Annotated in this window: 59 protein-coding genes, 1 tRNA gene and 1 riboswitch (2 of these 61 cut by a window edge); of the genes, 26 read left to right on the plus strand and 34 right to left on the minus strand. The window is 66.0% G+C overall.

The features are described 5' to 3' along the window. From trpE to ISP25_RS11140, 8 genes are all read right to left on the minus strand, one after another. On the minus strand, positions 1-1,058 hold the 5' portion of the coding sequence (trpE, locus tag ISP25_RS11105; protein WP_192158658.1) for an anthranilate synthase component I. Its footprint begins 418 nt before the window's first position; only the first 1,058 of its 1,476 coding nucleotides appear in the window; its start codon is at positions 1,056-1,058; the stop codon falls past the left edge of the window. 485 nt (positions 1,059-1,543) lie between these two features. Next, positions 1,544-3,556, minus strand: a complete 2,013-nt coding sequence (locus ISP25_RS11110) for an ATP-binding protein (protein WP_192158656.1) — start codon at positions 3,554-3,556, stop codon at positions 1,544-1,546. Between the two features lie 25 nt (positions 3,557-3,581). Then, on the minus strand, positions 3,582-4,181 hold the full coding sequence (locus ISP25_RS11115; RefSeq protein ID WP_404613894.1) for a hypothetical protein: 600 nt from the start codon (positions 4,179-4,181) through the stop codon (positions 3,582-3,584). 42 nt (positions 4,182-4,223) lie between these two features. Further along, entirely contained in the window at positions 4,224-4,793 is a 570-nt protein-coding gene (locus tag ISP25_RS11120; RefSeq protein ID WP_404613896.1) for a hypothetical protein, read from the minus strand. Next, complete coding sequence (gene pdsR, locus ISP25_RS11125; protein WP_192158653.1) at positions 4,790-5,479, minus strand: proteobacterial dedicated sortase system response regulator; 690 nt, start codon at positions 5,477-5,479, stop codon at positions 4,790-4,792. Before pdsR ends, ISP25_RS11120 begins: the two co-directional genes overlap by 4 nt. A gap of 890 nt (positions 5,480-6,369) precedes the next feature. Continuing rightward, positions 6,370-7,038 (minus strand): ribulose-phosphate 3-epimerase, encoded by a 669-nt coding sequence (rpe, locus tag ISP25_RS11130; RefSeq protein WP_192158651.1) that lies wholly within the window; start codon positions 7,036-7,038, stop codon positions 6,370-6,372. A gap of 92 nt (positions 7,039-7,130) precedes the next feature. Continuing rightward, positions 7,131-7,937: a co-chaperone DjlA gene (gene djlA / locus ISP25_RS11135; RefSeq protein ID WP_404613899.1), complete on the minus strand. Its 807-nt coding sequence runs from the start codon at positions 7,935-7,937 to the stop codon at positions 7,131-7,133. Then, positions 7,934-8,248 carry a c-type cytochrome gene (locus ISP25_RS11140; RefSeq protein WP_404613900.1) on the minus strand — a complete coding sequence of 105 codons (315 nt, stop codon included), beginning with the start codon at positions 8,246-8,248 and terminating at the stop codon, positions 7,934-7,936. Before ISP25_RS11140 ends, djlA begins: the two co-directional genes overlap by 4 nt. Before the next feature lie 117 nt (positions 8,249-8,365). On the opposite strand from ISP25_RS11140, the gene ISP25_RS11145 reads away from it, so the two are divergent. From ISP25_RS11145 to ISP25_RS11155, 3 genes are all read left to right on the plus strand, one after another. Next, positions 8,366-9,262 (plus strand): phosphoribosylaminoimidazolesuccinocarboxamide synthase, encoded by an 897-nt coding sequence (locus tag ISP25_RS11145; RefSeq protein ID WP_404613902.1) that lies wholly within the window; start codon positions 8,366-8,368, stop codon positions 9,260-9,262. Between the two features lie 189 nt (positions 9,263-9,451). Beyond that, positions 9,452-9,943, plus strand: a complete 492-nt coding sequence (locus ISP25_RS11150) for an Mpo1 family 2-hydroxy fatty acid dioxygenase (RefSeq protein ID WP_404613904.1) — start codon at positions 9,452-9,454, stop codon at positions 9,941-9,943. Next, positions 9,940-10,344: a hypothetical protein gene (locus ISP25_RS11155; RefSeq protein ID WP_404613906.1), complete on the plus strand. Its 405-nt coding sequence runs from the start codon at positions 9,940-9,942 to the stop codon at positions 10,342-10,344. The genes ISP25_RS11150 and ISP25_RS11155 overlap by 4 nt, the downstream gene beginning before the upstream one ends. Positions 10,345-10,692: 348 nt before the next feature. Here the strand turns inward: ISP25_RS11155 and ISP25_RS11160 are convergent, their stop codons facing one another. From ISP25_RS11160 to rplM, 4 genes are all read right to left on the minus strand, one after another. Then, positions 10,693-10,956, minus strand: coding sequence for a hypothetical protein (locus ISP25_RS11160; RefSeq protein ID WP_404613907.1), 264 nt, complete (start codon positions 10,954-10,956; stop codon positions 10,693-10,695). 305 nt (positions 10,957-11,261) lie between these two features. After that, a tRNA-Gln gene (locus tag ISP25_RS11165) sits at positions 11,262-11,335 on the minus strand. 54 nt (positions 11,336-11,389) lie between these two features. Then, positions 11,390-11,782, minus strand: a complete 393-nt coding sequence (rpsI, locus tag ISP25_RS11170; protein WP_077484758.1) for a 30S ribosomal protein S9 — start codon at positions 11,780-11,782, stop codon at positions 11,390-11,392. Between the two features lie 9 nt (positions 11,783-11,791). Next, complete coding sequence (gene rplM / locus ISP25_RS11175) at positions 11,792-12,220, minus strand: 50S ribosomal protein L13 (protein WP_192158642.1); 429 nt, start codon at positions 12,218-12,220, stop codon at positions 11,792-11,794. Between the two features lie 178 nt (positions 12,221-12,398). Here rplM and ISP25_RS11180 point away from each other — a divergent pair, with 178 nt between their 5' ends. The 3 genes from ISP25_RS11180 to coq7 all read left to right on the plus strand — a co-directional run bounded on the left by ISP25_RS11180 (position 12,399) and on the right by coq7 (position 13,516). After that, entirely contained in the window at positions 12,399-12,452 is a 54-nt protein-coding gene (locus ISP25_RS11180; RefSeq protein ID WP_225578449.1) for a 4Fe-4S binding protein, read from the plus strand. Positions 12,453-12,605: 153 nt separating this feature from the next. Next, positions 12,606-12,878 carry a hypothetical protein gene (locus tag ISP25_RS11185; RefSeq protein WP_404613910.1) on the plus strand — a complete coding sequence of 91 codons (273 nt, stop codon included), beginning with the start codon at positions 12,606-12,608 and terminating at the stop codon, positions 12,876-12,878. After that, a complete protein-coding gene (gene coq7, locus ISP25_RS11190; protein WP_192158640.1) occupies positions 12,875-13,516 on the plus strand; it encodes a 2-polyprenyl-3-methyl-6-methoxy-1,4-benzoquinone monooxygenase in 642 nt (213 codons plus the stop codon). The genes ISP25_RS11185 and coq7 overlap by 4 nt, the downstream gene beginning before the upstream one ends. Positions 13,517-13,526: 10 nt before the next feature. On the opposite strand, the gene ISP25_RS11195 is transcribed toward coq7, so the two are convergent. Beyond that, positions 13,527-13,856 carry a low molecular weight protein tyrosine phosphatase family protein gene (locus tag ISP25_RS11195; RefSeq protein ID WP_404613912.1) on the minus strand — a complete coding sequence of 110 codons (330 nt, stop codon included), beginning with the start codon at positions 13,854-13,856 and terminating at the stop codon, positions 13,527-13,529. Positions 13,857-13,893: 37 nt separating this feature from the next. After that, positions 13,894-14,679, minus strand: a complete 786-nt coding sequence (gene speD / locus ISP25_RS11200) for an adenosylmethionine decarboxylase (protein WP_192107335.1) — start codon at positions 14,677-14,679, stop codon at positions 13,894-13,896. 285 nt (positions 14,680-14,964) lie between these two features. Here speD and crp point away from each other — a divergent pair, with 285 nt between their 5' ends. Beyond that, positions 14,965-15,660, plus strand: coding sequence for a cAMP-activated global transcriptional regulator CRP (gene crp / locus ISP25_RS11205; protein ID WP_192158636.1), 696 nt, complete (start codon positions 14,965-14,967; stop codon positions 15,658-15,660). A gap of 26 nt (positions 15,661-15,686) precedes the next feature. On the opposite strand, the gene ISP25_RS11210 is transcribed toward crp, so the two are convergent. Continuing rightward, on the minus strand, positions 15,687-18,605 hold the full coding sequence (locus ISP25_RS11210) for a bifunctional diguanylate cyclase/phosphodiesterase (RefSeq protein WP_404613915.1): 2,919 nt from the start codon (positions 18,603-18,605) through the stop codon (positions 15,687-15,689). A 109-nt stretch (positions 18,606-18,714) separates the two neighbouring features. Here ISP25_RS11210 and dinG point away from each other — a divergent pair, with 109 nt between their 5' ends. The 5 genes from dinG to ISP25_RS11235 all read left to right on the plus strand — a co-directional run bounded on the left by dinG (position 18,715) and on the right by ISP25_RS11235 (position 23,198). Further along, complete coding sequence (gene dinG, locus ISP25_RS11215; RefSeq protein WP_404613917.1) at positions 18,715-20,811, plus strand: ATP-dependent DNA helicase DinG; 2,097 nt, start codon at positions 18,715-18,717, stop codon at positions 20,809-20,811. A gap of 492 nt (positions 20,812-21,303) precedes the next feature. Further along, on the plus strand, positions 21,304-21,855 hold the full coding sequence (locus tag ISP25_RS11220; RefSeq protein ID WP_404613919.1) for a HutD/Ves family protein: 552 nt from the start codon (positions 21,304-21,306) through the stop codon (positions 21,853-21,855). A gap of 53 nt (positions 21,856-21,908) precedes the next feature. Beyond that, a complete protein-coding gene (locus ISP25_RS11225; RefSeq protein ID WP_404613921.1) occupies positions 21,909-22,487 on the plus strand; it encodes an NnrU family protein in 579 nt (192 codons plus the stop codon). An 89-nt stretch (positions 22,488-22,576) separates the two neighbouring features. Further along, positions 22,577-22,774 (plus strand): hypothetical protein, encoded by a 198-nt coding sequence (locus tag ISP25_RS11230; protein WP_192158627.1) that lies wholly within the window; start codon positions 22,577-22,579, stop codon positions 22,772-22,774. A gap of 22 nt (positions 22,775-22,796) precedes the next feature. After that, entirely contained in the window at positions 22,797-23,198 is a 402-nt protein-coding gene (locus ISP25_RS11235; protein WP_404613923.1) for a YchJ family protein, read from the plus strand. A gap of 32 nt (positions 23,199-23,230) precedes the next feature. Here ISP25_RS11235 and ligB read toward each other — a convergent pair whose 3' ends face one another. The 4 genes from ligB to ISP25_RS11255 form a co-directional block, all read right to left on the minus strand. Then, positions 23,231-24,913 carry an NAD-dependent DNA ligase LigB gene (gene ligB / locus ISP25_RS11240; RefSeq protein ID WP_404613925.1) on the minus strand — a complete coding sequence of 561 codons (1,683 nt, stop codon included), beginning with the start codon at positions 24,911-24,913 and terminating at the stop codon, positions 23,231-23,233. Positions 24,914-25,008: 95 nt separating this feature from the next. Beyond that, entirely contained in the window at positions 25,009-25,785 is a 777-nt protein-coding gene (locus ISP25_RS11245; RefSeq protein WP_192158621.1) for an NRDE family protein, read from the minus strand. Positions 25,786-25,839: 54 nt separating this feature from the next. Beyond that, positions 25,840-27,957, minus strand: coding sequence for a beta-agarase (locus ISP25_RS11250; protein WP_404613928.1), 2,118 nt, complete (start codon positions 27,955-27,957; stop codon positions 25,840-25,842). 133 nt (positions 27,958-28,090) lie between these two features. Next, on the minus strand, positions 28,091-29,416 hold the full coding sequence (locus tag ISP25_RS11255; RefSeq protein WP_404613930.1) for an amino acid permease: 1,326 nt from the start codon (positions 29,414-29,416) through the stop codon (positions 28,091-28,093). A gap of 110 nt (positions 29,417-29,526) precedes the next feature. On the opposite strand from ISP25_RS11255, the gene ISP25_RS11260 reads away from it, so the two are divergent. Then, positions 29,527-29,727 carry a hypothetical protein gene (locus tag ISP25_RS11260; RefSeq protein WP_404616354.1) on the plus strand — a complete coding sequence of 67 codons (201 nt, stop codon included), beginning with the start codon at positions 29,527-29,529 and terminating at the stop codon, positions 29,725-29,727. A 188-nt stretch (positions 29,728-29,915) separates the two neighbouring features. Here ISP25_RS11260 and ISP25_RS11265 read toward each other — a convergent pair whose 3' ends face one another. After that, entirely contained in the window at positions 29,916-30,719 is an 804-nt protein-coding gene (locus ISP25_RS11265; RefSeq protein WP_404613932.1) for a DUF6624 domain-containing protein, read from the minus strand. Positions 30,720-30,898: 179 nt separating this feature from the next. Here ISP25_RS11265 and ISP25_RS11270 point away from each other — a divergent pair, with 179 nt between their 5' ends. Further along, positions 30,899-31,228, plus strand: a complete 330-nt coding sequence (locus ISP25_RS11270) for a hypothetical protein (RefSeq protein ID WP_404613934.1) — start codon at positions 30,899-30,901, stop codon at positions 31,226-31,228. A 20-nt stretch (positions 31,229-31,248) separates the two neighbouring features. Here ISP25_RS11270 and ISP25_RS11275 read toward each other — a convergent pair whose 3' ends face one another. Both ISP25_RS11275 and ISP25_RS11280 read right to left on the minus strand, forming a co-directional pair. Then, positions 31,249-31,455: a hypothetical protein gene (locus ISP25_RS11275; RefSeq protein ID WP_404613936.1), complete on the minus strand. Its 207-nt coding sequence runs from the start codon at positions 31,453-31,455 to the stop codon at positions 31,249-31,251. Further along, positions 31,452-32,204 carry a COG4280 domain-containing protein gene (locus ISP25_RS11280; protein ID WP_404613938.1) on the minus strand — a complete coding sequence of 251 codons (753 nt, stop codon included), beginning with the start codon at positions 32,202-32,204 and terminating at the stop codon, positions 31,452-31,454. Before ISP25_RS11280 ends, ISP25_RS11275 begins: the two co-directional genes overlap by 4 nt. 136 nt (positions 32,205-32,340) lie before the next feature. Beyond that, positions 32,341-32,417, plus strand: a riboswitch (S-adenosyl-L-homocysteine riboswitch). A 13-nt stretch (positions 32,418-32,430) separates the two neighbouring features. On the opposite strand from ISP25_RS11280, the gene ISP25_RS11285 reads away from it, so the two are divergent. The 4 genes from ISP25_RS11285 (at position 32,431) to ISP25_RS11300 (ending at position 35,592) form a co-directional block, all read left to right on the plus strand. Further along, on the plus strand, positions 32,431-33,309 hold the full coding sequence (locus ISP25_RS11285) for an ATP-grasp domain-containing protein (RefSeq protein WP_404613940.1): 879 nt from the start codon (positions 32,431-32,433) through the stop codon (positions 33,307-33,309). Positions 33,310-33,396: 87 nt separating this feature from the next. Further along, entirely contained in the window at positions 33,397-34,503 is a 1,107-nt protein-coding gene (gene dinB / locus ISP25_RS11290; RefSeq protein WP_404613941.1) for a DNA polymerase IV, read from the plus strand. A gap of 62 nt (positions 34,504-34,565) precedes the next feature. Then, entirely contained in the window at positions 34,566-35,027 is a 462-nt protein-coding gene (locus ISP25_RS11295; protein ID WP_404613943.1) for a MarR family winged helix-turn-helix transcriptional regulator, read from the plus strand. A gap of 139 nt (positions 35,028-35,166) precedes the next feature. After that, positions 35,167-35,592, plus strand: a complete 426-nt coding sequence (locus ISP25_RS11300) for an organic hydroperoxide resistance protein (protein ID WP_404613945.1) — start codon at positions 35,167-35,169, stop codon at positions 35,590-35,592. Positions 35,593-35,662: 70 nt separating this feature from the next. Here ISP25_RS11300 and ISP25_RS11305 read toward each other — a convergent pair whose 3' ends face one another. Next, the gene (locus ISP25_RS11305) at positions 35,663-35,986 is read right to left on the minus strand and encodes a hypothetical protein (RefSeq protein WP_192158597.1); all 324 of its coding nucleotides are present in this window, start codon (positions 35,984-35,986) and stop codon (positions 35,663-35,665) included. Positions 35,987-36,105: 119 nt separating this feature from the next. Between ISP25_RS11305 and ISP25_RS11310 the strand changes: the two genes are divergently transcribed. The 4 genes from ISP25_RS11310 to ISP25_RS11325 all read left to right on the plus strand — a co-directional run bounded on the left by ISP25_RS11310 (position 36,106) and on the right by ISP25_RS11325 (position 39,138). Continuing rightward, positions 36,106-36,684, plus strand: a complete 579-nt coding sequence (locus ISP25_RS11310; RefSeq protein WP_404613947.1) for an RNA polymerase sigma factor — start codon at positions 36,106-36,108, stop codon at positions 36,682-36,684. Beyond that, the gene (locus ISP25_RS11315) at positions 36,681-37,142 is read left to right on the plus strand and encodes a hypothetical protein (protein WP_404613949.1); all 462 of its coding nucleotides are present in this window, start codon (positions 36,681-36,683) and stop codon (positions 37,140-37,142) included. Before ISP25_RS11310 ends, ISP25_RS11315 begins: the two co-directional genes overlap by 4 nt. Positions 37,143-37,672: 530 nt before the next feature. Continuing rightward, positions 37,673-38,356 carry a hypothetical protein gene (locus tag ISP25_RS11320; protein ID WP_404613951.1) on the plus strand — a complete coding sequence of 228 codons (684 nt, stop codon included), beginning with the start codon at positions 37,673-37,675 and terminating at the stop codon, positions 38,354-38,356. A gap of 86 nt (positions 38,357-38,442) precedes the next feature. Continuing rightward, entirely contained in the window at positions 38,443-39,138 is a 696-nt protein-coding gene (locus tag ISP25_RS11325) for a hypothetical protein (RefSeq protein WP_404613952.1), read from the plus strand. A gap of 4 nt (positions 39,139-39,142) precedes the next feature. Here ISP25_RS11325 and dapB read toward each other — a convergent pair whose 3' ends face one another. After that, entirely contained in the window at positions 39,143-39,943 is an 801-nt protein-coding gene (dapB, locus tag ISP25_RS11330) for a 4-hydroxy-tetrahydrodipicolinate reductase (RefSeq protein ID WP_404613954.1), read from the minus strand. A 194-nt stretch (positions 39,944-40,137) separates the two neighbouring features. Here dapB and ISP25_RS11335 point away from each other — a divergent pair, with 194 nt between their 5' ends. Beyond that, positions 40,138-40,830, plus strand: a complete 693-nt coding sequence (locus ISP25_RS11335) for a hypothetical protein (RefSeq protein WP_192158585.1) — start codon at positions 40,138-40,140, stop codon at positions 40,828-40,830. Positions 40,831-40,910: 80 nt separating this feature from the next. Here ISP25_RS11335 and lpdA read toward each other — a convergent pair whose 3' ends face one another. Both lpdA and aceF read right to left on the minus strand, forming a co-directional pair. Then, positions 40,911-42,728 (minus strand): dihydrolipoyl dehydrogenase, encoded by a 1,818-nt coding sequence (gene lpdA, locus ISP25_RS11340; protein WP_404613957.1) that lies wholly within the window; start codon positions 42,726-42,728, stop codon positions 40,911-40,913. A 120-nt stretch (positions 42,729-42,848) separates the two neighbouring features. Then, entirely contained in the window at positions 42,849-44,534 is a 1,686-nt protein-coding gene (gene aceF / locus ISP25_RS11345) for a dihydrolipoyllysine-residue acetyltransferase (protein ID WP_404613959.1), read from the minus strand. Between the two features lie 223 nt (positions 44,535-44,757). On the opposite strand from aceF, the gene ISP25_RS11350 reads away from it, so the two are divergent. Both ISP25_RS11350 and ISP25_RS11355 read left to right on the plus strand, forming a co-directional pair. Further along, positions 44,758-45,642 (plus strand): ABC transporter ATP-binding protein, encoded by an 885-nt coding sequence (locus ISP25_RS11350; protein ID WP_192158580.1) that lies wholly within the window; start codon positions 44,758-44,760, stop codon positions 45,640-45,642. Positions 45,643-45,655: 13 nt separating this feature from the next. Then, complete coding sequence (locus ISP25_RS11355; RefSeq protein ID WP_404613961.1) at positions 45,656-49,240, plus strand: ABC transporter permease/M1 family aminopeptidase; 3,585 nt, start codon at positions 45,656-45,658, stop codon at positions 49,238-49,240. A gap of 69 nt (positions 49,241-49,309) precedes the next feature. Here ISP25_RS11355 and ISP25_RS11360 read toward each other — a convergent pair whose 3' ends face one another. From ISP25_RS11360 to ISP25_RS11385, 6 genes are all read right to left on the minus strand, one after another. Beyond that, positions 49,310-49,633 (minus strand): DUF2845 domain-containing protein, encoded by a 324-nt coding sequence (locus ISP25_RS11360; RefSeq protein ID WP_192158578.1) that lies wholly within the window; start codon positions 49,631-49,633, stop codon positions 49,310-49,312. Positions 49,634-49,762: 129 nt separating this feature from the next. After that, complete coding sequence (locus tag ISP25_RS11365; RefSeq protein WP_404613963.1) at positions 49,763-50,206, minus strand: PA2169 family four-helix-bundle protein; 444 nt, start codon at positions 50,204-50,206, stop codon at positions 49,763-49,765. Between the two features lie 103 nt (positions 50,207-50,309). Then, positions 50,310-51,062: a DUF2884 family protein gene (locus ISP25_RS11370; protein WP_404613965.1), complete on the minus strand. Its 753-nt coding sequence runs from the start codon at positions 51,060-51,062 to the stop codon at positions 50,310-50,312. Between the two features lie 595 nt (positions 51,063-51,657). Beyond that, the gene (locus ISP25_RS11375) at positions 51,658-52,140 is read right to left on the minus strand and encodes a hypothetical protein (protein ID WP_404613967.1); all 483 of its coding nucleotides are present in this window, start codon (positions 52,138-52,140) and stop codon (positions 51,658-51,660) included. Between the two features lie 62 nt (positions 52,141-52,202). Then, positions 52,203-52,745, minus strand: a complete 543-nt coding sequence (locus tag ISP25_RS11380) for a redoxin domain-containing protein (RefSeq protein WP_404613969.1) — start codon at positions 52,743-52,745, stop codon at positions 52,203-52,205. Between the two features lie 96 nt (positions 52,746-52,841). Beyond that, positions 52,842-53,300 (minus strand): hypothetical protein, encoded by a 459-nt coding sequence (locus tag ISP25_RS11385; RefSeq protein WP_404613970.1) that lies wholly within the window; start codon positions 53,298-53,300, stop codon positions 52,842-52,844. Positions 53,301-53,486: 186 nt separating this feature from the next. Here ISP25_RS11385 and ISP25_RS11390 point away from each other — a divergent pair, with 186 nt between their 5' ends. After that, on the plus strand, positions 53,487-53,900 hold the full coding sequence (locus ISP25_RS11390) for a universal stress protein (RefSeq protein WP_192158566.1): 414 nt from the start codon (positions 53,487-53,489) through the stop codon (positions 53,898-53,900). 7 nt (positions 53,901-53,907) lie between these two features. Here the strand turns inward: ISP25_RS11390 and ISP25_RS11395 are convergent, their stop codons facing one another. Both ISP25_RS11395 and ISP25_RS11400 read right to left on the minus strand, forming a co-directional pair. Continuing rightward, the gene (locus ISP25_RS11395; RefSeq protein WP_404613972.1) at positions 53,908-54,360 is read right to left on the minus strand and encodes a DUF6491 family protein; all 453 of its coding nucleotides are present in this window, start codon (positions 54,358-54,360) and stop codon (positions 53,908-53,910) included. 62 nt (positions 54,361-54,422) lie between these two features. Further along, positions 54,423-54,896, minus strand: partial view of a hypothetical protein gene (locus ISP25_RS11400; RefSeq protein ID WP_404613974.1) — the 3' portion only. 267 nt of this gene lie beyond the right edge of the window; the window shows 474 of its 741 coding nt (coding positions 268-741); its start codon lies beyond the right edge, outside the window; it ends in the stop codon at positions 54,423-54,425.

Here is a 54,896-nt window from a genome sequence, read left to right on the forward strand (position 1 = left end):
GTTTCGCTGATGCGGCCGATGTCGTTGCGGCCCAGGTCGATCAGCATCACATGCTCGGCGCGTTCCTTGGGGTCGGCGAGCAGTTCGGCTTCCAGCGCCCGGTCTTCTTCCTCGGTGGCGCCGCGCTTGCGCGTGCCGGCCAATGGGCGCACCAGCACCTTGCCGTCCTTCAGTCGCGCCAGGATCTCGGGCGAGGAGCCCACGATCTGCGTGCCGCCGAGGTCGACGAAATACATGTAAGGCGACGGATTGAGCGCACGCAGCGCGCGGTACACATCCACCGGCCGCGCGTTGAAACCCACGCTCAGGCGCTGCGAAGGCACCACCTGGAAGATGTCGCCGGCGCGGATGTATTCCTTCGCGCGCTCGACCATCGCCTCGAATTCCTCCTTGGTGAAGGAGGAAGTGAAGTCGCCCTCGTCCAGTGCGACGGATTGCGTGAGCTGCGGATACGCCGCGCCGCCATGGCGCAGGCGATGCACCAGCGCGTCGAGCCGACGCTGAGCACATGCATACGCCTGCGGCTGCGCCGGGTCGGCATGCACGATCAGATACAAACGACCCTTGAGGTTGTCGAACACCGCGACTTCCTCGGCCAGCATCAGCAGCACGTCGGGCGTGCCCAGCTCATCGACGCGATCCCACTGCGCCAGGCGCGGCTCGATGTAGCCGATGGTCTCGAAACCGAAGTAGCCGACCAGCCCGCCGCTGAACGCGGGTAGCTGTGGCAGGCGCGGCACGTCGTATTGCTGGCGCAGCGTTTCGATCTCGGCGAGCGGATCGGCCACGTGGCGGCGCTCGGTGATTTCGCCCGAATCCTCCACCTCCAGCTCGTGCCCGCGCAGGCGGTACACGCGCTTGGCCGGCAGGCCGATGATGGAATAGCGACCCCAGGTGGCGCCGCCCTCGACCGACTCGAACAGGAAGGTGTACGGGCCATCGGCCAGCTTCAGGTACACCGACAGCGGCGTGTCGAGGTCGGAAAACACCTCGCGCACCAGCGGGATGCGGGTATGACCTTGCGCGGCCAGCGCGTCGAAGTCGCTACGGGAGATCACGGACGGACGATCCAGAGGGGACGGATTGCACACGATAGCAGGGCAGCGCCGTTTTCCGTATGGACATCCATCCCGAACAGAACCCGCTCGAAAACGCCTGCTTTGCTGCTCTCACTTGTGTGGCGGACGCTTTTTGCCCTGCCCCGGCCGTTAGCTTCTGCGCGCAGGAGCACGCTGCTTCTCGGGGCCCCTGTGGGGCAGTGAGGCGTGGACGAAAAGGCCGCGCTGCGGGCATCGCCATGGAGGGCGATGCCTTTTCGACCGGGCAGGAGGCCGGCCGAAAAGCCCGGCCACGCCTCACGCACTCGGAGGGCAGGATGCCCGGAGAGCGCCGCCTCGGGGTGGCCTCTCTTTTGGTCACTTTTCTCTGGCCGCGCTAGAGAAAAGTGACTCGGGCCGCGGCGGCGGCTCGAAACCGCTTTGTCGCTTGCGACAAGACGCAAAGAACAGAAGCCCCTCTCCCGCAAGCGGGCGAGGGGGATGCATTACAACCGCTGCCGTGGCATCCCATGCAGGCGCAAGCTGAAAGCCACTCCGCTACCGTCATCGAGGTTCCGCGCACTGGCGACGCCTCCATGACGCTCGGCCACCAACCGCACCACATACAGTCCAAGACCAAGGTGCGGCGCATCGCCCGGAGTGGCCTTGTCGCGCAGGCTCACCAGCGAATCGAACAGACGCCCCTGCATGGCCGCGGGCAATGGTGGCCCCTGGTTCGCCAACTCGATCTCCGCATCGCCGTCGATAGCCTGCAGGGACAGACGCAGCCATCCATCGGGCGGGGTGAACGACAGCGCGTTGTCGAACAGCTTGTCCAGCGCCTGTGCGATCGGCTCGGGCGCGCAATGCAGGTGCAGCGGGGCGTCCGGAAGCACGCACTCCAGCCGGCGCGCGCCGGCCAATGGGCGATAAGCTTCGGCGCAACCACGCACCACTTCGCGCAAATCCACGTCTTCCGGCTCGGCAGCGGCGATGGCGCGCTCCATGCGGCTCGCCTCGCTCATCGCGCGCACCAGCGCGCCCAGTCGGGCCACGCCGTCGCGGGCGCGGGCAAGGTATGGGTGGGCATCCGGCGGCAGCTCGGCATGTTCGAGGTTGTCCAGCGAGGATTTCACGATGGCCAGCGGCGTGTTGAGTTCGTGCGATAGCTTGGAAGCCAGCGTCTGCAGGTAATCCGTATAACCGCCCACGGCTTCGAACAGTTTTTCGAAACTGCGTGCCAGGTCGCCGATCTCGTCCGGCGCATCGGTCATCGGGAAGCGGCCGCGTTCGAACAATCCGTCCAGACGGCCATCCGACAACTGGGCGCGTTCGGCGGCGTTGCGCAGGCGCCCAAGGCGCAGGCTCAGGCGCGTGGCGAAGAACAGCAGGATCGCTCCAGCCACCAGCAACACGCCAAAGCTGGTGAGCAGCAGGCCGAACAGCGCACGGTTCGCCAACAGGGGCACGGCCCGGCTGGCCTGCTCGAGCAACAGCACGCCGACCAACTTGCCGTCCTGTTCGATCGGTACGGCCGCGGAAAGCACCACGCTGCCGCGCTCCTCGCCATTGCGCCACACGCTCACCTGTCTGCCTGCGCGGGCGCGCTGGACCTCGGGCGTATCCAGCCGCGGCACGTCCTGTGCCCACAGGTTGGCGTCTTCGAGACGGGTCGCCAGCAGCGCGCTGTAGACCAACGAGGCAAACCACCCCGGCTGCCCCTGCGCGCCGAGCGCAGTATCGAGCTTGCCGCTGCGTGCGAGCAACCAGCCTTGCGGCGACAGCACGCGCGCCCGCGTGTGGTCCGGTGCGAGGCCGGCAAGCTCGGTGGAAAGTGCGGGCGAAAAATCCAGCAAGGGGCGCAGTTCCACCGCGGTGCGATCGCCACCGTCCAGCGCGACATAGGCACCGATGCCCATCGTCTGCAATTGCAGGCCACGCGGCAGGCGCAATTCGATGCGGAAACCGCTGCCATCTTCCTGCCATTGTGCCGGGAACGCATCGGGCAGGCCGGGCATCGGCGTCCCCGATGCCACGGCGGTGATCGCACCGGGCGCATCGCTTTCCAGCAGGTAACGTTGCTGCCCGCTGGCATTGCCCAGCACCAGGTTGAGGTGATCGGCGGAAAGCGCATTCGCGCCGTCCATCGCATCGGCGCGGGTACGCTGGGTATCGCGCACCTCGGCGTAGAGGTACAGATTGTTGGCGTCCTCGGCCAACATCAGCTTGCCACGCTGGCCGAACGGCTGGCTCCACGGCGTCAGCGGCGCCCAGTCGTCGCCGTAACCGTCCACCGTGATCGGAGCGACCGCCTGCTCCACGTACCACGCCGCATCGCCCTGCGGCAGCACGGCGTGCGTCACCACCAAGCTGCGCGCCACCGCACGCGCCGAAGCGATCAGTGCCTGCGCCTGTCCTTCGCGCAGCAACGCTTCCATCTGGCGCACGTACAACCACCCGGCCATCGGCAGCGCCAGCGTGCACAAGGCGACGAGCAGCAGCTTGCGGCGAAGATTCATTGGGCGACGATACCGAAAGGCAAACTCATTTGTTGCCTTGCAGCTTCTGTTTGCCTGTTCCGTCTTGGTACTTCATGTACATCGACTGCTCGACAACCTGCTTGAATGCTGCCAGTACTTGCTGCCGCTCTGGATCGTCGGCAGCAATAAGCATCGACCAGGAAAGGCGTATGCGGCTTGCCTTGTCCGGCTCGCAGAAAACGACCACATCGTCCTTGTGGTCATCCCTTTGGTAGAGGGAACCGAGGCATGCGAGCTTGTGTGTGTTGGCAACAGGGAATGCAACGTCCTTGGCTGCTGGATAACTCGTCCGGTAACGCTGGCGATCCTTTTGAAAATCGGCACTCAGCGTCGGCGCTCTGGCCGTCCAAATATTGAGCAACATGACCCTCTCTGGCTTGCCAGTCCATTCACCTTTATACAGGGCAAGGTTCACGCCGATAGCCTTCGCGTGAGCGCAGCAATCCGGCGTCCATCCCATTGGCAGATCGGTAAATATGGCCCAACCGGGAATTTCTCCGTCACCGCCCCCGTAGACCAGCACCCCCGGATTCTTGTCGACACCGGCGCCACATGCCGTAAACGGGATCAACAAAGAAAAGCACAAACCGATCATGCTCTTCATTGCAGCCTCCCTGGCTACCTTGCGATGCAGGCGCACCGCTCATCACTTCTTGGGCTCGACGTAACGTTCGTAGCGCGTGTTGGTCACCACCTGCATGAACGCATCAAGCAACGGGTGCAGCGTAGCGTCGCCGTCGGCGAAGCTCATCGACCAGCTCAGGCGGATGCCGCTGACCTGACCTGGATCGCAGAACACCACCACGTCGTCGATGCGGTCGCTGCCCTGGTACACCACGCCTGCGCAGGGCATGTGCGGATTGCCGATGCGCAGGTCGGTGGCCTTGCCCTTGGCATCACGCTGCAAGTATTGCTTGCGATCGGCCGCCACTTCGTCGGCCAGCGTCGCCAGCTTGCGCGACCACGTGTTGAGCACCATCACGCGGTCGGGCTTGCCCGTCCATTCGCCCTGGTAAAGCACGGCATCGACGCCGATGGCCTTGGCATACATGCAGCAGTCGCGGGTCCAGCCTGCAGGGCTGGCCACGGCGACGGACCATGCCGGCGCATCGCCATCGCGCGCCCCGTGGGCCAGCACGTCGTCGCCAGTCTGGGCCGCCATGGCGGAGGTGCAGAAAACAAGCAGGGACAGCGTCAACCAGCCGCGCGCGTTCACGGCCTCCACCGGTAGCCCACGCCGTGCACGGTCTCGATCGCGTCGAACTCCGGCGCCACCGCGATGAACTTCTTGCGGATGCGCTTGATGTGCGAGGTGATGGTGGCGTCGTCCACCACCAGTTCCGCCTCGCGCATCAGCTGGTCGCGGTTCTTCACGTGGCCGGGGAAGCGGATCAGGGTGTGCACCATCCAGAACTCGGTGACGGTGAGCGGCACTTCGGCGCCGTCCCAGGTGATGCGCATGCGCTCGGACTCCATCTTGAGCGGGCCATGCTCGATGACCGTTTCGCTGGCCGTCGGCGCCTTCAGCGACTCGATGCGCCGGAACAGCGCGGCGATGCGCGCGGCGAGCTGGTGCAGGCTGGTGTCCTTGCTGAGGTAATCGTCCGCACCCAGGCGCAAGCCCGAGATCACGTCGAAATCCGAGTCGCGCGCGGTAAGGAAGATGATCGGCAACGTGGCGGACTTTGCGCGCAGCTCGCGGCAGAGGTCGAAACCGCCCTCCGGCTCGTCGCCAAGACCGATGTCGATGATGACCAACTCGGGCAGCTTGATCGCGAACGCGTTGGACGCCTCCCGTCGCGAACCGTAGCCGCGCGTGTCGTAGCCGAAGCGGTTGAGCGCTTCGACGTAGTTGGCGCGGATCAGCGGTTCGTCCTCGACGATGGCAATGCTACGGCCCATGGGCGGCTCCAGTGCTCGATGGTGCGATGCGGTGGCGCGCAGCGTGCTATGTGCGCGCCGCCGACGCAAGCTGCGCATCGTCGCCGCCCGCGTTTTGCCACAAACCGGCGGAAAGCGGCCCCAAGCGCGCCGCCCGCATGACCGCAGCGGGGCGTGAAATGCCTCAAACGCCCACCGGAATGCCGCCATGACCCGCAACGACGCCGCCGACCGCGATCCCAATGCCGAATTGCGCAGCTTCGAACCATTGCGGGTGACGCTGGCGTTGGGCGCACTTCTGCTCGGCCTGCTGATGGGCCTGCACTGACACTTTCCCGTGGAAGGCCGGAGTGCGGCCGGTGCGCAGGGAAGCGTGCCGGCCGCGGGGCAAGGAAACCCATAAGACAGCCGGCCCGGTCAAGCTTCCCCCTCCATCATGGCGGTTCCTTCAATCCCCTCCATGCGAGGGGATTTTTTTGCGGCCGCCTTGTGGCCATATCCCGCGGATCATCTGCGATACGAGGTCAAAAGCCGCTTCTGGCGGCCTTTGCCGTCCATCTTCTGCCGCGATCGTGTCTGGAACCATCGCTGGTGCGATGCCGAAAGCCCCCCGACGGTTCCCGGGAACCAATCCGACAGGGGCCTGTCTGACTTACCGACTGGCGCCATCTCCATTGCCGTGGATGGCGCGGACGCGGCTATCGAACTCCCCTCCCCGGTGACCGTATCCGCGCCAAGGCGTCGGTCAATGGTGTCTCCTCGCACGTCATGCAATGGCGTTTGCCCCGGTGCTGCTCTCCAGCGCCGGGGCTTTTTGCAGCCGCCATTCAACAATGGCGCTCTTCCGCCATCGCCGGCATGTCGTCAAATATCGCTCCCTGCGGATTTGCAGCCTGCTTTACACGCGGAATTCAGCCGATGGCCGCGTGCATCGCGGCGATCTCGGCGCGGTAGTCCTTGGCGTGGAAGATCGCCGAACCCGCGACGAAGGTGTCCGCGCCCGCGGCGGCGATGGCGCCGATGTTCTCCGCGGTGACTCCGCCGTCCACTTCCAGCCGCACGGGCAGATCGCGCTCGTCGATCATCCGGCGCACACGGCGCAGCTTCTCCAGCGCCATCGGGATGAACTTCTGCCCGCCGAAGCCGGGGTTCACCGACATGATCAGCACGAGATCCAGCTTGTCCAGCACATAGTCCAGGCAATCCAGCGAAGTGGCCGGATTGAATACCAGGCCTGCTTTGCAGCCGGAATCCTTGATCAGCCCGATGGTGCGATCGACATGCTCGCTGGCCTCGGGGTGGAAGCTGATCAGCGTGGCACCCGCCTTGGCGAAGTCGGGCACGATGCGGTCCACCGGCTTCACCATCAGGTGCACGTCGATCGGCGCGCTGATGCCGTATTTGCGCAGCGACTGCAGCACCATCGGACCGATGGTGAGGTTGGGCACGTAGTGGTTGTCCATCACGTCGAAATGCACCCAGTCCGCACCTGCGGCCAGCGCCGCGGCGGTGTCTTCGCCCAGCCGCGCGAAGTCGGCGGCGAGGATGGAAGGGGCGATGACGGGGCTCTGCTTGCTCATGGCGTCGGCTCTGCTGATAGAAGCGCACCCTGTGCGCGATGGGAGTTTACGGCGTCACTGCTTCGTCGGCTTTTCGCACACAGGGTGCGCTCCTACTTGAAACCGCGTTCCGCCTTGATCCGCTCGTAGGCCGCATTGATCTCGCTGGCACGCGCCTCGGCTTGTTTGCGCATGGCTTCGGGCAGGTCGCCGAGACGGTCGGGATGATGCTCGGAAATCAGCTTGCGGTAGGCACGCTTCACCGCCCGGTCGTCGGCACTGCGCTCGATGCCCAGCACGGCGTAGGGATCGGGGCCGTGGGTATTGCGCTGCGGCGGCACGTAGCCGCCACCGCCGTAATTGTGGCCGCCGCGGCCGCCCGTGCTGCCCGCGTTCCATGCGTAGCCCTTCATCGCCATCAGCGCCATCAGCTCCATGTCGCTGACGCGCAGGGCGAAGGCGAGCTGGTGCAGGATCGCCATCTTCTCCGGCGGCGGATTGCCTTCCGCAATCACGGTGTCGATCACCACGTCCAGCACGGGGAACGCGTGGTCGCGTCGCAGGCCGGCCCAGCGGCGCAGATCCTCGATGGTGGGCGCTACGTCGAACTCGGGTTGCTTGCCCGCATTGAAACTGGCGATAGCCTGCTGGCGCTGCGCCGAGTCCAGGCCCATGCGCGTCATCATGCGTTCGGCAATCGCGATTTCCGCCTCGGAAACGCGACCATCGGATTTCGCCACCGCGCCGAGCAGGGCAAACAGCGGCCCGATGAAACCGCCCGCCTCCGGCGTGGCCTGCTTGCGCTGGCTGTGGCGCAGGTTGTCGAACACGAAGCCGATCACCGCGCCGGTGATCGCACCAGGCAGATGGCCGATCAGCAGGCCGAAGAAGCCGAACCAGAGCGTGTAGCCAAAGTTCATAGCTTGGCCGCCGCCGGAATCTGCACGCTGTACCAGCGCGCCACCGCATCCAGCTCGGCATCGCTGAGCGGGCCGATCGCCGCACGCATCACCGGCACGTCGCGGCTGCCGTCGCGGTAGTGTTTCAGCGCCGCGCGCAAGTAATCCAACCGCTGCCCGGCAAGGTTGGGCGCGCCCGGCATCACGGCCACGCCGGTTTCACCATGGCAAGCCGCACACAAGCCCAGCCTCGACGGCTTGGGCGACACCGTTTGCGCCACTCCCGGGAGGGCGACGACAAGGCAGAGTGCCGTGATCAACAGGTTGCGCATCGACGAGAGCCGGGCCCAAAGGCGCGAATTCTAGCAGCGCAGTCCGCCTTTGACCGCGGCGGCACCTGCGCCAGCCGTTACAATGCGCGTTCCCCATTCGCCCACGGAACCGCCGTCGTGCCCACCACCCTGCCGCAATCGAACCTGCCCGGCCTGGAACTGATCCATCGCGGCAAGGTACGCGACGTCTATGCGCTGGACGACCAGCGCCTGCTGATGGTGGCCACCGACCGGCTCTCCGCGTTCGACGTGGTGCTGCCCAATCCGATTCCGGGCAAGGGCGAGATGCTCACGCAGATCTCCAACTTCTGGTTCGGCAAGACCGCGCATCTCGTGCCCAACCACCTGCTCGACGTGCCGCTGGCCGACGTGCTGCCGCCAGGCACCGACCTCAAGCTCTACGAAAAGCGCGCCGTGGTCACGCGTCGCCTGAAGCCGGTACCGGTGGAAGCCATCGCGCGCGGCTACATCATCGGCTCGGGCTGGAAGGACTACCAGAAGACCGGCACGGTGTGCGGCATCGCGTTGCCCGCGGGCCTCAAGCAGGCGCAACAGCTGCCGGCGCCGATCTTCACGCCATCGACCAAGGCTGCCGTGGGCGACCACGACGAGAACGTGAGCTTCGACGCGGTGGTGAATGCGGTGGGCCAGGAGCTGGCCGGGCGGGTGCGCGACGCCACGCTCGCCATCTACCAGTGGGCCGCTGCCTATGCCGCCGAGCGCGGCATCATCATCGCCGACACCAAGTTCGAGTTCGGCACCGATGCCGACGGCAAGCTCTACGTGATGGACGAGATGCTTACGCCGGACTCCTCGCGCTTCTGGCCTGCCGACAGCTACCAGGTGGGCATCAGCCCGCCCAGCTACGACAAGCAGTTCGTGCGCGATTGGCTGGAAACCCAGCCGTGGAACAAGACCGCGCCCGGTCCGGTGATCCCCGATGAGGTGATCGCACGCACGGCTGCCAAGTACGCCGAGGCGCTGGAGCGGCTGGCGGGCATCCGGCTGGACTGAGACCTCCGGCAGCCGGCTTCTTTTGCTCGTCGTTCCCGCGAAAGCGCGAATTCAGCGTCTTTGCATGCAAGGGATTGAAGTCGCTGGCTCCCCGCTTTCGCGGGGATGACGACAATGCGAGCACCACGGCTTGCGACACCCGCCATCGCCGTGCTGCTATTGCACCCTGACTCACGAGGGGAGCGCACGATGGCCACGCAAGCCGCAAACCCGCGCAGCATGCAGGACTGGCTGGACAGCTACAGCAACGACCACCGCAACCCGGTGAACCAGGTCTTCCACTGGTGCTGCGTGCCACCCATCGTGTGGACGGTGATCGCGCTGCTGTGGACGGCGCCCGTGCCGAGTGCCTACCTGCGTCCCGGCGCCTGGGCGGTAGCGGCGATGGTGCTGGCGTTCTACTGGTACTGGAAGCACTCGCGCCGCCTGGCGCTGGCGCTGTTGCTCGCTTTCGCCGTCCTCGGCCTGCTCACCCATTTCCTGTACGGGCAGCTCGGCGCAACGAATCTGCGCTGGCTCGCCGTCGGCGTGTTCGTGGTGGCGTGGATCGGCCAGTTCATCGGCCACAAGTTCGAAGGCCGCAGGCCCAGCTTCCTTACCGATCTCGCCTACCTGCTGATCGGTCCGGCCTGGCTGATGGCCAAGCTGCTGCGCCGGCTCGGCTTCAAGCACGCCGTATGAACTCCCTCACCCTCGTCAGCAGCCTGGTGTGGTGGGTGCTCTACGGCAGCATCGGCGCCCTGTTCTGCGCGCTGATCGTCTGGTCGGTGCTGCGCTGGACCGAACGCTGCAACGTGGTATTCAACCGCGTCTATCTTGCCTGCCTGCTGTGGACGCTGCTCGGCTTGCTGCTGGTGGTTGGCGTGGCTGCGTACGAAGGCCACCTGCATCCGCCGTTCCGTGCGCTGCTCACTTCCGGGTTGCTGCGCTGGGCGCTGGTGGTGGACATGCTGGCGGGCGTGGCGATGGTGTGGCGGTTGACGCCAAGGGTCGATGCGCGGCGGGTGCGTGCGGGGAGCGCGTGTCTGGCAGTAGCGGCGGTGATGGCGGTGGGGTTTGGGGTGGTGACGACGTTGGTTTGAAGACGGATTCAACCCGGAAGTCGACATCGCTAAATGCCAAAGACAACCGCCCCGCCTCATAGAGGCCAGGGCAACTAGCCTCAACGCCGCATCTTCCGCAATCGGGCGGCAGGCCACCTTTCAGCCGCATCTGGCTCTGTACGGCACTAGGCCCAACTGTTGGCCGAGGATGCGCAGCACTCGCCCCTGCTCGCGAAGTGCTTGTGCGGGTCCGTCACTTCGACGGCGGCACCATCTTGCTCATACGCGCAGCGTCGGCGTGGGAGCGGCGTGGGAGCTCTTCAACGAAATGCCTCCACAGACATCGGCCGACTGTGCTGGTCGCGATGCGTTGAGAGCCACCGTTCGTTAGGCAGCCGCCGACTCGTTATCCAGCTGCCAAGGCTCCGACGAATCGGCCGGTCGCGCATGCTGTACCAGGATCACTTCGTACTCGGGAGACGAGAGGACGACCTTGGTAGTCACCCGGGCGGCGGCGTGCATGTCGCGAGCCAATTGGCGCGCGTGCCTGATCGCCGATGCAAAGGAAAGATCTTCAAGGACGGATACATCTTCGCGGCAAACGCGCCACAGGCCGCGGGTGTCTTCCATGATGTTGAAGACGATGCTCATGCAGCACTCTCCGGTGATCAGGGAATGGTGTAGCCAGTACCGTCGACACATTGGCATTGCTGGTTGCCAACAATGGCGAACGATAGCAGTGATGGACGTCACATTGTGCAATGGATGCCCGATACGGTGCATGCCGATAGGTGAACCCGGAAATCTCCGGGCCCACCTCCCTCGCGCCAGATGCAGATCAACACCTGGAAATCAAAGATGATGCGCCAGACGCATGACTTGTACCGACCGAACCGCCCGCGCACGAAATCGCAGGCAAAGAAAAAGCCCTTGATTTCTCAAGGGCTTTTCAGTTTTGGCTGGGAGACTAGGATTCGAACCTAGATAGGCAGAGTCAGAGTCTGCAGTCCTACCATTAGACGATCTCCCAAGACTCTGGCGTGTCGGCGCGCTCTGACCTGGAGCGCCGCACGTCGAAGCGCGGTTAGCGCTTCGAGAACTGGGTGGCGCGGCGGGCCTTGTGGAGACCGACCTTCTTGCGCTCGACCTCGCGGGCGTCGCGGGTCACGAAGCCGGCCTTGCGCAGCGACGACTTCAGGCTTTCGTCGTACTCGATCAACGCGCGGGCGATGCCGAGGCGGATCGCGCCGGCCTGGCCGGTGATGCCGCCGCCTTCAACGGTGACCTTGATGTCGAACTTGTCGGTGTTCTGGGTCAGTTCGAGCGGCTGGCGCACGATCATGCGCGAGGTCTCGCGACCGAAGAACTGGTCGAGGGTCTTGCCGTTGACTTCGATCGCGCCGGTGCCCTTGCGCAGGAACACGCGGGCGGCGGAGGTCTTGCGGCGGCCGGTGCCGTAATTCTGCTGAATCGCCATGATGGTTCCTTAAACTTCCAGCGCCTGCGGCTGCTGCGCGGTATGCGGGTGCTCGGCACCGCCGTACACCTTGAGCTTGCGATACATCTCGCGGCCCAGTGCGTTCTTCGGCAGCATGCCCTTGACGGCGATCTCGATCACGCGCTCCGGGTGGGTGGCCAGCAGGTCCTTCAGACTGGTGGTCTTGAGGTTGCCGACGTAGCCGGTGAAGCGGTGGTACATCTTGTCGTCCAGCTTGGCGCCGGTGACCGCCACCTTCTGTGCGTTGACCACGACGATGTAATCGCCGGTGTCGACGTGCGGGGTGAACTCAGGCTTGTGCTTGCCGCGCAGGCGACGCGCGATTTCGGTCGACAGGCGACCGAGCGTCTTGTTCGTGGCGTCCACTACGAACCAGTCGCGCTTGACGCTTTCTGCCTTGGCGCTGAAAGTTTTCATCTCAAGATACCCGTATGCCGCCAGCGAGGGCGGTTGCACATTAATCGGTGAAGCAAAGAGGCGGAATGATAGCGAAGCTCTCGCCGCCTGCGCAAGTCCACCGAGTGGGTGGGCTGTGGGCCGGCGATGATAGCATGCTTGGCACGGCACTTGAACAGCCCCCATACGGATCGCGGGACTGACTGATCAGTGCGTGCAGTGCGGCCTGTGCCTGCCGGCTTGCCCCACCTAGGCGCTGGATCGCAGCGAAACGGAGTCGCCGCACGGACGCATCGCCATCGCCGCCGCGCTGGCCCGCGGCGCAGCCGAGCCTACGGCGGAGCTGCGCTCCCATCTCGACCGTTGCCTGGGCTGCCTGAGTTGCCAGCGGGCCTGCCCCGCCGAGGTGCGTTATGACGAGCTGCTGGTCGGGACGCGTGCCCTGCTCGGCCCGGCGCCGCGACGCCCCCGACGGCCGCTGAGCCTGCTGGAATTTCCCGAGCGCGCGGTCCAACTGCGCGAAGCCGCGCTGCAACCGCTCGCCGCGCTGGCGCCGGCGCGGCTGCTGTCGTCCAATATCGGTTGCCGCCTGCACCTCGCCGCCGGCGACGACGCGACGCACTGGACCACGCAACATCCGCTGAGCCTGCTGGCGCAGCAATTGGAGGATCGCCCTTGAACGCACGCACACTGAGCCCGCTGGATCGTCTGCTCGCCGGCATCGAACGCGCACTGGAGACCGTGGCCGGCGCGCCGGAGGCGAACCGCGCCTCGCCTGCCCGCGGCACTCCCCACGCGGAACTGGACGACACCGAGCGCCGCCATGCCGCCGGCCTGATGCGCATCAACCACACCGGCGAAGTCTGCGCGCAGGCGCTGTACGACGGCCAGGCCGCGCTGGCCCGCAACGAAGCGAACCGCGAGCACCTGCTGCACGCAGCCGCCGAGGAAACCGACCATCTCGCGTGGTGCGCCGAACGCCTGAAGGAACTGGACAGCCGCCCCAGCCTGCTCAACCCGCTGTGGTATGCCGGCAGCTACGCCATCGGCGCGCTGGCCGCGCTGGCCGGCGACGCGGTGAGCCTGGGTTTTGTGGTGGAAACCGAGCGCCAGGTGGAAGCGCACCTGGCCGAGCACCTGGATCGCCTGCCTGCGCAGGACGAACGTTCGCGCGCGGTGCTGGCACAGATGCAGGCCGACGAGGTACGCCACGGGCGGGAGGCGCAGGCGCGCGGCGGGATCGACCTGCCGTTCCCGATCCCGCAGCTGATGCAGGCCAGTTCGATGGTGATGAAGAAGGTGGCGTACCGGGTCTGAGCCGTACCGCTCAACCGGCAAGCAAGGGGCCGATCTTCTGCTCCAGCAGCGCCACCAGCTCGGGCTGCATGTAGTCGTAGCGGTCCGGAATATCCAGGCACACCACCCTCTTGCCCTTGAGCCCGGCGCCGAATCTCCGGGCAAGTACCGCCTTGTGCCGGCGCTCCATGACCACGATGAGGTCGGCCCAGTCCACCTGCGCCGCGTCGAGTACCGTTTCGGCATCCGAGGCCACGCCCGCGGAATCCGCCTCCACGCCGGGCACACCGGCAAACACGGCCTCCGCCGTGGGACTGCGCAAGCGGTTGCGGCTGCAGACGAACAGAACGCGTAGCGTCATGGGCAAAGAAAAAGCCCGCCTTCCGGCGGGCTTTTCGTCACATCAGGTTGCGGCCGTGGAACAGCTCCTCGATCTCGCGGCGCAGCAGCGATTCGATGCGCTGGCGCTCCTTGAACGAGAGGTCGTCGGCATGCGCGTCGAACAGGTAGGTATCGAGATCGAAGTCCTTCACGTGCATCTTCGTGTGGAAGATGTTTTCCTGGTACACGTTGACGTCGAACATTTCGTACTTCTGGCGGATGTGGCGCGCCAGGTAGTCCTGCACCGAGTTGATCTTGTGGTCGATGAAGTGCTTCTTGCCCTTCACGTCGCGGGTGAAGCCGCGCACGCGGTAGTCGCACACCACGATGTCCGACTCGAAGCTGTCGATCAGGTAGTTCAGCGCCTTCAGCGGCGAGATCACTCCGCAGGTGGCCACGTCGATGTCGGCACGGAAGGTGGCGATGCCGTTGTGCGGATGCGTCTCGGGGTAGGTGTGGACGGTGATGTGGCTCTTGTCCATGTGCGCCACCACGGCGCCCGCGATCGAGTCGCGGCCCAGCTTCTCCACCACCGGCTCCTCGGAGATCAGGATGGTGACCGAGGCGCCCTGCGGGTCGTAGTCCTGGCGGGCCACGTTGAGGATGTTCGCGCCGATGATCTCGGCCACGTCGGTGAGGATCTGGGTGAGGCGATCGGCGTCGTACTGCTCGTCGATGTACTCGATGTAGCGCTGGCGCTGTTCTTCCGACACCGCATAGCAGATGTCGTAGATGTTGAAGCTCAGGGCCTTGGTGAGGTTGTTGAAACCCTGCAGGCGCAGGCGGGGCAACGGCTTGACCACGACGACTCTCCATGACCGGATCAACGGTCAGCAGATGAGGCGGGTTAGCACCAAGGGTCCCCGCGGGAATTCGGATCGTGGGGACCCTTGTCTCCCATGATCCGGTGGACGCCCGCGACATCTGGCCGCGAGCGAAAGACTGCGAAGTATGGGGCAAAATCCCGAAAAACTGAACCTCCGTCAATCCATCACGGCTTTGCCATAATGGGGGGATAGGGGAGGACCCGGCGGCGAACCAGCCACCGGCAGCGCGCGCAACCGCATAACACAGAGAAACCAGACATCGTGGCGCTACTCAAATATCAGCTCCAGCAGGCCTTCGAGCGTTCACAGGCGCCCTTGGCCTTCGCCCCGGACCCGGCCTCGATGGAGCGATTCCTCGCGCTCTGCCATCGCCGCCGCTACCCGAGCAAGACCGCGATCATCCGGCCCGGCGACCCGGCCAACACGCTGTACTACGTGATCGACGGCTCGCTGGCGGTATGCACCGAGGACGAGCAAGGCCGCGAGTTGATCCTCGCCTACATCAACCGCGGCCAGTTCATCGGCGAAATGGGCCTGTTCGTGGAACAGTCGCAGCGCGAGTCGGTGGTGCGCACGCGCACTGTGTGCGAAATGGCCGAAGTCAGCTACGAGCGCCTGTTCACGCTGATGAAAGGCCCGCTGGCCGAAGAGTGCCCGAAGATCCTGTTCGCCATCGGCGCCCAACTCACCAACCGACTGTTGCGCACCTCGCGCCAGGTGAGCCGCATGGCCTTCATGGACGTCACCAGCCGCATCTCGCGCACCTTGCTCGACCTGTGCGAGGAACCGGATGCGATGACCCACCCCGAGGGCACCCAGATCCGCATCTCGCGCCAGGAAGTGAGCCGCATCGTGGGTTGCTCGCGCGAGATGGTCGGCCGCGTGCTCAAGCAGCTCGAGGAACAGGGCATGATCGACGTCTCCGGCAAGACCATCGTGGTGCGCGGCACGCGCTGACCGGCCGCGCACGCGACCGCTATGCGCTAGACACCATGCGGCTGCGGTTGCGGGCGGCCGAACAGGAAGCCCTGCCCGAATTCGCAGCCCATCGCACGCAGCGCATCGCGCTGCGCTTCGGTTTCGATGCCCTCGGCGATCACGTCGATGCCCAGCGCGCGCGCGGCCAGCGTAAGGATCGCCGACACCACGGTGTTGGCGCCCGCGCCGCCGGCAGTGTCCAGTTCGCGCACGAACATCTGGTCGATCTTCAACTTGCTCAGCGGCAACGAATGCAGGTATCCCAGCGAGGAATAGCCTGTGCCGAAATCGTCCAGCGCCGCCTGCACGCCGGCGGCCCGCAGGCGTTCCAGCGTGGCGCGCACCAGCACCGGATCCTCCAGCAGCGCGTCCTCGGTCAGCTCGATCAGCAGACGTTCCGGCGGCAACCCGCTGCTCGCCAGCAACTGCAGCAACTGGCGGTCGAAACCCGCATGGCGAAGATGCAGCGGTGAAACGTTGATCGTCACGAAGCCGTCGCCCGCATCCGGTTGCGCCATGCGCTCGCAGGCCTTGCCGTACAACTGCCAGTCGATCGCCTCCAGCTGGCCGCAGTCCCGGGCCACGCGCACGAAGTCGCCCGGCGGCAAGACGCCGCGCCGCGGGTGGTTCCAGCGCAGCAACGCCTCGTGGCCCACCACTTCCCCGTTGTCCAGCCGGAAGATCGGCTGGAAGTACGGCACGAACTCGCCGTGCTGCAGGGCATGGCGCAGCTCGACTTCCAGCGCCAGCTCGTCTACCGCATTCCGCTCCATCGTCTCGTCGAACAGCGCGTAGCGGCCGCGTCCCAGTTGCTTGGCGCGGTACAGCGCGATGTCGGCGTCGCGCAGCAAGGCGTCGGCCCGCTCGTGCTGCGCGGCAATCGCGATGCCCACGCTGGCGGAGGGCTCCAGCTCGCGACCGCCGATCGACAGCGGCTGGCGCAGCGCCAGCAACACGCCGTGCGCCATGCGCTCGGCGACCGCCGGTTCGACCACCGCGTCCAGCAGGATCGCAAACTCGTCGCCCGACAGCCGCGCCACCACGTCCGGCACCCTCACGCAGGCACGCAGGCGGTTCGCCACCGCCTGAAGGAAAGCGTCTCCGGCCAGATGGCCAAGGCTGTCGTTGATGACCTTGAAGCGATCCACGTCCAGGTACAGCAACGCGCAGGGCTTGTCCGACGACCGCCGCGCCAACCGCTCGCCCAGCCGCTCGCGCAGGAAGCCGCGATTGGGCAGGCCGGTAAGCGGGTCATGCATCACTTCGTGGCGCAGCTGGCGTTGCATCTGCTCGCGCTCGGCGATCTGCTCACGCAGCTCGCGGGTGCGCGCCTCCACGCGGTGCTCCAACTGCAGGTTGGCCTGCAGCAGCGCGGCGGCGGCACGGCGGCGATGGATGCTGTTGGCGATCTGCAGCGCGGCGAAGCTGAGCAGCTCCTGGTCCGCCGCGCCGAAGCGCACTTCGTCGTCGTAACCCTGCACGGCGACCACGCCGATCACCGTATCGCCCGCGCGCAACGGCACGCCGAGCCAGCAGGCAGGCGGCACGCCGATGACGCGGCGCACGATCTTGCCCTCCTTTGCCAAGGCATCCAGTTCGTGGCGACTGCCCAACCAGGGCTTGCCGGTGCGCAATACGTACACGGTGATGCTGCGTTGCCCCAGCGACAGGCTGAATGCGCTCTGCACACCGGCATCCATGTAGTAGGGGAAGTGCAACTGCTGCTCTTCCTCGTCCAGCAGGGCGATGTAGAAATTGGACGCGTCGAGCAGACTGCCGACCTCGGCATGCACGCATCGATAGAACGCCTCCTCGTCGAGGTCGGCCGTGCCCAGCTCGGCCAGCCGGAACAGCACCGACTGCAGGCGTCCCGCGCGCTGGCGCTCAAGCACCTCCTCCTGCAACTCGCGGTTGGCGGCGGCCAGCTCGCGGGTGCGCTGCAATACGCGGTCTTCCAGCTCGTCCTTGGTCTGCTTGCGCTCCAGTGCGGTGAGCACGTGCTCGGCAACAAAGCCGAGCACCGCACGATCCTCATCGGAGTAGCCGATGCCCTGGCGATAGCTCTGCACCACCAGTGCGCCGTGCACGCGTCCCTCACGCAGCATCGGCACGCCCAGCCAGTCCACGCTGTCGGGGCCGATCACATTCAGCGGAACGCCAATCTGCGCAGCTAGCTGCTCGGTGCTGCCCATCAGCGGCCGGCCCAGGGTGAGCAGGTGCCAGGTAAGCGAGCCGCGCATCGCCTCCAGCGAATCCTCCCGCACGATGTCGGGGCCTTCGGCGTCTTCGGTGTCGGCGTAGTACAGGAAACGCGTCGTGCCGCCTTCGGGATCGTGCCGCACGATGAAAAAGTTCTCCGCATACATCAGCGTGCCGACAATGCTGTGGATGCCGCGCAGCAGCTCAGGCATGTCGAGGTCGGCACCGGCGAGGTCGGCGATGGAGAACAGCGCGCGCAGCAGGTTTTCCGAACGCTCCAGTTGGTGATGCGAATCGTGCAACTCAGCCAGCGCCAGCAGTTGCCGCAGTTGCTGCCCGGCCAGCGCGAGGCAGCGCTCCAGCACCGTGCGCACCGACGGGCCGGCTGCGGCGTCCCGATGCAACACGAACAGCACGGCCGGAACATCCGGCGCCAGCCGCATCCGCAGTTCGCCGTCGGCAAGCGGTGGCGCACCGTGCCCATCGTTCAACACCGCCAGCATGCGCGCCGTGTCCCGCACATCCGGTTTGCCGCTGGTGGCGCGGCATTCGCCGCGCTCCAGCCACAGCACGCGGGCATCGCGGCAGGCCGGGCAGGCGCGAAGCAGTTCCACCACCAGCTCGGCCACGGCCTGCGTCGTGGATGCACCGATCAGTCGGCCCAGCCAGACCAGTTGGTCGGCTTCGCTCGGAATCGTGGCATGCGGCTCGCGGTATGAATTCATGTGCCGATGATTTCTCCCGGCCTGATGGTAGCGCCCAGCCGCGGCGGCGCACAGCACCGATTCGTGCAAGCCTGCCCGGTAGAATGACCGGCTCGCCCCGGACTCCCGCATGCTCGCCGACACCACCAAGGATGCCATCCGCGCCGCTTATGCGCGCCTGAAAGACGGCCTGCCCGGCTTCCGCCCGCGCGCCTCGCAGGGAAAGATGATCGCCGAGGTGGCCAAGGCACTGGCCAGTACGGGCGGTGTTGTCGCGATCGAGGCGCCCACCGGCACCGGCAAGTCCATGGCCTACCTGATCGCTGGCTACGAGGTGGCGCGCGCGCAGAAGAAGAAGCTGCTGATCGCCACCGCCACGGTGGCGTTGCAGGAACAGCTGGTGGAGCGCGACATTCCGTTGTACCTGCAGCTCTCCGGCCACGCGGCCAAGGTCGCGCTGGCCAAGGGCCGCGGTCGCTACCTGTGCCCGCGCAACCTGGCGATGGCGCGCAACAGCGTTGCCGGCTCGACGCAGGGCAGCTTCGGCTTCGACGCCGACCTCGCGCTGTGGAGCAGGCCGCCCGCGGAACGCGAGAAACAAGCGCTAGCCAAGCTCGCGCTGGCCTTCGACGACAACACCTGGAACGGCGACATGGACGCCGCACCCGAACCCGTCGGCGATCTGCTGCGCCCCATGCTCACCACCAGCGCCGGCGGCTGCACCAACCGCAAGTGCGGACAATTCATGGTCTGCCCGTTCTTCGCAGCACGCCGCGCGGTGGACGACGCCGACATCATCGTGGCCAACCAGGACCTGGTGCTGGCCGACCTCACCATGCCGGGCGAAGACGACAACTGGGGTGGCGTGATCCTGCCGCGCCCGGACGAAACGCTGTACGTGTTCGACGAGGCCCACCACATCCCAGGCAAGGCGATCGACCGCGGTGCCTCCGACGTGCACATGGCCGTCACCGTACGCCAGCTGAGCCGGCTCGGGCGCCAGGTGCACGCGGCCTATTCGCTCACCGACAAGGAAAATCTCGGCAAGCTCACCCTGGATGCCGGCGACACGAAGCTGCAGGAACTCGGCGACACGCTGGAGGCGCTGGAGAAGGAGATCCGCCTTGGCTGGCTGCCCGATCCTGCCGAAACCGAACCCATGTACCGCGGCTCGCTGGGGCGCCTGCCGGCAGCCTGGGTCGAACACGCACGCATGCTCAGCCTGCAGACCTCCGTAGTACAGCGCTGGCTCGCCGCCGTGCGTCGTGCGGTGGTTGAGATGACTGACGGTGGCCCCACCCAGGAAGCCTTGTCGCGCGAGCTCGGCATCGCGCTGGAACGCATCGGCAAGCAGGCTTCCTGCTGGCACGCATGGGCCTCGGAAGATCCCGACCAGGCGCCACCACTGGCGCGCTGGGTCACGCTTACCGGCGACCAGCAACTGGTCTGCCACGCCTCGTCGGTGTCCGCTGCGGGTCTGCTGCGCAGCGTGCTGTGGGGCAACGCCAGCGGCGTGGTGCTCACGTCCGCCACGTTGAGCGCAGGCGGCAACTTCCGCGGTTACGCCGATGCCGTGGGCCTGCCCGACGACACGGCCACGCTCAGCCTGCCCTCGCCCTTCGACCTCGCCGCGCAGGCACAACTCGAAGTGCCCGCCATCGATGCCCTGCCCGACGCACGCGAGGAGCACGCGCAAGCGATCAGCGACTGGCTGGCCGAACACCTCGACTGGAGCGCAGGCAACCTCGTGCTGTTCACCTCGCGCGCCAAGCTCGACCGCGTGCTGCAGCGCCTGCCCATCGACAAGGTGCGCAAAGTGCGCGCGCAAGGCTCGCTGGGCAAGACGCAACTGATCGCCGAACATATCGCGGACATCGAAGCGGGCCGCGGCAGCACGTTGTTCGGCCTGGCCAGCTTCGGCGAAGGCCTCGACCTGCCCGGCAAGCTGTGCGAAACCGTGGTCATCACGCAATTGCCCTTCGCCGTGCCTACCGATCCGGTGGGTGCCACCTATGCGGAGTGGCTGGAATCGCGGGGGCGCAATCCCTTCATCGAAGTGAGCATTCCCGAGGCCACCCGCCTGCTCACCCAGTACTGCGGACGCCTGATCCGCAACGAAAGCGATACCGGCCGCATCGTGCTGCTGGATCGGCGTGTGGTCACCAAGCGCTATGGTGCGGGGATGCTGCGGGCGTTGCCGCCGTTCAGGCGGGTGATCGAGAGATAGGGAGGCGGCCTGCGGCGGATTCGCTCTCTTTGCCCGCTTGCGTAAGCGGGCTGAGGAGGCGAGGAGGATCAGGCCGCGCTGCTGGCGAGTCCACCGATGGACTCGCCTTTTCGACCAGGCAGGAGGTCCGGACGAAAAGCCCGGCCGCTCCTCACGCACTTTCCGTCAACTGATGGACGAAAAGCGCCACCGCGGGGTGCCCTTTTCTCTGGCTACTTCTCTTTGACTCCGGGCCGGCTTCGCCCCACGCACGCGCTCCTGCGTGTGCGTGGGCACACAAAAGAGAAGTAGCTTGGGCTGCTGCAGCAACACGAAACCGCTTTGGAACTTGCGATGACGCATAGGGCAAAAGCTCCTCTCCCGCAAGCGGACGATGACCAGAATTTCATCGGTAACGAGCGAATTGATCCTCTCTATAGCCTGCGACAATCCTTGCCAAATGCATGACTACCATGCGCGACTCACACAAACCCGCCAAACCACACCTAAGCCATGTCCATCACCAAACTCGCCGATTCCCCAGCCAAACCTTGGAAGAACGGCATGGGCCGCACCCGTGAACTGATCATCCATCCCGCCACCGCGACCATGGACGATTTCCAGTGGCGCGTGAGCATCGCCGAAGTGGAAAACGCCGCACCGTTTTCCCCATTCCCAGGCATCGACCGCGTCATCGCCTTGCTTGATGGCGAGGGCTTCACGATGAAGATGGGGGACGGTCGCCACCATTCGCTTACCACCCCGTGCGTGCCGTTCGCGTTCGCCGGCGAGACGGGCGTCGACATCACTCTGGCCGGCGGACCCAGCCGGGATTTCAATCTGATGTTGCGCCGTGGTCGCGTGCGCGGCGGCATCGAGACCTGGCGAAGCGCCGGCACACGGCAACCCGATGCTTCCATCGCGTTGGTGTACTGCGCCCGGGGAACCGTCGATACCGACGAAGGCCTGCTGCACACGGGCGACGCATGGCGTCCCGGCAGCGGTGCGCTGGTACTGCAGGAGGGTGCATTGGCCCTGGCGGTGCGCGTCGAGCTGCATCCGTGATGTCACCCTGAGTTGCCTATACTTCACAACACCAATCTGCGGAGCCGCCTGCCATGTCTGTGCTGATCCTCGGTCTCGTCCTGTTTCTCGGCATGCATTCGCTGCGCATCTTTGCCGACGGCTGGCGTGCCCGGCAGATCGCCCGATTGGGCCAGAAACGCTGGAAGGGCATCTACGCGCTGGTCTCGCTGGTCGGCTTCGTGCTGATCTGCTGGGGCTTCGGACTGGCACGGCACGAACCGGTGCTGCTGTATTCGCCGCCGGCGTGGCTGATGCGGCTCAACGCGCTGTTCACCCTGGTGGCCTTTGTGCTGCTCGCCGCGGCGCGGGTGCCGCGCAACGGCATCAAGGCGCGGCTGCACCATCCGCAGGTACTGGCAGTGAAGACGTGGGCGTTCGGCCATCTGCTCGCCACCGGCATGCTGCACGACGTGGTGCTGTTCGGCGCCTTCCTGCTGTGGGCCGTGGTGCTGTTCGCCGCCTCGCGCCGGCGTGATCGCCGCGAGGGCACAATCTATCCGCCCGGCACGCTCAAAGGCACCATCACCGCCGTCGTGGTGGGCGTGGCGGCCTGGATGCTGTTCGCGTTCTGGCTGCATGCGCTGCTGATCGGGGTGAAGCCGGTGATGTAAATGCACTTGCCTGGGTGCCGAAAGACACTGCGCAGGCACTGCAGATCCGCGCTAAAGTTTGTCCATCCATTCCTCCGCGAGGTCATGTCATGGCCGCCTTCCTGCTCTGGCTGTTGCTGCTGGTTTTCTGCTGGCCGCTCGCGCTGCTGGCGCTGGTGCTGTACCCCATCGTGTGGCTGATCTGCCTGCCGTTCCGGCTGGTCGGCATCACCGTGAGCGCGGTTTTCTCCTTCCTCGGTGCGATCCTGATGCTGCCCGCCCGCGTGCTGCGCGGCAGGCCAGCCTGACCGATACGCCGCCCGCCGCGGCATGAAGGCGATCGACACGCTCACGCCCTGCCCTTGCGGCGATCCCGCCGGCTATGCCTTCTGTTGCGGTCCGTTGCACGACGGCAGTGCGGTAGCCACCAGCGCCGCGCAACTGATGCGTTCGCGCTACAGCGCCTACGTGCTCAAGCGCGAGGATTACCTGCTGGCCACCTGGCACGCCGACACCCGCCCCGCTTCGTTGCGGCTCGCCGCGCAGCAACCCGCGCCGACCTGGCTTGGCCTGGACGTGGGCAACGAGCAACGCATCGACGCAGATCACGCCACGGTGGAATTCGTGGCCCGCTACCGCCTGGGCGGCGGCCGCGCCCAGCGCCAGCATGAGATCAGCCGCTTCGTACGCGAGGCCGGACGCTGGTATTACGTGGACGGGGAGCTGTTGTAAGCGCGCCTTTGCGCCTGGGGCATGGGCAAGCTCTAAAACCCCTGCACACCGACCGCGCGCAACTGTGCCGCCAGTGCACGCACATCAGGGTGCGCAAAGAAGGCCGCGAGCTGTCGGGCGCGTGACGCGCTGGCGCCATGAACACGCCAACCTTCCTCGCCCCGGGCAACCAGGGCCGCCCAATCTTCACCTTCATTCACGGCATCGTCCGGCACGCCCAGAGCTTGCAGCCAATCGTCGAATGACCGCTGGCGCGCATCGGCGAACGCCTTCGCCAGGGTCGTGCCCCGGCCTTCGCCCAGCATCGGCACTGCCGCGAGTTGTGCAGGCGCAAGCTTCAACCAGTCCAGCAGGCCGTGGACCAGGCCGGCGTCCGTCAACGCCTGCCACGTGCCCGCATTGACGCCATGCAGCCGCAAGCCCTGCTTGCCGCCCAGCCAAACGAGTCGTGACTGGAACTGGGCCTCGCAACCGGGCGTGGAATGCCAGCAGGTGAGCGGACCGTGATCCGCAGGGTCGGGCACATCCACTGCGACACGCTGCGACGCGCGCCACGCCACCGATTGCAGGCGTGGAATGGTCAGTCCCGCCAACGCAAGCTCGACCCGGTCGCCCGGGCGGATGTCGAGCTCGCGCCAGCGCGCGAGCGAACCTATGCTCACGCGCTGCACGCGGTGATCGTCGAGTTGCACCGGTGCGATTTCCAACACCGGCGTGACGCGACCGCTGCGCCCGACGGTGAACGTCACCGCGCGCACCTCCGCCAAGGCGGTGGCGGCGGGATACTTCCATGCCACCGCCCAGTCCGGCGGACTGGCCTTCCACATGTCGGCAGGCGGCCGATGGCCTTGGCGCAACACGGTGCCGTCGGCGGCGAACGGCAATGCGTGGCGGTACCACTGATCGCGCCAGCGCCGCACTTCGGCGATCCCGGATACCGGCTGCGTGAGCGCCGCGCTGTCGGCGAAACCCATCGCGCGCAGCCCGGCAAGCCGCGACGGCATGTCGGCCGGACCGCTGGGCCAGTCCCAGACGAACAGGCCGATCTTCGCGGCCGTCGCGTCATCCAGCATGTTGCGCGCCAATGCGCCGGCCACTGCCGAACGCGCATTGACGCCGCCCGCGTCGGCTTGCAGGTGGCCGGGCAGGCGCCAGACCAGTTCACCCTGCACGACTATGCGTGCCAGCGCGTTCGGCAGGCGCTTGGGGATCGCATCGATCGACTGCGCCAACGCGGTCCAGTCCGAACCGTGCAGACCGTCGCCGCGGCTGCTGGCCTGTCGCAGCCGACCATCCACATAAACCAGCGTCACCGCCACGCCATCGGCCTTGGGCTGGACCCACAGGTCGCGGTTGCCACGCGCCTGCATCCATGCGGTTACCGCGGCCTCGTCCGGCAGCTTGGCCAGACCGGTCTGTGCCACTGGCGACAACACGCGTCCGCCATCGTCGGCCAGATGCGCCAACGGCGCCGGCGCCTGCATGGGAAAGCATTGCCGCCACGCCGCAAGCTGCTTCTCGGCCTGGTCATACACGGCATCGCTCACTGTCGAGGCGCCCTCCACGCGGTAGGCGTGGTTCCAGCCGTCCAATCGTTCGCGCAGCGCGGACATCTCCTTGCGCGCCTGTTCCGGCGGCCAGTCGGGACAATCGTTTGCGTGCGCCGTGGCAATGGACGACGCGCCCAGGATCAACAACAGGCAAGCCCGGTGCATGCGCGCGCTCCAGTCGTGACGGGAGCAACGACGCTAATCGCCGCTGCGCGCAAGGTCAGACAGCGGGACACGCCGTGCGGTGTAGGCGTGGCGCCTCAGTCCGTGGCGGCATGTGGACCGATGCCCAATCGGCTTTCGCCGAGGAAGCGGCCTTCGGGCCCGAAGCGACGCTCGACGATCACGCCCAGTCCATCGTGGCCGATCGCCACCACTGTGCTCGCACGCGTGCCGTAGTGCTCGCCGCGGATGAAAGCACTGGAAAGCCAGCGCTCGCGCTCCAGACCCACGCCGGTATCCGGCAATTCCGCATCGGGCGCCTGCTGCTCGTCGGCAAGCGCGGCGAACAGCGGCGCGAAATCTTCGTCCGGGCTCGCGACCAGCCATGTTTGCAAGCGTGTCATCAATGCACGCGTCTTCGGCCATGGCGTGTTGAAGTCGGCGTTGGACAGGCCATGCACGCCCGGCCCCACCGCCTCGGCGCGAGGCTCCGGGCGGTTGCCGAGATAGAACGCGGCACGTGCATCGAAGGTGAGCAGGTTGAACGGCCGATAGTCCGCTGCAGAAACCAGCAGCTCCCGCGCATGTGCTGTCGCATCCGCCGCGCCCGCGAGATAGTCCGTGGCGAGCAGGCCACGCGAGGCACCACGTTGCGGATCGCGCGGATCACGCACGTTGGTGACCACACAGCAACGACCGGCATCGGTCACGCCCAGCCACGTGCCTCCCGCTTCGAGATCGCGCCCGGCGGCGATGGGCAAATCCGCCCAGCGCGCCAGTTCCGCGCTGGGTCGCGCATGGAACTCATCGCGATTGCCAGCCAGCACCAGCCGCCAGCGCGGATGCGCCTGCCAGGCGAATGCGATCAAGCACATGGGTTGCTCCGGAGAAATCGGTCCGCCAGCATAACCCCGCCGACAACCGCCGCATCACGGCCTTCGTCGCCACTCCGCGTTCGCCTTGCGCACCGCCTCGACGAAACCCGCAAAGGGGATATCGGTGATGCCGACCAGGCCGAAGTGCCCGTTCTCGCCGTCAAGCAGGCGACCGGTCACCGGCTCGTCCACGTATTCGAACCAGTGCGTGCCCACGATGTCGGGATCCGCCGCGGCCGCTTGCAGGTAGCGTGCGTAGGCCGCTCCACGCTGTCCCTCGCTCTCCACCGACACCACGCCCTGGCCGAACGGGCCGCGATCGTTTGAGCCGAAATGGAATTCGGAAATGATGACGGGCTTGTCGAGCTTGTGCATCGCCGCCGCATCGAAACCGTGCTCCGGTACGTCGGCGTAGACGTTGAAACTCACCACGTCGCAGTACCGGGCACAGACCTCGATGGCCTCGGGCGTGCTGACCGCGAAGCGGCTGCCGAGATACAGATGGTGCGGATCGTGGCGATGGATCGCGGCGGCCACAATGCGGAAGTACTGCCCGGCGTAGCGGCGCAGCCATGCGCTGTAGTCGGCGGCGATGGCGGGATGCGCCTCGTCCGGCTCTGGGGCGGGAAAATTGCCGGCATCCAGTGCACCCCATGAAGCCAGCGCGATGCCCCATGCCTTCGCGAGCTTGTCCGGCGTGCCGTACTCGCGTTTCAGATCCGCAACGAAGGCCTGCCTGGCCGCACTGCGCGCCTCGCTGCGCAGCGTGCCGACGGCCAGCGCCCAGCGGCCGTTCGGGCCGGGCGCGGCCCACGACAATTCGTTGTCGGCGAAGTAGCCCAGCAGCCACGGGTCGTCGCGCACGCCCTGTGCGGCCCTGGACGCCGCCGTGTCGGCCGCCTGCGCAAAGCGCGGGTCGAAGGGATCGGGCATGCGTCCCCACCAGTCGTAGCCGGTGGCGACGTTGCCGAAGTCGCCCCGGATGTCCATCGAGCGCGTGTACGGCAACTGGTGCATCGCATCCAGCTCAGGGTCGCTCCAGTTGGCGATCGTGTTGAAGCCCCAGGCGTGCAGGCGCGCCAGGGTGCGCGTGCGCCATGCGGCGAGCCAGTCCCGGCCATCCACCCGATACAGGTTGGCGGCGTAGAAATCGAACCAGCGGCCATGGTTGCAGCAGCGGCCGGCGCCCGCGCCCTGCTCCGCGTTGCGGTTGTCGCCCGTGCCGTAGAACGCGGCCCACGCACCACTGTCCGGCGGCAGGTCGCGGAACATGGACTCGCGGCCCTGCACGTAGGTGCGGACGTCATCGCTCCTCACCGTGTTCACGCCCAGCGAGAAGAAGCCGTTGCCCTCCGGCGTGACCAGCCACCATCGACCCTTGGCCTTCTGCGCATGGAACCAGCCCGTCGCCTGCAGATGGATGCCCGGACTTCCGCCATAGCGGTCCTCGCCGCCGGCCGGTGCAACAGGCGGCACCCGCACCACGGCGGCGCGCAGCGCGGCATCGTCGGCGACCTTCTCCGGCCAGTCCCCGCGCGTGTACTGGCCGTAGCGATCCACGATGCCCGTATAGGCCTCGTGCAGAACGGGCTCGTCCGCCACCACGTCCAGTTGGCCAAGCAGGATGGACTGCGCGGCTTGCGGCGCAGGCATGGAGAGCCGTACGTCACGCACGGCGGAAAGATCCAGCGTCCCCTCCACCACGGTCGCCACCAGCATGTGCCGGCCACCGTCCTCGAACGGCCTGGTCGGACCCACCTGCATGCCGAAGGCCAAGGGCGACGCGGCCCGCAGCGGAACCGCCAAAATCTGCGCAGGTCCCGCGGGCAAAGCCACTACGGCGTGCAGGTGCGATCCTGCATCCGCGCCTTCGATGTCGATTGCCAGCGTGACCGCCCACGGCATCGCGTTCTGCACACGCAGGTGCAACTCGCCCTGCCCTTGCCAGTTCCACGTGCCTTGCGCGGGCATCACCGTGATCTGCGGCTGCACGGCAGGTTGGAAGGTGTAGCGCTGCTGCCTCACGCCGTCCTGCGCGGTTTCCGGCGCTGCGATGCGCGTGACGTGCTGCAGGTCTAGGTGCGCCGAGGCCGCCGTCATGTCGGCCACTTCCGTCGCCATCAGGGGGGCGGCAAACAAGGTCGCGACGGCAAGCAGCCAAGCTCGTTTCATGGCACGTCTACCCCGCATGATTCGTGTGTTGTCGGTGCCTGCGCGGCGGGCACTGCTTGCGTCGGCAGGTGCAGTGGAAACGGCTTTGACCGCGACCCTTCGGACCTGCACTCCCTGCGAGCGCTACGTATGCTCAACGCCGCTGCCACCACTGCCACAGCCAGTACACCGGTGCGCCCAGCGCAATGATGAGCAGGCTCATGCCCGCATCGCGCGGCGAGGAAATCGCGGTGGCGACGATCACCCCGGTCACGGTGAGCACGAACACCAGCGGCATCAGCGGGAACAGCGGCACGCGGTACGGCGCCGGTTCGTCCACGAACTTCCAGCGGTACCAGAACAGCGTGCCGATGCCGACGGCGTGGCCCAGCCACTCGCCCACGGCGGTGTAGTCCACCAGCTGACCGAAGTTGCCCCACAGCACCAGCACCACCGTCCACGCGCCCAGCGCCACCAGCGCCACCTGCGGTGTGCGCGTGCGCGGGTCGATGTAACCCACCGCGCGGAACAGCATGCCGTCGGCACCCATGGTCTGCATCACGCGCGCGCCGCCGGCGATGGCGATGCTGCAATAGCCGAAGGTGGAGCAGGCGATGCCGACCGCCATCACCTTGGCGCCGGTCTCACCGAACAGCCGCCGCATCAGGTCGGCCGCGGGCGCGGAGCTGCTGGCCAGTCCCGCGTGACCCAGGCCGGTGAGGTAGGCCACGTTCGCCAGCACATAAGCCAGCACTACGCCCAGCATGCCGAGCAGCAGGGCGCGCGGCAGCGTCCGCTGCGGGTCGCGCACCTCTCCGGCAAGGTCGTTCAAATAATGGAAGCCGCCGTAGGTGAACAGCACCGGCAGCAACGCACCCACGAAGGCTCCGCCGGATACGGGATGCGTGGTGTCGGTCGCCAGCACGCCGCCGAGATGGCCGTGCGCCAGCGCCAGCCCCACCGCCACCAGCATCGCGATGGCAGCGAGCTTCAGCACCGCGAAGATGTTCTGCATCATCGCACCGGCGCGGATGCCAGTGAGGTTCACTCCCACGATGAACACGATTGCGGCCACGCCCACCGGCTTCACCCACGGCAACGGCAGGTCGAGCGCCTTGCAGAAATAATCGGCGAAGGTGGTAGCCACCGCGGCCACGCTGCCGGGGTAGTTGATCAGCGCCATCGCCCAGCCGAACAGGAAGCCCGGCAGCGAACCGAAGGCTTCTCGGATGTAGAGGTAGATGCCACCCGCGTGGGGCCGCCGCGAACCCAGCTCCGCGTAGCACAGCACGCCGGTGAGCGTGAGCAGGCCGCCCAGCACCCACACCGCCAGCAACGGCAGGCCGGAAGCCGTGCGTTCCGCCACCGTGGCCGGCGTGCGGAAGATACCGGCACCGATCACGCCGCCGACCACGATCATCGCGCCGTCCCACACGCCGAGCCGGCGCAGGTAGGCAGGGGAGCTGGTTTCGTTCGTCATCCGGCAACCTTGCCATTGTGCCGGCACTTCCACCAGCCCCGCCACGCCATGGCCCGCACGGCCTGCCTGGCCAGCGCACCCTATCCCGAGCTCCGGAGAAATCGAACGCCATGACCCATCCCACACCGCTGCTGCTGGCCACGGTTGGCGCCGTTATAGCCAGCTACTGGGGATGGCAGCATTACCGCGCCGTGCAGTCCCTGCTGCAAGACTGGGCACGCGCCAACAAGCTGTTCATCCTGAGCACGAAGCGGACTGGCATCCCACCGCTGTCGCTGTGGTTTACCTCATCAAGGGCCCAGAGCCTCTAGCATGTGGAAGTGCTGGACGAATCCACTCATTGCATCCGCCACGCCTGATACGACTGGGCACGTTCTGGGGCACGGTGGATGGCGATGCCATCGATGTGCGCTGGGACGAGGAGGCGTAAGCGTTTCCTGTCCGGCGCATCACGCGCCGCGACGCTGCATCGCTCCGTTCAAGGCAGCACCGGCGTCGCTCAAGACTTTGCCGGCACTCGATACGTCACCCCCAGCATGCACGCATAGTCCGCCAACGGCGGCAGGCCGATGGCGGCACGGCGCTTGTCCGCGTTGGCCGGGTCTTCCATGGGCCTCGGCTGCATTTGCGTCTTGCCGTCCGTCGCCGTGAACTGCGTGCCATAGCGCTGCAACTTGTGCTGCGCCAGCAACACACGATCCGTGAGCAGAGCGTAATCCTGTGCGCCGACACCACCCTGGTCAGGCCGCGATTTCAATTCGTCGAGCACGTGCGCCTGAAAGGCCGGATCGCGGTCGGCATGCTGCACCAGTATGAAAGCCGCCCGTACGCCGTTGTTACCCACCTGGACCGGCGTGGGGAATCCCTGCACGGTATCGATCTGCTTGATGCGCGGGAGATTGCGGGCATCGACAGCGAGCACCGTCTTTGCCAGCTCCTGATGCTTGTATCCGTCGGCGATGACTGCATTGCGCGCTTTCTGATCGGCATCGCCCATCTTCAACAACCCGACACGCAATTCCGGTTCACTGGGCTTGCCCAGGGGATGCGCCTTTCGATCCGCAGTGACCTCGGCTTCCTTCGCATGCATCCACGCCACCATATCCGGGCATTGCTTGGCCATCTGCGCATCCCAGTCATCTCCCGCCTGCGCCGTCGCCGGTCCGCCCGACACCATCAACGCCACCACCGTGGCCACTGCCCACGACTTTCGCATCTGCGTACTCCCTCTGCTGGCAAATTGCCCGACCCGCGAACAGCATTGGCATGCCGGGGACAAACAGCCAGTGGCAAAGACCGGCATGTGACGGCCAAACGCACCAGGCGTTCCGACAGCATCGTGCAGAACGAGTTCATTGCTGTGCCCTCCTGCCGTGCGGCAGAACGGCACAGGCGGATGGAAGCGTGGCCAGCACGGACAGGATGGCTTGCGCAACCGCGCAACACGGCTCACGCTGCGCATAGGGAATTCATGGAGGCAAGATGACCAGAACCACACCGTTGCTGTTCGTGCTGTTGATCGCTGTGGCGATCTGGCTGAGCTGGCGCCATTTGCAGAACGCCAAGGCCCTGTTGCAGGACTGGGCCGGCGCCAACGGCCTGCGCATCCTGCATGCAAAATCCAGCACCTTCTGGCTGTCCGTGCCGTTGTCGATGTGGTTCACCACTTCGAAGTACCAGATGGTCTATCGCATCTCGGCCTACGACGAAACCACCCATCGCATCCGCAACGGCCTCGTGCGGCTGGGCACGCCCATATGGGGGTTCATGAACCCCGATGCGGTCGAGGTGTTCTGGGACGACGCCAGCTAGAACCCGGCGCCGCTCGCGACTCACGGTCGCGCGCGGCGCAACACGCTCTCGGCCAGGATCGCGAGCAGGCCGGCCGCGAACACCAGCGCGTTCCAATCGTCGCCAAGCTGCAACAGCGGCAACACCAGCCACGCCAGCAGCAGCCAGGCCACGATGGTGAATGCATAGCGCCCGTCGTCGACGAACAAGCCCCAGAGTTCGCTTGCGATCGTACGCAACCAGCTCATTGAGCGACTCCCCCTGCCACGCGCCGACACCGGGCCACGCACAGCATCGCCACTGCGAGGAAAACGCATACCAGCAACGGAAGGGCGCCGTCAGCACCCGGCCACGCATAGCCCATTCCCTCGCCCGCCCAGTACGTGCCGAACGCAGACAGCAGCACGCCCACTGCGAACTTCAAGGTGTTTTCCGGCACGCGCGCCAGCGGCTTGTGCACCACCACGCCCAACGCCACCACCACCATCAACGCTGCCAGCGCACCGAGACTGGCCGGCCACATGAGGCCGGGACGACCGGCACCGATGGCGAGCACGATGAACACCACCTCGATGCCTTCGAGCACGGTGATCTTGAAAGCTGTCGCGAAGGCCAGCCTGTCCCACGCGTGTGCAGCGGCGCCCTGGCCGCGCAACGCCTGCGCCTCGCGTTCGTAGATCGCCGTCTCGTCGTGCAGCGCGATCACCCCCGCCGCGCGCAGCACGGCCTTGCGCAACCAGCGCATGCCGAGCAGCAGCAGCAGGGCACCTACCACCATTTGCAATTTCTGCAGCGGGATGCGGGTGAGCGCGTGGCCCAATGCCACGACCAGCAGAAGCAGCGCCAGCAAGCCCGACGCACTGCCTGCCAGCGCACTGCGCCAGCCGCGCACCGCGCCTACCGCCAGCACCACGGTCAAGGCTTCCACGCATTCCACCAGCGAAGCGAGGAAGGCAGCGAGCATCGAAGGCCCGGCATGGATCATGTCGAGCGGCATGAAGGCTCCAGGGCATCAACGGATACAGGAAACCAGCATACGCCCGATTGACAGCTGCCCAGCACGGTAAAAAAATAGGCGCCATGCATCGCCCTGCGATGCGACCCTGTTGCGTTGGCATCCGCGCCACGCAGTCCGCGCCGAGGGGTGCTGCGACGGAGCCATCCGCCACGCTCGGCACGCGATCCTTATCGACAAGGGCGCCCTTACTTTCGAGAGCGTCCACATGTCCATCCAGCTAGCCCTTGCCACCGACGCTGCGCATACCGGCGTCCATCCCGACGACGCGCATTTCGTCGCCACACTCACCCGCCTCGGCGTGCAGCCCGTACCCTGCATATGGAACGACCCGGACGTGGACTGGTCGCGTTTCGACGCCGTCCTGATCCGCAGTGTGTGGGATTACTTTCGACTCTATCCGCAGTTCCTGCGCTGGCTGGATCAGCTCGACGCGCTGGGCGTTCCCACCGTCAATGACAGCCGCCTGCTGCGCTGGAACAGCGACAAGCGTTACCTGCTGGAACTGGCGCAAGTCGGCGTGGATGTCATTCCGACGCGCCTCGCAGAGACGACGGAATTGCCGGCGGCGCTGCAAACCCTGCACGGGCAGGACGTGGTGGTGAAGCCGGCCGTGAGCGGCGGCGCGTGGCGCACCTTGCGCGGCGTTGCGGGGGATCCGGCGTTCGCGCAGGCCCTCGCCGCGCTGCCCGCCGGCGACTGGCTGGTGCAGCCGTTCGTAGCGGAAATCCAGCGCGACGGCGAATGGTCGCTGCTGTTCTTCGACAGCGTCTTCAGCCACGCCGTGCGCAAGTTGCCGAAGGCCGGCGACTATCGCGTGCAGGGCGAACACGGCGGCAGCGCGGAACTGGCCGAAGCGCCCGCGCCGGCACTCGCCGCGGCGCAGGCCGTGCTGGCTGCCGTGGAACGTGCCGGCCACGCCAACCCGGCCTATGCACGCATCGATGGCGTGATTTGCGACGGGCACTTCCTGCTGATGGAGGCCGAGTTGATCGAACCGTTCCTGCATCTCGCGATACGACCCGATGCGGCGGAAAGCTATGCGGAGCGGCTCGTCGCACGGTTGACAAGCATCGCGAACGCCTAGAGAACCACCGCTTTGCACGTCATCCCGACAAAGGCCGGGATGACGTGCAAAAAGGCCGATTGATCGAACCTTCTCTAGAATCCCACCGTGCCCACCCCGCCGCGCAAAATCCTCCACGTCGACATGGATGCGTTCTACGCGTCGGTCGAGCAGCGCGACGACCCTTCGCTGCGCGGCCTGCCCGTCGTGGTTGCATGGAAGGGCGCGCGCTCGGTGGTGTGTGCGGCCAGCTACGAGGCACGCAAGTTCGGCGTGCGCTCGGCCATGCCGGCGGTACGCGCGGAACGGCTGTGTCCGCAGGCTGTCTTCGTGCCGCCGGACTTCACGCGCTACAAGGCGGTGTCGCGGCAGGTGCGCGAGATCTTCGCGCGGCATACCGACTTGATCGAGCCGCTCTCGCTGGACGAGGCCTACCTCGACGTCACCGAGACCCGAACCGGCCTGCCCTCGGCAACCGCCACCGCCGAGGCGATCCGCGCGGCGATTCGCGAGGAAACGCAGCTCACCGCCTCCGCCGGCGTGGCGCCGAACAAGTTCCTCGCCAAGATCGCCTCGGACTTCCGCAAGCCCGATGGCCTGTTCGTGGTGCGCCCACGCGACGTGCTGGATTTCCTCGCTCCGTTGCCGATCGGCCGCCTGCCGGGCGTGGGCAAGGTGATGGAAGGCAAGCTGACGGCATTGGGTCTGGCCACCGTGGGCGACCTGCGAGCATTCGCGGCGGAAGAGCTGGAGCAGCGCTTCGGCCGCTGGGGGCGACGCCTGCATGAGTTGTCGCTGGGCATCGACGATCACCCGGTGACGCCCGACCGCCCCACCTTGCAGGTATCTGCGGAGGACACCTTCGAGCGTGACCTCACCCTGGACGAGCTGGAACCGCACATCCGCCGCCTTGCAGAAAAGGCCTGGGCCGCGCACCAGCGCGAAGCGCAAGACGGGCGCATCGCACGCACCGTCGTGCTGAAGCTGAAGACTGCGGACTTCCACACTCTCACGCGCAGCCTCACTCCCGCGCAAAGACCGGAATCCGAACGCGAACTGGCCGACATGGCATGTGCCCTGCGTACCCGCGTGGAGCGCTCCGCCGACAGCCGCTACCGCCTCGTCGGCGTGGGCTTGTCGGGCTTTGTCGATGTCGACAACTATGCCGTGCAGCGCGACCTGTTCGATGGCATCAGGGACGAGATGGCCGACTGACCGCCCTCATTCGCCGGAATATTTATCTTGCTATTAAATAGCGCGCTATATATATTGCAGCCATGAGCACTCGCCAGACCACCGCCCAGGCCAATTCGCCCCTGCTCCTCGATCAGCAGGTGTGCTTTGCGCTGTATGCGGCAAACCTGGCGATGGGCAAGCTCTACCGCAAGCTGCTGCATGCATTGGAGCTCACCTACCCGCAGTACCTGGTGATGCTGGTGCTGTGGGAGCGCGACGGCCTGACCGTGTCGGAGATCGGCGAACGGCTATGCCTGGACTCGGCCACGCTCACGCCCCTGCTCAAGCGCCTGCAAGCCGCCGGCTTGCTCGACCGTGCCCGTTCGGCCGAGGATGAGCGCCAGGTGGTGATCACCCTTACTGCCGAAGGCCGTGCGCTGAAGAAGCGCGCCAACGCCGTGCCGAACGAAGTGTTGTGCGCCGCTGGTTGCGAGGTGGACGAACTGCGCAGCCTCAAGCGCGATCTCGACCGACTCCGTTCCCACCTGTCCACCGACTCCTGAAAACGATCACCTCCAGAATTTTATCGCCCACTTAAGTAGCGCGCTATTCAATAACGCTCGAACTTTGACTCTGAGCACGCTAGACGCTCCCCCACCATCCCCCAGGCTGACACAGCCACCCACCCGAGAGGCAACCACCATGTCCATCGAAAAAGTCCTGTACCGCGCCCATGCCAAGGCCACCGGCGGCCGCGACGGCCACGCCACTTCCTCCGACGGCGTACTCGACGTCAAGCTGACCGTGCCGAAGGAGCTCGGCGGCAACGGCGCCGCCGGCACCAACCCCGAGCAGTTGTTCGCGGCCGGCTATTCGGCCTGCTTTCTCGGCGCGATGAAATTCGTCGCCGGCCAGGACAAGCGCGTGTTGCCCGCCGACACCAGCATCGAAGGCACGGTCGGCATCGGCCAGATCCCCACCGGTTTCGGTATCGAGGTCGAACTGAAGATCCACGTGCCCGGCATGCCACGCGAGGAGGTGGAGGCGCTGGTGCAAAAGGCCCACATCGTCTGCCCCTATTCCAACGCCACCCGCGGCAACATCGACGTGTCGCTGGTCGTTGCCTGAACCAGCAGCGTCAGCCACCGCGCAAACGAACGAAGCCCGGGCCAGTCCCGGGCTTCGTTCCTATCGGACTTCAACCCAGCCTGCGCGACACCATGAAGAACACCAGGTTGCCGAGCCCGGTGGCACCCGCCAGCACGGCAACCAGCCCCGGCGTGACTTCCTCCCAGCCAAACCACTGGATCAAGCCGAAGCCCAGCGCCACCGACAGCAGCACGATGCCCCAGCGCAGCGAGGAATGGCGACGGCGCAGTTCCTCGTCGCGCAGCACCGAGGCGACCAGGTCGGCCGAACCGCCCGTGGCCACCATGCGTTTGCGCACCATCGCATCCACGCATACCTTGATGGCGTAAGCGATACAGACGAACAGCGAAATCGGAATCAGTTCAGAAGGCATGGGCAGCTCCAGGCAGATGGATGAAATGACGGCTTTCGGAGACATGGATACCTGCCAGCAGCCAACGGTTGCATTCGGCACGCTGCAACCGTTCCGCGCCTGCATGTATCCCTTGCGTGATGGATGACGCCTACTCCAACGACCGCGCCCTGGCGGAAGCCGTGCTGGCCAACCGGCCCGGCGCGTTCGAACGCCTCGTGCGCGAGTACCAGGGCCTCTGCTGGCACATCATCCAGCGCATGGTGCGCAATCCCGAGGACGCGCGCGAGCTGTGCCAGGACACCTTCCTGCGCGTGCACCAGTGCCTGCATCAGTACCGCGGCGAGAGCGCACTGAAATCGTGGATAGGCCGCGTGGCCTGGACCATCGCCCTGCGTCACCTGCAACACAAGCGCATCCCGCTGGTCGAAACCAGTGTCGACGACGAGGGCGACACGCTGCTGGAAAACATCGGCGACGGCTTCGACCTCGAAGCCGCCTGCGCAGACGAAGAAACCCAGCGCCACTTGCACGAAGCCATCGAGGCGCTCCCGCCCGTGCAGCGCAGCGTGCTCACGCTGTATTACCTGGACGAACTCCCCATTCCCGAGATCGCTCGCATCACCGGGCTGGCCGGGGGTACCATCAAGAGCCACTTGTTCCGCTCACGCCTGCGCTTGCGCGAGGCGCTGGAAAACCGGACAGGAGTTGCGGCATGAATCACGACATCCCTCCTTTCGACGATCCCGCGCAGGAGCGCGAATGGCAGGCGCAGGAACGTGCCCTGCGCGCGGAGCGCCTCGGCCTCGATCCGTCCAACGGCGACGGTCGCGTGCGCCGTTACCGCCTCATGGCACGCGCGTTGCGCGAACCGCTGCCTTCGGCATTGCCGGATGACTTCGCGCAGCAGATGGCGGCACGCGTTGCCACCGCGCCAGCTCGCGACGAAATCGGGGACTCGCGTTCCGAGTTCATCCTGATGGGTCTGCTCGGCGTCGTGCTGGTCGTGGCGGCTGGTGTGGTGACTGCCGACTACGGCGCTGCCTGGCTGCCTGCGTTCCGTCTGTTGCTGCCGCAGCCCAGTTCGTCTGCAACGGAGTGGTTGATGGCTCTGGGGGGATGTGTGGCTGCGACCTGGCTGCTTGGATTGCGGCCGGGGCGGCGTTTGGCAGGCTGATCGGCAGGCCAGCTTTTCGCCATTCCCTTTGGGCGGCGATGTGCTCCCAGACTCTCGGTCGTTGGGGGCTGGGCATCAATTTCGGCATTTCCTTTGGCAAGGAATCAAGGTCGCTTCGGCCGCCTGCGGACGGCCGGATTCGCTCCCTTTGCCAAGCCATGTCATCGCAGTTGCGGTGGCAGGCAGCAAGGCCGGTCCATAGGATCGAAGGCAGAGACGCCACGGTCAGGAGAAGGGAAATGACCGTGCTCAATCCACCGGAACAACAAACAGGCATTGCCGAGGGCATTGGCCCACTCCCACCTGTGCGATAGACGACACGGCCATGGCGCGCCGCATCCGAGAACTGAGGGGGCTTACGGCGTCGTGCCTCGACGATGCTCTGACCCGGGCGTTGTTTCAGCTGCCATCACCCTGGGCAGCCGAATGAAAAGGACCGCGCTGTTTGCATGAGATCGGAGCCGCCCGGTCGCTTGCGGAAGTGGCGATCCGCTACGCTTCACCACGACCGAACCTGCGCCGGAGAGAGCATGCACATCGAGCCGCCGAATACCCGGCTGGGATCCTTCAGGGATTTCGCCAAGCACTACCTGATGATCGTGCTCAGCATCCTCACCGCGCTGGGGCTGGAGGCGTGGATCGAGCACACACACCACGCCCGCGCTGCCGAGGAAGCCAACCAGCACATCCGTACCGAGCTGCTGGCGAACCTGGCAGACATACGCAAATCGATCAAGTCCAACGAGAGGCTGATGGCCCCGCTGCAGCACCTCGACGCAACCGTCGCCGCGGACATCCGCGGCAACCTGCCCGATGCGACAATCAACCAGCATATCGAGGCGCAGAAGAGCGCCTTCACGCTGAGCATCAACTGGCCGACGTTCGCCTCGCAATCCTGGGACGTGGCCGTGGCCAACCAGTCGGCCAGTTGGATCGACGACGCCCAGTTGCGCCGCTATTCCCAGGCCTACGCCGACCTGCGCGAAACCTCGGACTGGTTCTCACACGACGGCGTCATCCTGCTCGACGTACCGGCCATGGAGCGGCTGCACACGCGCATCGACTTCGACGCCCCCGTGAACCCGCTCGAGTTCGCCGGCAGCGTGCGGCAGATGCTGCACACTTCGACGGAAGCCCAGTCGCATCTCCAGCAACTGGAAAACCACCTCCTGGACGCGCTGGGCAACGGTGCCGACGGCGGAGCACCGCACTAAGCGGCATCGCGCAACGCCGCGCACGGCAATCCCGGTCGGGTAATCCGCTACGCTTCACAGCCGATCAAGCCTGTGCCGGAGAGAGCATGCACATCGAGCCGCAGAACACCCGGCTGGAATCCTCCAGGGATTTCGCCAAGCATTACCTGATGATCGTCCTCAGCATCCTCACGGCGCTGGGGCTCGAGGCGTGGATCGAACATGCGCACCATACGCATGCGGCCGCGGCTTCCAGCGCACGGATCGAGGCGGAGATCCGCATCAACCTCAGCCAGACCGAAGCGTCGCTGAAGAAGGATTCCGCGCAGCTGCAGCGACTCACCGCGATTCGCGATGCTGTGTCCACGGATATCAAGACGCACCTGCCGGACGAGACGATCAGACAACATATCCTGGCGCTGACCCACAACAGCTTCGATCTCGATCTCAACTTCCCGCAGTTGCGCCACGAGGCGTGGGACGTGGCGGTGGCGGACCAGTCGGCCAGCTGGATCGATCACGAGCACATGCAACGCTATTCCGTGGCCTATGCCAGCCAGCGCGATTCCGTCAGTTTGCTCAATGAGGACACCGCGCTCATCATGAACGGCTCGAGCATGGTCAATACGATCGCCGACCTGGACACCGGCGAGGTGCAGCCCCGCGACTTCCTGCACACCATCAGCCAGATGCGCGCCATGCTCGACCAGACCACGCAGAACCTGCGCCTGTTCGTAGGCACGCTCAAGGCGGCGCTGCCTCCGGAGAGCACGGACCCAGCCGAGCAGGCCGGGCACGCCTGAGCGCTCAGAACTCCAGCACCGCGTCCAGTCCACGGTGCAGGCCAAGCAGACCGGGCACCTTGCGGATCGCCAGCAACGCGCCATCCACGTAGGGTTTCGCGCTGCCGCCCGCGTTGTGGCGAATACTTAGGGTCTGGTCGGGCAGGCCGAAGAGGGTTTCGGCGCCCAGCACGAAGCCCGGCAGGCGCACCGCATGCACCTGACTGCCGGCCAGGGTGCCTCCGCGCGTCTCGCGCAGGCCACGGGTTTCTTCCAGCGGCACTTCCAGCCGCGGCTGGCGCACCTTGCCCATGCGCGTGGCCAGCTCGCGCACGGTGCCGCTGGGCGCGTCCGGCTTGCCGGCGTAGGCGTAGTCGATGATCTCCCATTGCGGCAGGATCTTCGCCGCCATCTCGGAGAACTTGATCAACAGCACCGCGGTGAGCGCGAAGTTGCCGCAGGCAAGCACGCCTCGCCCTTGCTTGCGCGCCGCCGCGTCGATCTGCGCGTAGTCCTCGTCGCCAAGCCCCGATGTACCCACCACTACGTGTGCACCACGCTCCAACGCGGCAAGCACGTTCGCCCGCGCGGTATCGGGATGGGTGTATTCGACGAACACGTCGCAGGGCGCGGCCAGTGCTTCGACCGCGTTGGCGAAGACCGGCGTGGCGATCGAGGCATCACCCAGTGCTTCACCCAGCAGTTGGCCGGCGTGCCGGCGCGATACCGCGGCGACCAGCTCCAGATCCGCACTGGCGGCAATGCCACACGCCAGTTCCGAGCCGGCCCAGCCGGTGGCGCCTGCCAGACATACCTTCAGCGTCATGCTTACCTCGCAGATCCATGCACTACGCCGGGGCGCGGCATGGCAATCATCGACTTATCGGGAATATGGACGTCGATGGTACCCACGCAGACACCCGCCGTCATACTCTCCACCCGCGCCCGACGCGCGACCGGCGCAGACCGGAACCAGGTGATCCGCTACGCTCGTGCGGTCCCGCCTTCGCTGGAGCCACCATGCATCTCGAACCACCGCACGCCGAACTGACATCCTTCAAGGATTTCGCCAAGCACTATCTGATGATCGTGCTCAGCATCCTTACCGCGCTGGGGCTGGAGGCGTGGATCGAGCACGCGCATCGCACGCACGCAGCAGCCACGGCCAGCGCGCAGATCGAGGCGGAACTGCAGACCAACCTCGCCGATATCCAGCGGATGCGCGATGCAGATGCAAAGCGCCTCGCCTTGCTGACGCAACTGGACAACTACCTCGTCCAGGCGGTGAAGGACGGCACCAGTGCCGCCACGATCACGCAGCATATCGACACGCAAATGGAAGGCGATTTCTCTCTTGGACTGCAGTTGCCGAAACTGCGCCACGAAGCCTGGGACGTGGCCGTCGCCAACCAGGCCGCCGGCTGGATCGATGCCGGCAAGCTGCGTCACTACGCCACGATCTACGCCTACCAGAGCGATTTCGAACGGCGCGTCTCGTTCAACACCAGCGTCAACTTGCAAGGCTCGAGGATGAACGACATCGACGCCGACCTGAAGGCCGGTACCCTCCAGCCGCTCGAGGTCATGCATACCGTGAATTCCATGGCCTCGTCGCTGGGCGACACGGTCATCGCACTGGATTCCATGAAACGGGCTTTCGGACATGAGCTGCCCGGCCTCGTCGCAGCGACATCCGCCGCGCCGGCGCACTAAGCATCGCTGTCACGGGCCATGTGCCCACGAAAAAGCCCGGCCGAAGCCGGGCTTTTTCGTTTCGGAAAAGAACGCGCGCCTTACTTCTTCTTCGGAATGTAGAGGTCGGTGATGGTGCCCTCGTAGACCTCGGCCGCCATGCCCACCGACTCGCCCAGGGTGGGATGCGGATGCACGGTGAGCGCGATGTCGGCGGCTTCGCTACCCATCTCGATCGCCAGCGCCAGTTCGGAGATCAGGTCGCCCGCGTTCACGCCGACCACGGCGCCGCCCACGATGCGATGGGTCTCTTCGTCGAAGATCAGCTTGGTGAAGCCTTCGGTGCGCGCGATGCCGATGGCACGGCCGGAAGCCGCCCACGGGAACTTGCCCACGCCCACCTTGAGGCCCTTCTCCTTCGCCTCGCGCTCGGTGACACCCACCCACGCCACTTCGGGATTGGTAAAGGCGACGGACGGGATCACACGTGCATCGAAATGTGCCTTGTGGCCCGCCGCGACTTCCGCCGCCACGTGTGCCTCATGCACCGCCTTGTGCGCCAGCATGGGCTGGCCGACGATGTCGCCGATGGCGAAGATGTGCGGCACGTTGGTGCGCAGCTGCGTGTCCACGTTGATGAAGCCGCGCTCGGTCACCGCCACGCCGGCCTTTTCCGCGCCGATCTTGTTGCCGTTGGGCGAACGGCCCACGGCCACCAGCACGCGGTCGAACACGCTGGTTTCGGGGATGCTCTCGCCTTCGTACTTGACCTCGATGCCCTTCTTGCCGGCCTTGGCCTCGGTCACCTTGGTCTTGAGGTGGATGCCCTTGACCTTGCCGCCCAGGCGCTTGGCCAGCGGCTTGACGAGATCGGCATCGGCGCCGGGGATGATCTGGTCCATGAACTCGACCACGGTTACTTCGCTGCCCAGCGCGGCATACACCGTGGCCATTTCCAGGCCGATGATGCCGCCACCGACGACCAGCAGCTTGCCGGGCACGTCCTTCATTTCCAGTGCGCCGGTGGAATCCATCACGCGCTCGTCGTCCCACGGGAACGCAGGCAGCTTCACCGACTGCGAACCGGCGGCGATGATCGCCTGCTCGAAACGGATGAGCTTCACGCCTTCGGCCGTCTGGACTTCCATCTCGTGCGGCGACACGAAGCTGCCGGTGCCGACCACCGCGCGCACCTTGCGCTGCTTGGCCATGCCGGCCAGACCCTTGGTGAGCTGGCCCACTACGCTGACCTTGAAGTCGCGCAGCTTGGCCAGGTCGAGCTTGGGCTTGCCGAAAGTGACGCCGTGCGCGGCCATCGCCTCGGCTTCGTCGATCACCGCGGCGGCGTGCAGCAGCGCCTTGGAGGGGATGCAGCCCACGTTGAGGCAGACGCCGCCCAGGGTGTCGTAGCGCTCCACCAGCACGGTGTCGAGGCCGAGGTCGGCGGCGCGGAACGCGGCCGAATAGCCGCCGGGGCCGGAGCCGAGGACGACGAGCTGGCAGGTGATGTCCGCGGCTTTCCCAGTAACAGCTCCCGCCTGCGGTGCTTTCGCCTCCTCTCTCCTTTGGGGAGAGGATTGAGGTGAGGGGCGGGCGCTTGCGGAAGCGCTCGGCGGGGCCGTCCCCTCACCCCTGCCCTCTCCCCGGGGGGGAGAGGGGGGCGCGACGCCGGCTTCGGCGGCGGTTTCCAAAAGCAGGATGACCGTGCCCTCGGATACCTCGTCGCCCAGCTTCACCTTGAGTTCCTTCACCGTGCCGGCGGCGCTGGAGGGCACTTCCATCGTCGCCTTGTCCGACTCCAGCGTGATGAGGCTCTGTTCCTTCGTCACCGTGTCGCCGGCCTTCACCAGCACCTCGATCACCGGCACGTTGTCGTGGCCGCCGATGTCGGGAACCTTGATTTCGATCGTGTTCGCCATGGGGAATCCTTTGTTCTTGTTCGCTACCTGTTGAGGCGGTGCCGTGAGCACCCGCCCCTCACCCTGTCCTCTGCCCCGTTTATCAAGTTTGTTTACGGGGGAGAGGGGAAAAGCAGGGCGTCAGAGCAGCAAGCGGCGGATGTCGCCGAGCTGCTTCGCCACGAAGGCGGCGAAGCGGGCGGCGAGTGCGCCATCGATCACGCGGTGGTCGTAGGAGAGCGACAACGGCAGGATCAGGCGCGGCGCGAATTCCTTGCCGTTCCACACCGGCTTGATCGCCGACTTGGAGACGCCGAGGATGGCCACTTCCGGCGCGTTGACGATGGGCGTGAACGCGGTGCCGCCGATGCCGCCCAGCGAGCTGATGGAGAAGCAGCCGCCGGACATGTCGTTCGGCCCCAGCTTCTTGTCTCGTGCCTTCTTGGAGATCTCGCCCAGCTCGCGGGCGAGGTCGAGCAGGCCCTTCTTGTCCACGTCGCGGATCACCGGCACCACCAGGCCGTCGGGCGTGTCCACCGCGATGCCGACGTGGAAGTACTTCTTGAGGATCAGCTTCTCGCCGGTCTCGTCCAGCGAGGCGTTGAACTGCGGGAACTCCTTCAGCGCCGCCACCACCGCCTTCATCTGGAACACCAGCGGGGTGATCTTGAGGTCCTTGTTCTCCTCGCCGAGCTTCTTGCGGAAGGCCTCCAGCTCGGTGATGTCGGCGTCCTCATGCTGGGTGACGTGCGGAATCATCGCCCAGTTGCGCGCGAGGTTGGCGCCGGAAATCTTCTGGATGCGCGAGAGCGCCTTCTCCTCGACCGGGCCGAACTTGCTGAAGTCCACCTTGGGCCACGGCAGCAGGTTGAGGCCACCGCCGGCGGCGACGGGCACACCGCCCTGCACCGGCCGCGCGCCCGAGGCCAGCGCGTGCTTGACGTAGGCGCTGATGTCGTCGCGCACGATGCGGCCGCCGCGCGCACTGCCCTTCACCTGCTGGATGTCCACGCCCAGCTCGCGCGCGAAGGCGCGCACCGCGGGGCTGGCGTAGGGCGCGTCGCCCGGCATCACGATGTTGGCGTCGAACGGCGGACGCACCTCCGGTGGTACGTCACCCTCCGGCGGGTTGCCGGGCAGCACGCCACGCCCCCCCTGGGGGTCGGGCTTTTCTTCCGCTTTCGGAGCGGGAGCCGGGGCGGGCGCAGGAGCAGCGGGTGCGGGGGCCGCACCCTCGGCCTCGATCAACGCGATCAGCGCGCCTTCGGAAACCTCGTCGCCCAGCTTCAACTTCATTTCCTTCACCACGCCGGCAAACGGCGCAGGCACTTCCATCGTGGCCTTGTCGGATTCCAGCGTGATCAGGCCCTGGTCCTTGGCGACACGGTCGCCCGCCTTCACCAGCACCTCGATCACCGGCACGCCGCCGTGGCCGCCGATGTCGGGCACGCGTGCTTCGCGGACGCCACCACCACTGCTGGCGGCGGCCTGGGGGGCAGGCGCAGGAGTGGGGGCGGGTGCCGGCGCGGCCGCCGCGGGAGCCGGGCTGGGTGCAGCCGCCGGTTGCGGCGCGGGGGCCGAGGCAGCGCCCTCGGCTTCGATCAGGGCGATCACCGCGCCCTCGGAAACTTCCTGTCCCAGCTTCACTTTCACTTCCTTGACCACGCCCGCGAACGGTGCCGGCACCTCCATCGTGGCCTTGTCCGACTCCAGCGTGATCAGGCTCTGTTCTTTCTCCACCCGGTCGCCGGGTTTGATCAGCACCTCGATCACCGGCACGTTGTCGTGACCGCCGATGTCGGGTACGCGGGCTTCTTGGATGGCCATGGTGTCTCCTGCGGATGGCGAGGGCAGACCGCAAAGGGGGACAGAGAGCGGCCGCAAGACTTGCATGATAGCGAACGAGGCATCCGGCGGAAGCACTACTTTCGCCGCCCCTGCACATGCGCATACGTATGCATGGCGTGACGGGCACCCCGTGACGTGCAGCCCATGCGGTCCCCTGCCTCGCCACCGCACACTGCATCCATCGCCCATAGCCGCCGCAACCATGCTCAGCATCAACCGCCTGTCCAAGACCTACGCCAATGGCGTGCGTGCGTTGCGCGATATCTCGCTGGAGATTCCCAACGGCATGTTCGGCCTGCTGGGGCCAAACGGCGCGGGCAAGTCCTCGCTGATGCGCACCATCGCGACCTTGCAGGAACCGGACGAAGGCAGCGTCCGGCTGGACGACCTGGACCTGCTGGCCAACAAGGAAGCCACTCGCCGCCTGCTCGGCTACCTGCCCCAGGAATTCGGCGTGTATCCGAAAGTTTCCGCGGAAGCGATGTTGGATCACTTCGCGGTGCTCAAGGGCGTCATCGCCAGGGGCGAGCGTCGCGAGCTGGTGGAGGCGCTGCTGCGTCAGGTGAACCTGTGGGACGTGCGCAAGCGCAAGCTGGGCACCTATTCCGGCGGCATGCGCCAACGCTTCGGCATCGCGCAGGCGCTGATCGGCGACCCGCGGCTGGTGATCGTGGACGAGCCCACCGCCGGCCTCGATCCGGAGGAACGCAACCGCTTCCTGAACCTGCTGGCCGAGATCGGCGAGCGCGTGGTGGTGATCCTCTCCACCCATATCGTCGAGGACGTCACCGACCTCTGCCAGCGCATGGCGATCATCGGCCAGGGCCAGGTGCTGCTCACCGGCGAGCCGCACGAGGCGATCCGCGCGCTGGAGGGCAGGGTCTGGCGGCGCAGCATCGACAAGGCCGAGCTGGACGGCTACCGCGCCCGCATGAACATCCTCTCCACCCGCCTCGCCGGCGGCCGCACCCTGCTGCACGTACTGGCCGACGAACAGCCGGAGGCCGGCTTCGAGCCGGTGGCACCCGACCTGGAAGACGTCTACTTCGGCCGCCTGCGGGCCCAGGCCACCACCCGTGCCGCCTGACGGACGGGCAGCCATGTTCCTCGAAATCCTCCGCTTCGAATTGCGCCAGCAACTGAAGGCGCCGCTGTTCTGGATCATCGCCGCGGTGTTTGCCGGACTGGCCTTCATCCTCACCTGTACCGACGCAGTGACGGCGGGCGGCGCCAGCGGCAATGTGCTGCGCAATGCCCCGCTGGTAATCGTGCGCCTGCTCAATGCGCTAGCGCCGCTGTGCATGCTTCTGGCCGCCGCTTTCGTGGCCGGCGCCGCGCTGCGCGACTTCGACCTAGGCACCTCCGAGCTGGTGTTCTCCACGCCATTGCGCAAGCGCGACTATCTGGGCGGCCGCTTTGCTGCGGGCCTGCTGGTGATGGTGGCGATCATGCTGCTGTGCGCGCTGGCGCTGGCCGTAGGCGGCAGCATGCCGTGGATTGACGCGACCCGGCTGGGTCCGCCGGACTGGCGCGGCTATCTCTGGGCATTCGGCGTGATGGTGTTGCCCAACCTGCTGTTCATCGCCGCAGCGCTGTTCCTGCTCGCCACCGCCACGCGCTCGCTGCTGGCCACGCTGATCGGCGTGATCGCCTTCATTGTGCTGTTGTCCATCGCCAAGCTGCTCACCCAGGACGTGAACCACTACACGCTGGCGGCCATCCTCGATCCATTCGGCAGTCACACGCTGCAGATCGTCACGCGCTATTGGGCACCGGAACAGACCAACCACCAGTTGCCGCCGCTGGACGGCCTGCTGCTGTTCAACCGGCTGCTGTGGATCGGTGTGGCCGTGGTGCTGGCCGCCACCGCCTTCGCGCTCTTCCGTCCGGACCGCGAAGGCATCAAGCTGCGCCGCCGCGCGAAACGCGCCGAGCCGCCGATGCTGCGCCCTGCCTTCATGGCCAGCACGATGGCCATGCCCAAGGTGCAGCTGGCCAACGATTGGCGCGCGCGACTGGTCCAGTTGCGGCAACTGACGGTATTCGAGGCAGGCAGCGTGTTGCGCGGCGTCCCGTTCCTGGTGATGGTGGCCTTCGGCCTGGTCAACCTGGTGTTCGCGCTGGCGCTGAGCGGTCGCATCTACGGCACCGCCACCTACCCGGTGACGCACAGCGTGCTGGACATGGTCATCGGCGGCACGCACTGGCTGCTGTACGTGATCGTGATGTTCTATGCCGGCGAACTCGTGTGGCGCGAACGCAACCAGCACAGCGCCGAGGTGAGCGACGCGTTTCCCTTGCCCGACTGGATTTCGCTGGCCGCGAAGCTAGGCGCGTTGCTGGCGGTGATTGTGCTCTACATGTTCGCCGGCGCCGTGTTCGGCATAGGCTGGCAGCTGACCCACGGCTACACGCACATCGAGCCCGGGCTTTATCTCGGCACGCTGGCGTTGCAGGCGATTCCGTTGGTGCTGCTGGCAGTGCTGGCGCTGTTCCTGCAGGTAGCCACCAACAACCGTTATGTGGGCTATCTGCTGGTGATCCTCTGGTTCGTCAGCCAACTCGCCCTGCCTTGGCTGCACTGGGACCACAACCTGTACAACTACGCCGGCGCGCCCGACGTGCCTTATTCGGATTTGAACGGCTTCGGCCACTTCCTGACCGGCGCACTGTGGTTCTACGCCTACTGGGCCTGCCTGGCGCTGGCGCTGCTGGTGCTCGCCGCGCTGCTGTGGGTGCGCGGCACCGGGGAAGGCTGGACGGAGCGGCTGCGCGAAGCCCGCGCGCGCCTGCACCCGGCCCTGGCGATGGTGCTGGCTTTTGCACTGCTGGGTTTCGTCGGCGTCGGCGGCTGGATCTTCTACAACACCAACGTGCTCAACCATTACGAGAACGGCACAGTGCAGCAGCGCGAACACGCCGACTACGAAAAGCAGTACGCGAAGTACGCCGACCTGCCGCAGCCACGCATCACCGCGGTGAAGGCCGAGGTCGACATCCATCCGTACCGGCGGCAATTGCATATTCATGCGCACTACACCTTGGTCAACAAGCACGACGTGCCTGTCACCGAACTGCTGGTGAACTACACCGCCGGTTTCGAACCGAGGACACTCGCGTTCGCACCGCACGACACGGAGAGCTTCGACCACCGCCTCGGCGTGGCCATCTACAAGCTCAGGACGCCGTTGGCGCCTGGCGCGTCGATGCCCTTCGACTTCGACCTCGACTACGCGCCCAAGGGCTTCACCAATGGCACCGGCGAGACCTTCCTGGTGCACAACGGCACTTTCTTCAACAGCTCGGTGCTGCCGCATTTCGGCTACCAGACCGGCGCGCAGCTCACCGATCGCAACGATCGCCGCAAGTACGGGCTGAAGGGCGAGCCGCCGCGCATGCCGCCGCTGGGCGACGAAAAGGCGCGCGCCAACACCTACATCGCCAACGACGCGGACTGGATCGATTTCGACACCACTGTCTCCACCGCCGCCGACCAGATCGCGCTGGCACCCGGCACGCTGGTGCAGGAATGGACCCAGGGCGGCCGCCGTTATTTCCACTACACGATGCAGCAGCCGATGCTGCCGTTCTTCGCCTGGCTGTCGGCGCGCTACGCGGTGAAGACCGTGGACTGGAAGGGCGTAGCCATCTCGATCTACTACAACCCCGATCATGCCTGGAACGTCGACCGGATGATCGAGGGTGTAAAGGACTCGCTGGACTACTACGACGCCCACTACACACCCTACCAGTTCAAACAGCTGCGCATCGTGGAGTTCCCCGGCTACGCCTCGTTCGCCCAGAGCTTCGCCAACACCATCCCGTTCTCCGAGTCGATCGGCTTCATCGCCGACCTGCGCGATACCAGCCAGATCGACTACGTGTACTACGTGACCGCGCACGAAGTGGCGCACCAGTGGTGGGCGCACCGCGTGATCGGCGCGGACATGCAGGGCTCGACCATGCTCAGCGAGTCGCTGGCGCAATACAGCGCGCTGATGGTGATGAAGCAAAGGTACGGCGCCGACCAGATGCGCAAGTTCCTCAAGTACGAGCTGGACAGGTATCTAGCCGGTCGCAGCACCGACAAGGTGGCCGAGGAGCCGTTGGCCAAGGTGGAGAACGAACAGTACATTCACTACAACAAGGGCTCGGTGATCTTCTACGCGTTGCAGGACTATGTGGGCGAAGACAGGCTCGACGCCGTCCTCAAGCAGTTCCTGCTCGACAAAGGCTTCCAGCAACCGCCCTACACCACCTCGAAGGAATTCATGAATGCGTTGTCCGCCGGACTTGGGCCGCAATGGCAGCCGCTGCTCGACGACTTTTTCTGGAAGATCACCCTGTTCGACGACCGCATGCTCAGCGCCACCGCGAAGGAACTGCCCGACGGCAGATACGAGGTGACGATGGAAGTGCACGCCGGCATGGTTCATGCCGACGGCAAGGGCAAGGAGGCATCTGCCGCGCCCGATATCCCCATCGACATCGGCGTGTTCGCCGCTTCGCCCGGCGGCGGCAAGGACGGCAGGCCGCTGTACCTGAAGAAGCGCATGCTGCCCGATGGCGACAGCACCGTCACCGTGACCGTGGACGGCAAGCCCGCGATGGCCGGCATCGACCCGTACAACGAACTGGTCGACAAGGTGCCGGACGACAACCGCAAGACGGTGACGGTGCAATAACCGGAACCTCGTGACAGCGCATCCTGCGCGAGACGCTCCTGCGCCTGACGTCGCGCACGGGACTGCAACTCAGCGGCTGCGTTCGTCGATATCGCTGACGCGGCCGTCGACCAGGGTGACCACGATCACCCTGCCGTCGTGGCGGTACTGCCATTGCTCGCCCGAAACCGCCTTGCCGGCAAGCGGGCGTGCACGTTTGCCGTGGCGTCCCTTGTCCTGTCCCTTGGCGTGCGACTTGTGCGAAGGCTTGCCAAGCAGCGCGGTCACGGTGGCTGCGCTGTCGCCCACCACCAGAACATGACTGCCCACGCGCAAGCTGTCGGTGGCGACAACTCTGTCTGCGCCAACGAACAGCAGGCACACCAGCAAGCCGGCGAACAGATTGCGATGCATGACACGCGCCTCGTGCGGGGGCGCATCGCGCCCGGTCAGGCAAACTAGCCCGCACGCATCGGCGAACGACACAGATGCACGCCGAGGATCGGGTGGGTGCGGCGCCCGCATCCGCGTAGCTGCCTGCCGTCAGGATCGTGCGTGGCTGGCCAGTTCGTGCATGTCCAGGTGAATTCCGCGCAGGCGTGGCAGCTGCCGACGCAAGCCCTTGGCAAATGCCTCCGGCAGGCCGGCAATCGCTCGTTCGAAGGCGCGTAACAACGCCGCTTCGTCTTGCGCCAGTTCACGGATCCAGGTGCTGTCGCGCCGCGTGCCGGCATGCGCCATCGTTTCGAACAACCGCCAACGCAACGCAGCGCGCCAACTGCCACGTGTGCGCGGCTCACCGCCGGCCTGCTCCACTTCGTGCTGCACGTCGGCGATGACGGCAGCAAGCGTCTGCGCGTCCTCCTCCAGTACCGCGCGCAGGCCAGGCTCGTTCACGGCCGAGGCAGCACGACGATACAGGCGGCACAAATCGATGCCACGGCGGATCAGTGGATTGCAGATAGTGCCTGCGAGGATGGTTGTCATGGTCGCCCCCGATATCGGCGCTGGGAGAGATGACGCCATCCTCGTGCATAGGCACTTAGCGGGAGATTAATCCGCGCCCACCAATTCTCTCCTCCGCCAACCCTCACTCACCAATCTGCAACAGGTTCAGCACACGACCATGGTCGTCGCGCACACCCTGCTGCAATGCCGACAACTGCTGGATCGCCGGGCACAAGGCGGCGATCTGCGGACGCAACGCCTGCATCCGCTGGCGCATGCGCGGTTCCAGCTGCGTCGCGAGGTTCGCGGCGCGATCGCGCAGGTCGGCGGCGCCCTGCAGGTCGCCGTTCATCGCCGCGTTCAGTGCCTGCTGGCCAAGATCCCCCGCGACCAACGGCAGCAGATCGCCTTGGATCCGGGTGACGAACTGGTTCATTGCATCGCCCTGCCAGTCCTTGGTGCTGTTGCTGGTCGCGATGCGCTGCTTCAGGCTGGCCGCGTCCGCCGCCAGCCGCTGGTCGAGCTGTACGCGCGTATCGGCGTCCAAACCCATACCCGCCGCCTCCTCATGCAGCCCCCGCACCGCGATATCCACACCCCGCTGGGCCACCGCACGCACACGGGGCGCCAGCGCACGCAGATCTCGCTCGAACAAGGCGAGGCGGTCCTGGTCCTCCGCATCCAACCTCACCGCCACGCCATCCACACGCAAGTTACCCTGGCTCAACTCCACCCGCACGGGTGCTGGCGAAGGGCGATCGAACAGCAGGCTGTCCGGCTGCAGCGTCACGTCGTAGCTGCTGGTGGCACGGCAGGTGGTAGCCAGATCCTGTGCGTGCAGCGGCAACGCGACGAACAACGGCAGCAGAAAAGACGTCAGGCGTGGAAGGCGCATCGGGGAAATTCCAAGAACACGATGGCGCAGCGATACCTTCCGCCGGAGCAACCCCTGCTGAACATAGGCAACGCCGCCACGGAAATACCCTGCAAATGGGGCGCCTTCCATGCAGCGCACGGATGCCAACCCCCGCAGGGCTGCGAGGGCCTGTCCACCATCTCCCTATGGCCCGAACAGGCAACGGCCGCTGGCATGGCCAAGTTGGACACCCTCGGTTTCCGGATACGACGCGGAGTAGCTGCCGTGTCCATCCATAGGCGGGAGTTGCTCCCAAACCCTCGATACGGCCTGCTGGTAGTCCCGGCGGGTTGAACCAGGCCGTCTACTTCTCTGGACTACCTCCCTTTGACTCGGGCAGCCCGTTCTGCGCCCATCGGGTCGGCCTCGTCGTGCCGCTGCTCCTGCGGTGGCGCGGGTCAGCCAAGGGAGGTGACTTGGGCGTCGGCAGGGAAACGAAAACGCCTCGTTCCTTAGGACAACGCAAAGCCTCTGGTTGGGGACGGCTGGATTGGAGATATTGAACAGGCCATAAGCGCCATACACGGAGCCCGGTCCATTCAGCAATGCATCCGCTCCAACCAGTTGCCCTTGCTCAACGGCGACGGCGGAACTGTCCGCGCACTACCGGCAGGCCCAATTGCCACGTCAGCCACAGCAGCACGGGGATCGCAGCAGCCTTCAACACCAGCGTCATGCGGTAGACGCGCCGCGCATGCACCACGGCCTGGCGAAGGAGGGCATCGTGGCCGAACTGGGCCAGCGCGTCGGCACTCGAGTGCTCGAACTGCGGCCACTGCGCCAGCATCATGCCGCCGCTGGCCAGCGCCCACAGCACCAGCGCGCCGCAAGCCGCGCGCAGCGGTATTCGCGCCCAACCCTGGCGCAGGATGCAACCGGCACACAGCACGATCAGCACGAAGGCAGCCACGAAATAGCCGATGTCCCAGGCGAGCATGCGGTGCATCGCGAGACTGTCCGCAGGCGACAGATTCGCCCGCTGCGCCCACAGCAACTGGGCGTGGCCAAGATTCACCACGCAGCCAAACGCTGCCAGCAGCAACACCAGCCAGACCATGACACGCCAAAATGCGAAGCTTCGCGGAGCTAGACCTGCCTCGGCCCGTACCGTCACCGCCATCAGGGCGTTGCCTTCTGCAGGCCGGCGAGATCGGCCAGCACCTGGCTGGAATTCGCCTTGGGATCCACATTGACGTAAACCTTCGCGATCTTGCCCTGCGGGTCGATCAGGAAGGTGGTGCGCTTGGCGTAGTGCATGCCCACCATGCTGCCGAGCACGCCATATTCGGAGGCCGTCTTGCGATCCGAGTCGGCGAGCAGCGGGAACGGCACGTGGTACTTGGCGGCAAAATCCGCATGCGACTTCACATCGTCCAGGCTCACGCCCACCACCGACGCACCCGCCTGCCGCAGTTTGGCGACGTCGTCGCGGAAAGTGCAGACCTCGGTAGTGCAGCCGGGCGTGAAATCCTTAGGATAGAAATACAGCACCAGCCAATGGCCGTGGTAATCGTCAGGGCTGCGCCAATGGCCGTTCTGGTCCTGCAGGCGGAAGGCCGGCGCGGCGGTACCGGCCTGCGGCAACGCATCGTCGGCAAACGCGGGAGCGGCGAGCAGGCCGCACAGCAAAGTCAAGGCGAACAACACTGAAAGGCGGCGCATCGCGGTACTCCGTGGAATGGCACTCCCCAGTGTACGCCGCTGCACAAGCGAAGGGCGCCATGCGGCGCCCTTCGCTTGTGCGGTTGACCTGATCGCTCAGGGACGGCTGATGGTGAACCGTCCCACGGACACGCCAAGGTTGATGCCTTCGCCATGGCCGGCCAGCGCCAGCGAAGTAGTGCCCTTGGTCAACACCTGCACGGTGCCGCTCTTCACCACGCCGGCCTCGGCACCGGCCTGCACGTACCCGCCAAATACATCGTCGAGGTCGCGCACATGCGTGATGTCTCCGGTGCCATGGTCGATGCGGTATTTACCGGCGGTGAGGCCACCGCCCACGATCGCGATTTTCACCGCCGCCTGCTGGCCGTTGTCGCAGCGCACGGTACCGCTGCCTTCGGCGTGCTTGTAGATGGCCGACCAACCCGACAGGCTGAAATCGAGGTGGCATTTCAGGTTCGCCTCTGCAGCATGGGCTGGCATGGCCGGCACGATTGCCAAAGTGCCCGTACCCAGCAACAGGGCGGCGGCCAAGGCGAGAGTACGCTTGCTCATTGTCGTCTCCTCAGTTTGCGAGCTTGTTGCGCCCGGCCAAACCTTTGGCGGGAACGCGTGATCCAGCGTCACCGCAGCATCGTGATGGGGGCGTGAGCCTCGCGCGCTTTCGTTCATCTTGATGTTTCGCTAACACAACGGGATCCACACTGCGCCTGACACGGCTTCGCCGCGACGGGAGTAGGCATGCCCAAGTATTCGCTGGTCGGTTACGACGGCTCGGATGCCGCCCGGCGCGCCTTCGCGTTCGCGATGGAACTCGCGCGCTGCGGCGGCGGCCGGGTGCGCGTGGTGTCGGTGCTGCAGGTGGCTGAAGGCGGCGATACTTGCGCCCTGATGATGACCGACAGCGGCACCCAGCGTGCGCAAGAGCTCAACGACGAGCTGGTCGCGCTCGATCCCGACACCGCTCGTCTCGTCGACATCGAACTCACCCATGGCAGTCCCGGCGACGTATTGCTCAGTCAGGTCGCCCAGCACGACATCGACCATATCGTGATCGGTCACACCGAACGCGGCGCGCTTGCGCGCTGGCTGGTCGGCTCGGTTTCCGACAACGTGCTGGCAGGTGCGCACGTGCCTGTGACGGTGGTGCGCTGAACCGGCTTCAACGGCCGGCGGGCACGGAGTCCTGTTCCCGCGACTCCGCGTCGATCTTGCGCTGCGCCTGCTGCTCCAGCTTCAGCCTGGCGACGTCGACCGGACGAATCTTCGTGATGAAACACGGCGGATAGCCGCGACCGGTAAGCACCTTGTCGAAGTTCATCGACACTTCGTTGGCGAAGGAAGTGAGCCCGATGGCGTTCGCGAATTCCAGGTTCGGGCACGTGCCCACGTCCAGCAGCCACGCACGGTTGGCCTGCGTATAGACGGCCAACTGGCCGTCGCTCAACGGCTCCCACGAGTACAGCTCGTAGAAATGAAAGCTGCGCACCGGCGCACCGGCGGCGGCCGCGTAGGCGGCTTGGCGTTGGGCCACCCGCTGCGCATACGGCGCGCTGGAGCAGGCGCTCATTGCCATCGCCAACGCAACGACCACCCACGAGGCTGTGCGGAACATGGCTGCGTCTCCTTTCTTCGATGCGCATTGGAACGCACGAATGGCAAGCCGGTGCACCAACGCTATTTCTTGCTTCCCTTCTTCGGCAGCGCCTGCCACTGACCGGACACGAAGCCGCCCACCTCGTAGACCAGCTCCACCTTCTTCTCGCCGTCCTGCATGGTGACGGGCAGGCTGATCTTTTTCGACTTCTCCAGCAGGGCGATGAAACCCTTGTCGTCGCGGATCATCAGCGCCGGCTCACCCGTGGGCGGCGCAAAGGCCTTGATCGGGTGCGGCTTGTCGTCGAACTTCGCGGCGATGGTGCAATCGCCCTTGCAGACGAATCCGTGGGCGTCGCTGTACAGGAAGGCACTCTGGCCCCAACTGGTGTGCCGGCGCAGCACCAGCCGCACGCGCACGTCGGCGGGCTGGCTCTCGTAGATAGCCGCGGTGGACTGGGTGCCGCCTTCCATCGGCGCCACCTGGTATTGCCACAGCGCAGCGAGGCGCGCCTTTTCGCTGTTCTCCTTCCAGCGCTTCTCGATGTCGGGCAG

This window comes from Rhodanobacter hydrolyticus (assembly GCF_044904645.1).

Bases quoted from the DNA above. Each gene is read 5' to 3' on its own strand.
- ISP25_RS11110 (WP_192158656.1), bottom strand. From the start codon at position 3,556: ATGAATCTTCGCCGCAAGCTGCTGCTCGTCGCCTTGTGCACGCTGGCG.
- ISP25_RS11115 (WP_404613894.1), bottom strand. From the start codon at position 4,181: ATGAAGAGCATGATCGGTTTGTGCTTTTCTTTGTTGATCCCGTTTACG.
- pdsR (WP_192158653.1), bottom strand. From the start codon at position 5,479: ATGGGCCGTAGCATTGCCATCGTCGAGGACGAACCGCTGATCCGCGCC.
- rpe (WP_192158651.1), bottom strand. From the start codon at position 7,038: ATGAGCAAGCAGAGCCCCGTCATCGCCCCTTCCATCCTCGCCGCCGAC.
- djlA (WP_404613899.1), bottom strand. From the start codon at position 7,937: ATGAACTTTGGCTACACGCTCTGGTTCGGCTTCTTCGGCCTGCTGATC.
- ISP25_RS11140 (WP_404613900.1), bottom strand. From the start codon at position 8,248: ATGCGCAACCTGTTGATCACGGCACTCTGCCTTGTCGTCGCCCTCCCG.
- ISP25_RS11150 (WP_404613904.1), top strand. From the start codon at position 9,452: ATGGCCACGCAAGCCGCAAACCCGCGCAGCATGCAGGACTGGCTGGAC.
- ISP25_RS11155 (WP_404613906.1), top strand. From the start codon at position 9,940: ATGAACTCCCTCACCCTCGTCAGCAGCCTGGTGTGGTGGGTGCTCTAC.
- ISP25_RS11160 (WP_404613907.1), bottom strand. From the start codon at position 10,956: ATGAGCATCGTCTTCAACATCATGGAAGACACCCGCGGCCTGTGGCGC.
- rpsI (WP_077484758.1), bottom strand. From the start codon at position 11,782: ATGGCGATTCAGCAGAATTACGGCACCGGCCGCCGCAAGACCTCCGCC.
- rplM (WP_192158642.1), bottom strand. From the start codon at position 12,220: ATGAAAACTTTCAGCGCCAAGGCAGAAAGCGTCAAGCGCGACTGGTTC.
- ISP25_RS11195 (WP_404613912.1), bottom strand. From the start codon at position 13,856: ATGACGCTACGCGTTCTGTTCGTCTGCAGCCGCAACCGCTTGCGCAGT.
- ISP25_RS11210 (WP_404613915.1), bottom strand. From the start codon at position 18,605: ATGAATTCATACCGCGAGCCGCATGCCACGATTCCGAGCGAAGCCGAC.
- dinG (WP_404613917.1), top strand. From the start codon at position 18,715: ATGCTCGCCGACACCACCAAGGATGCCATCCGCGCCGCTTATGCGCGC.
- ISP25_RS11220 (WP_404613919.1), top strand. From the start codon at position 21,304: ATGTCCATCACCAAACTCGCCGATTCCCCAGCCAAACCTTGGAAGAAC.
- ISP25_RS11225 (WP_404613921.1), top strand. From the start codon at position 21,909: ATGTCTGTGCTGATCCTCGGTCTCGTCCTGTTTCTCGGCATGCATTCG.
- ISP25_RS11230 (WP_192158627.1), top strand. From the start codon at position 22,577: ATGGCCGCCTTCCTGCTCTGGCTGTTGCTGCTGGTTTTCTGCTGGCCG.
- ISP25_RS11235 (WP_404613923.1), top strand. From the start codon at position 22,797: ATGAAGGCGATCGACACGCTCACGCCCTGCCCTTGCGGCGATCCCGCC.
- ligB (WP_404613925.1), bottom strand. From the start codon at position 24,913: ATGCACCGGGCTTGCCTGTTGTTGATCCTGGGCGCGTCGTCCATTGCC.
- ISP25_RS11245 (WP_192158621.1), bottom strand. From the start codon at position 25,785: ATGTGCTTGATCGCATTCGCCTGGCAGGCGCATCCGCGCTGGCGGCTG.
- ISP25_RS11250 (WP_404613928.1), bottom strand. From the start codon at position 27,957: ATGAAACGAGCTTGGCTGCTTGCCGTCGCGACCTTGTTTGCCGCCCCC.
- ISP25_RS11255 (WP_404613930.1), bottom strand. From the start codon at position 29,416: ATGACGAACGAAACCAGCTCCCCTGCCTACCTGCGCCGGCTCGGCGTG.
- ISP25_RS11260 (WP_404616354.1), top strand. From the start codon at position 29,527: ATGACCCATCCCACACCGCTGCTGCTGGCCACGGTTGGCGCCGTTATA.
- ISP25_RS11265 (WP_404613932.1), bottom strand. From the start codon at position 30,719: ATGCCGGTCTTTGCCACTGGCTGTTTGTCCCCGGCATGCCAATGCTGT.
- ISP25_RS11270 (WP_404613934.1), top strand. From the start codon at position 30,899: ATGACCAGAACCACACCGTTGCTGTTCGTGCTGTTGATCGCTGTGGCG.
- ISP25_RS11275 (WP_404613936.1), bottom strand. From the start codon at position 31,455: ATGAGCTGGTTGCGTACGATCGCAAGCGAACTCTGGGGCTTGTTCGTC.
- ISP25_RS11280 (WP_404613938.1), bottom strand. From the start codon at position 32,204: ATGCCGCTCGACATGATCCATGCCGGGCCTTCGATGCTCGCTGCCTTC.
- ISP25_RS11285 (WP_404613940.1), top strand. From the start codon at position 32,431: ATGTCCATCCAGCTAGCCCTTGCCACCGACGCTGCGCATACCGGCGTC.
- ISP25_RS11295 (WP_404613943.1), top strand. From the start codon at position 34,566: ATGAGCACTCGCCAGACCACCGCCCAGGCCAATTCGCCCCTGCTCCTC.
- ISP25_RS11300 (WP_404613945.1), top strand. From the start codon at position 35,167: ATGTCCATCGAAAAAGTCCTGTACCGCGCCCATGCCAAGGCCACCGGC.
- ISP25_RS11305 (WP_192158597.1), bottom strand. From the start codon at position 35,986: ATGCCTTCTGAACTGATTCCGATTTCGCTGTTCGTCTGTATCGCTTAC.
- ISP25_RS11310 (WP_404613947.1), top strand. From the start codon at position 36,106: ATGGATGACGCCTACTCCAACGACCGCGCCCTGGCGGAAGCCGTGCTG.
- ISP25_RS11315 (WP_404613949.1), top strand. From the start codon at position 36,681: ATGAATCACGACATCCCTCCTTTCGACGATCCCGCGCAGGAGCGCGAA.
- ISP25_RS11320 (WP_404613951.1), top strand. From the start codon at position 37,673: ATGCACATCGAGCCGCCGAATACCCGGCTGGGATCCTTCAGGGATTTC.
- ISP25_RS11325 (WP_404613952.1), top strand. From the start codon at position 38,443: ATGCACATCGAGCCGCAGAACACCCGGCTGGAATCCTCCAGGGATTTC.
- dapB (WP_404613954.1), bottom strand. From the start codon at position 39,943: ATGACGCTGAAGGTATGTCTGGCAGGCGCCACCGGCTGGGCCGGCTCG.
- ISP25_RS11335 (WP_192158585.1), top strand. From the start codon at position 40,138: ATGCATCTCGAACCACCGCACGCCGAACTGACATCCTTCAAGGATTTC.
- lpdA (WP_404613957.1), bottom strand. From the start codon at position 42,728: ATGGCGAACACGATCGAAATCAAGGTTCCCGACATCGGCGGCCACGAC.
- aceF (WP_404613959.1), bottom strand. From the start codon at position 44,534: ATGGCCATCCAAGAAGCCCGCGTACCCGACATCGGCGGTCACGACAAC.
- ISP25_RS11350 (WP_192158580.1), top strand. From the start codon at position 44,758: ATGCTCAGCATCAACCGCCTGTCCAAGACCTACGCCAATGGCGTGCGT.
- ISP25_RS11355 (WP_404613961.1), top strand. From the start codon at position 45,656: ATGTTCCTCGAAATCCTCCGCTTCGAATTGCGCCAGCAACTGAAGGCG.
- ISP25_RS11360 (WP_192158578.1), bottom strand. From the start codon at position 49,633: ATGCATCGCAATCTGTTCGCCGGCTTGCTGGTGTGCCTGCTGTTCGTT.
- ISP25_RS11365 (WP_404613963.1), bottom strand. From the start codon at position 50,206: ATGACAACCATCCTCGCAGGCACTATCTGCAATCCACTGATCCGCCGT.
- ISP25_RS11370 (WP_404613965.1), bottom strand. From the start codon at position 51,062: ATGCGCCTTCCACGCCTGACGTCTTTTCTGCTGCCGTTGTTCGTCGCG.
- ISP25_RS11375 (WP_404613967.1), bottom strand. From the start codon at position 52,140: ATGGTCTGGCTGGTGTTGCTGCTGGCAGCGTTTGGCTGCGTGGTGAAT.
- ISP25_RS11380 (WP_404613969.1), bottom strand. From the start codon at position 52,745: ATGCGCCGCCTTTCAGTGTTGTTCGCCTTGACTTTGCTGTGCGGCCTG.
- ISP25_RS11385 (WP_404613970.1), bottom strand. From the start codon at position 53,300: ATGAGCAAGCGTACTCTCGCCTTGGCCGCCGCCCTGTTGCTGGGTACG.
- ISP25_RS11390 (WP_192158566.1), top strand. From the start codon at position 53,487: ATGCCCAAGTATTCGCTGGTCGGTTACGACGGCTCGGATGCCGCCCGG.
- ISP25_RS11395 (WP_404613972.1), bottom strand. From the start codon at position 54,360: ATGTTCCGCACAGCCTCGTGGGTGGTCGTTGCGTTGGCGATGGCAATG.